The organism is Pantoea sp. X-Soil-ISGK-285, assembly GCF_059730815.1.
Map to the genome: position 1 here is coordinate 1541150 of NZ_AP035938.1, position 55073 is coordinate 1596222.

The 55073-nt window shown below is 56.9% G+C and carries 62 protein-coding genes (1 of these 62 cut by a window edge); 41 read left to right on the forward strand and 21 right to left on the reverse strand.

Features of this window, described 5'->3' with window-relative positions:
* Window positions 1–157 precede the first annotated feature (157 nt).
* A complete protein-coding gene (locus AC6I8B_RS07330) occupies window positions 158–358 on the forward strand; it encodes a DUF6404 family protein (RefSeq protein ID WP_010246478.1) in 201 nt (66 codons plus the stop codon).
* Between the two features lie 34 nt (window positions 359–392).
* On the opposite strand, the gene AC6I8B_RS07335 is transcribed toward AC6I8B_RS07330, so the two are convergent.
* The 4 genes from AC6I8B_RS07335 to AC6I8B_RS07350 form a co-directional block, all read right to left on the reverse strand.
* Window positions 393–1898: a SulP family inorganic anion transporter gene (locus tag AC6I8B_RS07335; RefSeq protein WP_022625901.1), complete on the reverse strand. Its 1506-nt coding sequence runs from the start codon at window positions 1896–1898 to the stop codon at window positions 393–395.
* A 139-nt stretch (window positions 1899–2037) separates the two neighbouring features.
* Window positions 2038–2298: a biofilm/acid-resistance regulator YmgB/AriR gene (locus AC6I8B_RS07340; protein ID WP_010246474.1), complete on the reverse strand. Its 261-nt coding sequence runs from the start codon at window positions 2296–2298 to the stop codon at window positions 2038–2040.
* Window positions 2299–2688: 390 nt separating this feature from the next.
* The gene (locus AC6I8B_RS07345) at window positions 2689–3096 is read right to left on the reverse strand and encodes a DUF2000 domain-containing protein (protein WP_154209757.1); all 408 of its coding nucleotides are present in this window, start codon (window positions 3094–3096) and stop codon (window positions 2689–2691) included.
* A gap of 41 nt (window positions 3097–3137) precedes the next feature.
* Window positions 3138–3986 carry an AraC family transcriptional regulator gene (locus AC6I8B_RS07350; RefSeq protein WP_033779445.1) on the reverse strand — a complete coding sequence of 283 codons (849 nt, stop codon included), beginning with the start codon at window positions 3984–3986 and terminating at the stop codon, window positions 3138–3140.
* Between the two features lie 145 nt (window positions 3987–4131).
* Between AC6I8B_RS07350 and AC6I8B_RS07355 the strand changes: the two genes are divergently transcribed.
* From AC6I8B_RS07355 to AC6I8B_RS07465, 23 genes are all read left to right on the forward strand, one after another.
* The gene (locus tag AC6I8B_RS07355) at window positions 4132–4563 is read left to right on the forward strand and encodes a MarR family winged helix-turn-helix transcriptional regulator (protein WP_010669811.1); all 432 of its coding nucleotides are present in this window, start codon (window positions 4132–4134) and stop codon (window positions 4561–4563) included.
* Between the two features lie 2 nt (window positions 4564–4565).
* Window positions 4566–6251 (forward strand): MFS transporter, encoded by a 1686-nt coding sequence (locus tag AC6I8B_RS07360; RefSeq protein WP_029518976.1) that lies wholly within the window; start codon window positions 4566–4568, stop codon window positions 6249–6251.
* Window positions 6248–7342 carry an HlyD family secretion protein gene (locus AC6I8B_RS07365; protein ID WP_061704096.1) on the forward strand — a complete coding sequence of 365 codons (1095 nt, stop codon included), beginning with the start codon at window positions 6248–6250 and terminating at the stop codon, window positions 7340–7342. The genes AC6I8B_RS07360 and AC6I8B_RS07365 overlap by 4 nt, the downstream gene beginning before the upstream one ends.
* Window positions 7339–8724, forward strand: coding sequence for an efflux transporter outer membrane subunit (locus tag AC6I8B_RS07370; RefSeq protein WP_416046253.1), 1386 nt, complete (start codon window positions 7339–7341; stop codon window positions 8722–8724). Before AC6I8B_RS07365 ends, AC6I8B_RS07370 begins: the two co-directional genes overlap by 4 nt.
* A gap of 266 nt (window positions 8725–8990) precedes the next feature.
* Window positions 8991–9377, forward strand: a complete 387-nt coding sequence (locus tag AC6I8B_RS07375; protein ID WP_010669813.1) for a hypothetical protein — start codon at window positions 8991–8993, stop codon at window positions 9375–9377.
* A 230-nt stretch (window positions 9378–9607) separates the two neighbouring features.
* A complete protein-coding gene (locus AC6I8B_RS07380; protein ID WP_157351831.1) occupies window positions 9608–10339 on the forward strand; it encodes a beta-ketoacyl synthase chain length factor in 732 nt (243 codons plus the stop codon).
* Entirely contained in the window at window positions 10332–11132 is an 801-nt protein-coding gene (locus AC6I8B_RS07385; RefSeq protein WP_022625895.1) for a lysophospholipid acyltransferase family protein, read from the forward strand. The genes AC6I8B_RS07380 and AC6I8B_RS07385 overlap by 8 nt, the downstream gene beginning before the upstream one ends.
* A 13-nt stretch (window positions 11133–11145) precedes the next feature.
* Complete coding sequence (locus AC6I8B_RS07390) at window positions 11146–11403, forward strand: phosphopantetheine-binding protein (RefSeq protein WP_010669816.1); 258 nt, start codon at window positions 11146–11148, stop codon at window positions 11401–11403.
* A 16-nt stretch (window positions 11404–11419) separates the two neighbouring features.
* Entirely contained in the window at window positions 11420–11674 is a 255-nt protein-coding gene (locus AC6I8B_RS07395) for an acyl carrier protein (protein WP_010246453.1), read from the forward strand.
* Window positions 11675–11681: 7 nt separating this feature from the next.
* Window positions 11682–12245, forward strand: coding sequence for a COG4648 family protein (locus AC6I8B_RS07400; protein WP_332837833.1), 564 nt, complete (start codon window positions 11682–11684; stop codon window positions 12243–12245).
* Window positions 12242–13561 carry an AMP-binding protein gene (locus tag AC6I8B_RS07405; protein ID WP_497817740.1) on the forward strand — a complete coding sequence of 440 codons (1320 nt, stop codon included), beginning with the start codon at window positions 12242–12244 and terminating at the stop codon, window positions 13559–13561. Before AC6I8B_RS07400 ends, AC6I8B_RS07405 begins: the two co-directional genes overlap by 4 nt.
* Complete coding sequence (locus tag AC6I8B_RS07410; RefSeq protein ID WP_033757236.1) at window positions 13548–13895, forward strand: 3-hydroxyacyl-ACP dehydratase FabZ family protein; 348 nt, start codon at window positions 13548–13550, stop codon at window positions 13893–13895. Before AC6I8B_RS07405 ends, AC6I8B_RS07410 begins: the two co-directional genes overlap by 14 nt.
* The gene (locus tag AC6I8B_RS07415; protein ID WP_033786573.1) at window positions 13889–15598 is read left to right on the forward strand and encodes a glycosyltransferase family 2 protein; all 1710 of its coding nucleotides are present in this window, start codon (window positions 13889–13891) and stop codon (window positions 15596–15598) included. The genes AC6I8B_RS07410 and AC6I8B_RS07415 overlap by 7 nt, the downstream gene beginning before the upstream one ends.
* Window positions 15591–16004 carry an acyl-CoA thioesterase gene (locus tag AC6I8B_RS07420; protein ID WP_010246444.1) on the forward strand — a complete coding sequence of 138 codons (414 nt, stop codon included), beginning with the start codon at window positions 15591–15593 and terminating at the stop codon, window positions 16002–16004. Before AC6I8B_RS07415 ends, AC6I8B_RS07420 begins: the two co-directional genes overlap by 8 nt.
* The gene (locus AC6I8B_RS07425; RefSeq protein ID WP_010246442.1) at window positions 15998–16606 is read left to right on the forward strand and encodes a LolA family protein; all 609 of its coding nucleotides are present in this window, start codon (window positions 15998–16000) and stop codon (window positions 16604–16606) included. Before AC6I8B_RS07420 ends, AC6I8B_RS07425 begins: the two co-directional genes overlap by 7 nt.
* Window positions 16593–18899 carry an MMPL family transporter gene (locus tag AC6I8B_RS07430; protein ID WP_497817687.1) on the forward strand — a complete coding sequence of 769 codons (2307 nt, stop codon included), beginning with the start codon at window positions 16593–16595 and terminating at the stop codon, window positions 18897–18899. The genes AC6I8B_RS07425 and AC6I8B_RS07430 overlap by 14 nt, the downstream gene beginning before the upstream one ends.
* Window positions 18896–19468, forward strand: a complete 573-nt coding sequence (locus AC6I8B_RS07435; protein ID WP_497817688.1) for a DUF3261 domain-containing protein — start codon at window positions 18896–18898, stop codon at window positions 19466–19468. The genes AC6I8B_RS07430 and AC6I8B_RS07435 overlap by 4 nt, the downstream gene beginning before the upstream one ends.
* A complete protein-coding gene (locus AC6I8B_RS07440; RefSeq protein ID WP_346465126.1) occupies window positions 19465–20625 on the forward strand; it encodes a beta-ketoacyl-[acyl-carrier-protein] synthase family protein in 1161 nt (386 codons plus the stop codon). The genes AC6I8B_RS07435 and AC6I8B_RS07440 overlap by 4 nt, the downstream gene beginning before the upstream one ends.
* The gene (locus tag AC6I8B_RS07445; protein ID WP_010246435.1) at window positions 20615–21091 is read left to right on the forward strand and encodes a hotdog family protein; all 477 of its coding nucleotides are present in this window, start codon (window positions 20615–20617) and stop codon (window positions 21089–21091) included. The genes AC6I8B_RS07440 and AC6I8B_RS07445 overlap by 11 nt, the downstream gene beginning before the upstream one ends.
* Window positions 21088–21819, forward strand: a complete 732-nt coding sequence (locus AC6I8B_RS07450; RefSeq protein WP_052270899.1) for a 3-ketoacyl-ACP reductase FabG2 — start codon at window positions 21088–21090, stop codon at window positions 21817–21819. The genes AC6I8B_RS07445 and AC6I8B_RS07450 overlap by 4 nt, the downstream gene beginning before the upstream one ends.
* Window positions 21816–23051, forward strand: a complete 1236-nt coding sequence (locus tag AC6I8B_RS07455; RefSeq protein WP_171820328.1) for a beta-ketoacyl-ACP synthase — start codon at window positions 21816–21818, stop codon at window positions 23049–23051. The genes AC6I8B_RS07450 and AC6I8B_RS07455 overlap by 4 nt, the downstream gene beginning before the upstream one ends.
* 132 nt (window positions 23052–23183) lie before the next feature.
* Entirely contained in the window at window positions 23184–23327 is a 144-nt protein-coding gene (locus AC6I8B_RS07460) for a hypothetical protein (protein ID WP_010246429.1), read from the forward strand.
* Between the two features lie 39 nt (window positions 23328–23366).
* On the forward strand, window positions 23367–23540 hold the full coding sequence (locus AC6I8B_RS07465; protein ID WP_010246427.1) for a hypothetical protein: 174 nt from the start codon (window positions 23367–23369) through the stop codon (window positions 23538–23540).
* Here the strand turns inward: AC6I8B_RS07465 and AC6I8B_RS07470 are convergent.
* Complete coding sequence (locus AC6I8B_RS07470; RefSeq protein ID WP_010669826.1) at window positions 23528–24691, reverse strand: glycoside hydrolase family 1 protein; 1164 nt, start codon at window positions 24689–24691, stop codon at window positions 23528–23530. The genes AC6I8B_RS07465 and AC6I8B_RS07470 overlap by 13 nt on opposite strands.
* Window positions 24692–24845: 154 nt before the next feature.
* Between AC6I8B_RS07470 and AC6I8B_RS07475 the strand changes: the two genes are divergently transcribed.
* On the forward strand, window positions 24846–26306 hold the full coding sequence (locus tag AC6I8B_RS07475) for a phospholipase D family protein (RefSeq protein ID WP_010669827.1): 1461 nt from the start codon (window positions 24846–24848) through the stop codon (window positions 26304–26306).
* Between the two features lie 296 nt (window positions 26307–26602).
* Here AC6I8B_RS07475 and mdoC read toward each other — a convergent pair whose 3' ends face one another.
* Window positions 26603–27736, reverse strand: coding sequence for a glucans biosynthesis protein MdoC (gene mdoC, locus AC6I8B_RS07480; RefSeq protein WP_010246421.1), 1134 nt, complete (start codon window positions 27734–27736; stop codon window positions 26603–26605).
* A 268-nt stretch (window positions 27737–28004) separates the two neighbouring features.
* Here mdoC and AC6I8B_RS07485 point away from each other — a divergent pair, with 268 nt between their 5' ends.
* The 3 genes from AC6I8B_RS07485 to AC6I8B_RS07495 all read left to right on the forward strand — a co-directional run bounded on the left by AC6I8B_RS07485 (window position 28005) and on the right by AC6I8B_RS07495 (window position 32459).
* The gene (locus AC6I8B_RS07485; RefSeq protein WP_170933489.1) at window positions 28005–29540 is read left to right on the forward strand and encodes a glucan biosynthesis protein G; all 1536 of its coding nucleotides are present in this window, start codon (window positions 28005–28007) and stop codon (window positions 29538–29540) included.
* On the forward strand, window positions 29533–32085 hold the full coding sequence (mdoH, locus tag AC6I8B_RS07490) for a glucans biosynthesis glucosyltransferase MdoH (protein WP_010669828.1): 2553 nt from the start codon (window positions 29533–29535) through the stop codon (window positions 32083–32085). Before AC6I8B_RS07485 ends, mdoH begins: the two co-directional genes overlap by 8 nt.
* A gap of 104 nt (window positions 32086–32189) precedes the next feature.
* Window positions 32190–32459, forward strand: a complete 270-nt coding sequence (locus tag AC6I8B_RS07495) for a YceK/YidQ family lipoprotein (protein WP_045140521.1) — start codon at window positions 32190–32192, stop codon at window positions 32457–32459.
* Here AC6I8B_RS07495 and AC6I8B_RS07500 read toward each other — a convergent pair.
* The 3 genes from AC6I8B_RS07500 to AC6I8B_RS07510 form a co-directional block, all read right to left on the reverse strand.
* Window positions 32450–32851 (reverse strand): MysB family protein, encoded by a 402-nt coding sequence (locus AC6I8B_RS07500; RefSeq protein WP_010246413.1) that lies wholly within the window; start codon window positions 32849–32851, stop codon window positions 32450–32452. The two genes, AC6I8B_RS07495 and AC6I8B_RS07500, sit on opposite strands and share 10 nt — an antisense overlap.
* Window positions 32852–32981: 130 nt before the next feature.
* On the reverse strand, window positions 32982–33248 hold the full coding sequence (locus tag AC6I8B_RS07505; protein WP_010669830.1) for a hypothetical protein: 267 nt from the start codon (window positions 33246–33248) through the stop codon (window positions 32982–32984).
* A gap of 529 nt (window positions 33249–33777) precedes the next feature.
* Complete coding sequence (locus tag AC6I8B_RS07510; RefSeq protein ID WP_010246409.1) at window positions 33778–34701, reverse strand: Kdo(2)-lipid IV(A) acyltransferase; 924 nt, start codon at window positions 34699–34701, stop codon at window positions 33778–33780.
* Window positions 34702–34953: 252 nt separating this feature from the next.
* On the opposite strand from AC6I8B_RS07510, the gene trhO reads away from it, so the two are divergent.
* Window positions 34954–36003 carry an oxygen-dependent tRNA uridine(34) hydroxylase TrhO gene (trhO, locus tag AC6I8B_RS07515; protein ID WP_010246407.1) on the forward strand — a complete coding sequence of 350 codons (1050 nt, stop codon included), beginning with the start codon at window positions 34954–34956 and terminating at the stop codon, window positions 36001–36003.
* A 39-nt stretch (window positions 36004–36042) separates the two neighbouring features.
* Here the strand turns inward: trhO and AC6I8B_RS07520 are convergent, their stop codons facing one another.
* The 9 genes from AC6I8B_RS07520 to grxB form a co-directional block, all read right to left on the reverse strand.
* The gene (locus tag AC6I8B_RS07520; protein WP_157351843.1) at window positions 36043–36618 is read right to left on the reverse strand and encodes a YceI family protein; all 576 of its coding nucleotides are present in this window, start codon (window positions 36616–36618) and stop codon (window positions 36043–36045) included.
* A gap of 1 nt (window position 36619) precedes the next feature.
* A complete protein-coding gene (locus tag AC6I8B_RS07525) occupies window positions 36620–37195 on the reverse strand; it encodes a cytochrome b (protein WP_129062857.1) in 576 nt (191 codons plus the stop codon).
* Window positions 37196–37490: 295 nt separating this feature from the next.
* Window positions 37491–38603, reverse strand: coding sequence for an N-methyl-L-tryptophan oxidase (gene solA, locus AC6I8B_RS07530; RefSeq protein ID WP_033771429.1), 1113 nt, complete (start codon window positions 38601–38603; stop codon window positions 37491–37493).
* Window positions 38604–38697: 94 nt separating this feature from the next.
* Window positions 38698–38952 (reverse strand): biofilm formation regulator BssS, encoded by a 255-nt coding sequence (gene bssS, locus AC6I8B_RS07535; protein WP_010246399.1) that lies wholly within the window; start codon window positions 38950–38952, stop codon window positions 38698–38700.
* A 246-nt stretch (window positions 38953–39198) separates the two neighbouring features.
* A complete protein-coding gene (locus AC6I8B_RS07540; protein ID WP_010246397.1) occupies window positions 39199–39471 on the reverse strand; it encodes a hypothetical protein in 273 nt (90 codons plus the stop codon).
* Between the two features lie 144 nt (window positions 39472–39615).
* Entirely contained in the window at window positions 39616–39861 is a 246-nt protein-coding gene (gene dinI / locus AC6I8B_RS07545) for a DNA damage-inducible protein I (protein ID WP_010246395.1), read from the reverse strand.
* 62 nt (window positions 39862–39923) lie between these two features.
* Window positions 39924–40967, reverse strand: coding sequence for a dihydroorotase (gene pyrC / locus AC6I8B_RS07550; protein ID WP_157351845.1), 1044 nt, complete (start codon window positions 40965–40967; stop codon window positions 39924–39926).
* Between the two features lie 682 nt (window positions 40968–41649).
* Window positions 41650–42213: a lipoprotein gene (locus AC6I8B_RS07555; protein ID WP_010246390.1), complete on the reverse strand. Its 564-nt coding sequence runs from the start codon at window positions 42211–42213 to the stop codon at window positions 41650–41652.
* A 114-nt stretch (window positions 42214–42327) separates the two neighbouring features.
* Window positions 42328–42975 (reverse strand): glutaredoxin 2, encoded by a 648-nt coding sequence (gene grxB / locus AC6I8B_RS07560; protein ID WP_256850183.1) that lies wholly within the window; start codon window positions 42973–42975, stop codon window positions 42328–42330.
* A 299-nt stretch (window positions 42976–43274) separates the two neighbouring features.
* On the opposite strand from grxB, the gene rimJ reads away from it, so the two are divergent.
* The 4 genes from rimJ to murJ all read left to right on the forward strand — a co-directional run bounded on the left by rimJ (window position 43275) and on the right by murJ (window position 47103).
* On the forward strand, window positions 43275–43865 hold the full coding sequence (gene rimJ / locus AC6I8B_RS07565; protein WP_010246386.1) for a ribosomal protein S5-alanine N-acetyltransferase: 591 nt from the start codon (window positions 43275–43277) through the stop codon (window positions 43863–43865).
* A 16-nt stretch (window positions 43866–43881) separates the two neighbouring features.
* Window positions 43882–44520: a YceH family protein gene (locus AC6I8B_RS07570; RefSeq protein ID WP_033771434.1), complete on the forward strand. Its 639-nt coding sequence runs from the start codon at window positions 43882–43884 to the stop codon at window positions 44518–44520.
* A gap of 1 nt (window position 44521) precedes the next feature.
* Window positions 44522–45442 carry a Gfo/Idh/MocA family protein gene (locus AC6I8B_RS07575; RefSeq protein ID WP_191919702.1) on the forward strand — a complete coding sequence of 307 codons (921 nt, stop codon included), beginning with the start codon at window positions 44522–44524 and terminating at the stop codon, window positions 45440–45442.
* A gap of 122 nt (window positions 45443–45564) precedes the next feature.
* Complete coding sequence (gene murJ / locus AC6I8B_RS07580; RefSeq protein ID WP_010246379.1) at window positions 45565–47103, forward strand: murein biosynthesis integral membrane protein MurJ; 1539 nt, start codon at window positions 45565–45567, stop codon at window positions 47101–47103.
* 306 nt (window positions 47104–47409) lie between these two features.
* Here murJ and flgN read toward each other — a convergent pair whose 3' ends face one another.
* From flgN to flgA, 3 genes are all read right to left on the reverse strand, one after another.
* The gene (flgN, locus tag AC6I8B_RS07585; protein WP_010246377.1) at window positions 47410–47841 is read right to left on the reverse strand and encodes a flagellar export chaperone FlgN; all 432 of its coding nucleotides are present in this window, start codon (window positions 47839–47841) and stop codon (window positions 47410–47412) included.
* 5 nt (window positions 47842–47846) lie between these two features.
* On the reverse strand, window positions 47847–48155 hold the full coding sequence (gene flgM / locus AC6I8B_RS07590) for a flagellar biosynthesis anti-sigma factor FlgM (protein WP_010246375.1): 309 nt from the start codon (window positions 48153–48155) through the stop codon (window positions 47847–47849).
* A 104-nt stretch (window positions 48156–48259) separates the two neighbouring features.
* Entirely contained in the window at window positions 48260–48919 is a 660-nt protein-coding gene (gene flgA, locus AC6I8B_RS07595; protein WP_010246373.1) for a flagellar basal body P-ring formation chaperone FlgA, read from the reverse strand.
* Window positions 48920–49073: 154 nt separating this feature from the next.
* Here flgA and flgB point away from each other — a divergent pair, with 154 nt between their 5' ends.
* The 8 genes in view from flgB to AC6I8B_RS07635 are tightly spaced (at most 60 nt apart) and all read left to right on the forward strand, a layout consistent with a single transcriptional unit that may run on beyond the window.
* Window positions 49074–49487, forward strand: coding sequence for a flagellar basal body rod protein FlgB (flgB, locus tag AC6I8B_RS07600; RefSeq protein WP_009090882.1), 414 nt, complete (start codon window positions 49074–49076; stop codon window positions 49485–49487).
* A 2-nt stretch (window positions 49488–49489) separates the two neighbouring features.
* A complete protein-coding gene (flgC, locus tag AC6I8B_RS07605; protein WP_013357440.1) occupies window positions 49490–49894 on the forward strand; it encodes a flagellar basal body rod protein FlgC in 405 nt (134 codons plus the stop codon).
* A gap of 12 nt (window positions 49895–49906) precedes the next feature.
* Window positions 49907–50581 (forward strand): flagellar hook assembly protein FlgD, encoded by a 675-nt coding sequence (gene flgD / locus AC6I8B_RS07610; protein WP_010669841.1) that lies wholly within the window; start codon window positions 49907–49909, stop codon window positions 50579–50581.
* 26 nt (window positions 50582–50607) lie between these two features.
* Window positions 50608–51864, forward strand: a complete 1257-nt coding sequence (gene flgE / locus AC6I8B_RS07615) for a flagellar hook protein FlgE (RefSeq protein ID WP_022625876.1) — start codon at window positions 50608–50610, stop codon at window positions 51862–51864.
* 20 nt (window positions 51865–51884) lie between these two features.
* Window positions 51885–52640: a flagellar basal body rod protein FlgF gene (locus AC6I8B_RS07620; RefSeq protein WP_010669843.1), complete on the forward strand. Its 756-nt coding sequence runs from the start codon at window positions 51885–51887 to the stop codon at window positions 52638–52640.
* Between the two features lie 17 nt (window positions 52641–52657).
* Window positions 52658–53440: a flagellar basal-body rod protein FlgG gene (gene flgG / locus AC6I8B_RS07625; protein ID WP_003849881.1), complete on the forward strand. Its 783-nt coding sequence runs from the start codon at window positions 52658–52660 to the stop codon at window positions 53438–53440.
* A 60-nt stretch (window positions 53441–53500) separates the two neighbouring features.
* Window positions 53501–54211, forward strand: coding sequence for a flagellar basal body L-ring protein FlgH (locus tag AC6I8B_RS07630; RefSeq protein WP_029518984.1), 711 nt, complete (start codon window positions 53501–53503; stop codon window positions 54209–54211).
* A gap of 9 nt (window positions 54212–54220) precedes the next feature.
* Window positions 54221–55073 carry the 5' portion of a flagellar basal body P-ring protein FlgI gene (locus AC6I8B_RS07635; RefSeq protein ID WP_010669845.1) on the forward strand. The gene runs 257 nt beyond the window's last position, so the window shows 853 of its 1110 coding nt (coding positions 1–853); its start codon is at window positions 54221–54223; its stop codon lies beyond the right edge, outside the window.

The window sequence follows — 55073 nt, forward strand, 5'->3', positions numbered from 1 at the left end:
TAGAGAATCGCAACAAAATCGCCCGGAGAGGGCTAAATCATCAACACGCATGGCAAATTGTCGACGATTATTTGAGACGCCTCGCAACTCGCGCATGCTGGCAATGCGTTTCAGGCCGGAGCGCGCTAAGGTAGCGCTTCATTTAAGAGGAGTCGTTATGAATGGCATGATGAAGTTCGTCCGCGGGTGGCTGGTGTTCTCTGTACTGTGGGGCGTATTCATGTGGTTTATGTCATGGCAGCAGCAGGGCAAAGAGCCTGGTCTGGCGATTCTGACAAGTCTCTACGCCGGTTTAATCTACCAGGCGCTGATTACCATGGTTGGCCGCTACCGCGCGCGGCGGCAACAGGCTGAGTGAGTTCTGCTGCCGGAGAGGCAGCAGAACGGCGTTTTTAGCCGAAATTACCGGTCAGGCGCTGATGGAAGTCCGTGCTGCGTGGGTCCAGCCCCTCAATGGTCACCTCTGCACCATAACGCTGATAGCGATACTCAATGCCATCCAGCGCCGCGACGCTGGACGCATCCCAGATTTGCGCGTGCGTTAAATCGATAGTGACCTTTTTAGGGTCGTGGGCATAATCGAAATGCTCAAACAGATCGTTGCTGCTGGCGAAAAACAGCGGGCCGCGCACCACATAGCGCACCGACTCGCCATCTTCGCTCAGCTGACGCTCCGCATGAATAACGTGCGCAATACGGCGGGCAAACAGCAGCATAGCCAGGATTACTCCAGCCAGAACGCCCAGAGCCAGATTACCTGTCCAGACAGTCACCGCTACCGTCAGCACCATAATCAGCGTCTCTGACCACGGCATACGTTTCAGGGTAGCGGGTTGCAGGCTATGCCAGTTAACGGTTTTCACGGCCACCACCATCATGATCCCGGCCAGTACCACCATCGGGATTTGCGCCATAATCCGGCTCAGTCCGGTCACCAGTAACAGCAGCACCAGACCGGCGGCCACGGTGGAGACCCGGCTGCGCGCCCGGCCCAGCTCAACATTGACGATGGTCTGACCTATCATCGCGCACCCGGCAATACCGCCATAAAAGCCCGCCAGAATATTCGCCACGCCCAGGCCCCAGGATTCGCGACGCTTACTGGAGGGGGTATCGGTCAGGTCATCGACCAGTTTGGCGGTCAGCAGTGACTCCATCAGCCCGACAAAGGCGATGCTCAGGGCCGTGGGCCAGATAATCTGCAGGGTCTGCAGGTTAAGTGGCACCAGCAGGCTGTTAAAACCGGGCAGACCGGGACTCATCGGCCCTTCATCGCCCACGTTCGGCATGCGATAGCCCATTAGCAGCGCGACGGCAGTCACTACCACAATGGCAACCAGCGGTGAAGGAACACTTTTTATCAGACGCGGCAACAACAGCACGATAGCCAGTGTGACGGCAAAGAAGATCCACACCAGTGATGATTGTCCCCAGACGTGCGGCACCTGAGCAAAGAAAATCAGCACCCCGAGCGCATTCACAAATCCCAGCATCACCGAGCGGGGGATATAACGCATCATGCGCGCCAGGCCGGCCACACCAAACAGAATCTGAATGACGCCGCCCATCACCACCGCGGGCAGAATATATTCAACGCCATGCAGATGGACCATCGGCCCGATAACCAGCGCCACTGAACCCGCAGCCGCTGTTACCATCGCCGGACGTCCGCCCAGTATCGACAGGGTCAGGCAGAGCACCACCGAGGCGACGAGGCTGACTTTAGGGTCTACACCGGCAATAACGGAAAAGGAGATCACTTCAGGGATCAGCGCCAGCGCGGTAATCACCCCGGCCAGGCATTCGCGGGTCAGCAGCGCAGGCGAACGCAGAACGCGCCCTACACTGATATCGCCCGCCACAACGTCGGTTGCGGCAATATCATTGGTTTGAGTCATAAAAGATTGCAGGCTCTTTAGTTATTTTGCTCCCGCGCGAGGGGCGGGAAGATCAGGATAAACAGTGAGGGGCAGATAGTACCGGGCGACTGGCGAAGATACCAGAAAAAGGCAGATGACTCCTTCCGTGGAGTCGATGCTACAGTGAAAAATCGTCCGGGGTTTTATGGACCACCAGTTCAAGCAGCTGTCGGTAGATATCCAGTAATTCCCTGTCGCTTTCCAGCTCCAGCCGATGAATAAGCTTTGAGATAATCGCTTTATTGTTCACTGGCATGCCTGACTGCAAAATTTCTGCAACCAGGATACCCAGCATCTCCATCTCGCTGGCGGGTTTATTGGCGGCAGGATTAAAATAATCAGCAATTTCCTGATTGGTCCGGGGAAGAATATATTGCATGTGTAAGCCCTTCAGAACAGCCCGATTCCGGTTCGGATGTCAGGACAAAAGCGATCAAAAAAACCACCGCATGGACAGATGCGATGGTACCAGTGTCACAAATTGAACAGAAAAAATAACCTCTGAGGGTGGAAATCCACTGACACCTTCAGAGGCGACGCAAGTGCATCATTCGTTACAGAGTCGCATGACAACTCGTGGCAGTAAACTTATACAATGAAGCCCAATCTGTACAATCGGATTCTTTAACAAAGTGTGCTATTTGACACTTATCAGCAGCTTATAAGGACTATTCCGAAACGAAAGCTGTACAAGTAACCTGTACAAACGGCGGGGCCGAGGGGCGGGAGGGGAAAAACAGGAAGCCATGACCAGCTTCCCGCAAAAAGATTAGCTGAATAGCGCCAGTTTTGCCGTCAGCTTTCGCAGGGCTTTTTTATCGCCGACGATGGCGACGCCCAGCAGGCGCCAATGCTGACGCGGTTGCTGTCGCAGGACGGCGCTCAGCGCCTGATAATCGGTAGTGGTCTGGCCCTCTTCCGGAAACAGCACCAGATCGTATTCAGCCTGTTCGCACTGTTCCCGCAATGCACTGAGCTGTTCATCAGTCGCGGCCAGCACCGGAATCCCGGTAGTGATCAAACCGGGAGAAGGGCGCCTGTCAGCATCCTCCAGGGTGTCGCCAACCAGCGCCGGATGTCGCTGTCCCAGGGTTAATGCCATCACGGCGGCAGCATTGGTGGCTTTGCCAGGCGGCAGAGCGGCATTGAGTATCATTACACAGCGTGGGTCTTGCATTGCGCTTCTCCTGACTAAAAAAACGCATTGTGGCAAGTGGCTTAACCCAGGTCTGGAAGATTTGTGCAGGCGTGCTGATAACGGGAAGGGGTAAGCTGGCAGGCGCGTTTGAACCAGCGGCCCAGGTGACTCTGATCGGCGAAACCCAGCGCGGCTGCCACATCGGCGACGGGCTGGCCTTGCGCCAGCTGACGACGCGCCTGGCTCAGCCGCCACTGCACCAGCCAGGCGTGGGGCGGCAAACCCCAGTGAGCCTGGAACAGACGCGATAACCGGAAGCGATCCACCTGCAGATGCTGCGCCATCTGCTCCAGACCGGGATTATCCGCATGATGGGCAATCAGCCAGTCACGCGACTGCAGTGCCAGCCGGGCATCTTTATCCGGGGGCTGAGCGGGCAGTGACCACTGCCGGTGCGGGATGAGCTGCCCAAACATCCGGTCCAGCGCCGCCTCTTTGATGATGTCGGGATGGTTGTGCCACAAGGCATCAAACGCATGCCAGACGGCATAAGCCAGTGGACGCTCGTCGCGCAGCGTGGCGGCAAAACGTAGCTCACGCAGTGAGGGTTTATCAGCCAGCATCGGAGCCAGGTGCTGCGCAATCTGCTGCGGCGAAAGATAGAGCATCCGGTAGGTAAAACCGCTTTCGTTGATGGCATCACCATCATGCAGCTCCTCCGGCTCCAGCATAAAGACCGTGCCTGGTCGGCTCTGATGCTGTTTGCGCCGCGAATGAAACTGCTGTACACCTTGCTCGGTCACGCCAATCAGATAACTGTCGTGCCAGTGAGGATCATAGGCGTGTCCGGTAAAATGGGCGCGTAGTGCCTCAATACCGCTGACGGCGTCACGGCGCAGATCGACCCAGTTTGCTGATGCCTGTTTCATGTTATCCGGCTCCCGGTTGCGGCCTCTGGACATTCTGCCGCGATCCACTAATTTTTAACAGACCGGACGCTTTTCATTGGCGTTTCGCTTTGCGTATAATAACGTCACCACTCAATTAGAACTCTTACTATTAGGCTGCTAACATTTGTCTCAGCACACGCGTACCTTTACCCACTTATTGCATCTGACCGCACATGCCTGGCGCCTGGCGGTGGATCGTCACCTTAAAGATAGCGGCTTAAGCATGAGCAGCTGGATGGCCATCGGGCTGATTGCCAGTGAGCCGCAACGCATGACCCAGACCGAGCTGGCACAGCTGCTGGGGCTGGAAGATGCCAGCATGGTACCGCTGGTGGATAGGCTGGTGAAACAGTCACTGCTGATGCGGGTACAGCCGCCAGAAGATAGACGTAAGCGTCACCTGGTGCTGACTGATAAGGGTAACGAAGCGTTCGCCAAAGTGAAAACCGAGGCTGACGCACTCCGTACTGAAATGCTGGCCGATATTGACCCTCAGGATCTGGCCGTGACCGAGCGCGTATTGCAACAACTTCTGAGCCGCATGGGAAGTATGTAGCAGTGGCAAAGCGAAATCCCTACGCTGCACGCGAGTGGTTGCCGCACGAAAAACCGATGCTGCCGGGATCGCCCTCGACGCCGCTGCATCCGATGCCAAAACGCCTGGCGTTTGGCCTGATCGGTTTACTTATCTCGCTGACCGGTGCGCTGAGTAACGCGCTGGTCACGGCGAATCTGGTCAACCTGCAGGGGACTTTTGGTGCCTGGTCGAATGAGATTGCCTGGCTGCCTGCGGTCTACGTGATGGGCAACATCTCTATTAACCTGCTGCTGGTGAAATTCCGCCAGCAGTTTGGCCTGCGTGTCTTTACCGAGGCGTTTCTGGTGCTGTATGTACTGGTGGCGTTTTTCCATCTCTTCGCCAACGATCTCAGTTCGGCAATCATTGTGCGCACCGCTCACGGTATGGTGGCGGCGGCGCTCAGCTCTCTGGGCATCTACTATCAGGTACAGGCCTGGCCTGCGAAACATCGCCTGAAAGCGCTGGTGATTGGCCTGACGGTATCGCAACTGGCTATCCCGCTGGCCCGCTTATTCTCTTCGGAATTACTGCAGCTCAACGAGTGGCGCGGTCTCTATCTGTTTGAACTCGGTCTGGCGTTGATTGCGCTGGGCGGGGTACTGCTGGTGAAACTGCCACCGGGCGATCGCATCAAAACCTTTGAAAAGATGGATTTCGTCACCTTTATCCTGCTGGCACCCGGTATGGCGCTGCTGTGCGGCGTACTGACGCTGGGCCGTATTGAGTGGTGGTTTACCACGCCCTGGCTCGGTATCTGTACCGCGATCGCCCTGACGCTGATTGTCGCTGCGATTGTCATTGAGCATAACCGGCGCAACCCGCTGATCAATACCCGCTGGCTCAGCAGCGGCATGATGGTGCGGCTGGGCATTGTGATGATCATGATCCGTATCGTACTGGCGGAACAGAACACCGGTGCAATCGGCTTTCTGCAGCAGATTGGCTTGCAGAACGATCAAATGCGTGGTCTGGCGCTGGCGATCATGGCCGGGGTTATTGCGGGCATTGCCGCCAGTGCGCTGACTATCAAGCCCAATCATCTCAACTGGCCGATTGTCACCTCGCTGGTGGTGATGATTATCGCCTCGCTGATGGATGCGCAATCCAGTCCGCTGACCCGCGCCAGTAATATGTATTTCAGCCAGTTTCTGCTGGGCTTCAGCAGCGCCTTTTTCATGGCGCCCGCGATGCTGATGGGTATTGGCAGCGTGGTGACTCAGCCGAAAAATCTGGTGAGCTTTGTGGTGCTGTTTGGCATGAGTCAGAACCTCGGCGGGCTGATCGGTTCCGCTATTCTTGGCACGTTTCAGGTCTGGCGGGAAAAATATCACTCCAGCCTGCTGGGCGATCAGCTCTCACTGCTCGATCCCAACGTCACCGAACGGCTCAGCCAGTATAATGCGCTGTTTAATTCGCTGGTGGGTGACGACGTTCTGCGCGGCGCGCAGAGCACCAGCCAGTTACAGGTAATCGCCACGCTGCAGGCCAACGTGCTCGCTTATAACGACACCTACCTGTTAACCGCTGCGCTGGCACTGGTCACCCTGATGTGGGTGATCTGGCGTTTGACCCGTCGTCGTTATCTTGACTGGCGTCAGGCGCAATTTAACCTGCGTGAGCAGCAACAGCTGGCCGCATTACAGGAATCAACGGAGAAACAATGAGTCAGCAGGATGAGCTTCAGGCGGCGGAACGCGAACGCGCGAATCGCCGCCGTATTCTTTCTATCGCCGCAGGTAGCGGCATTGTGGTGATTGGTGTACTGGTTATTCTTTACGCCTGGCAACTCTGGCCCTTCACCAGCGCAATACAAAGCACTGAGAATGCCTATGTGCGCGGTCAGGTGACCTTTATCAGCCCGCAGGTTAATGGCTATCTCACCTCAGTCGAGGTGATCGATCTGCAGCCGGTGAAAAAAGGGCAGTTGCTGATGACGATTGACGACCGTATCTATCGCCAGCGGGTGCATCAGGCGCAGGCGCAGCTGGCGATGAAGCAGGCGGCGCTGAACAATAACCTGCAGCAGCGTCGCAGCGCAGAAGCGACCATCCAGAGCAATAAAGCGGCACTGGAGAATGCCAAAGCACAGGCGCTGAAAAGCGGCTTCGATCTGAAGCGTGTCGAAAATCTCACGGCGGATGGATCCCTGTCAGTGCGTGAGCGCGACGCCGCCCGGGCCGCAGACGCCCAGGCGCAGGCACAGGTTCGTCAGGCTGCGGCGCAGATCGCCGTCGCCCAGCAGAATCTGCAAACCGTCATCGTTAACCGTGACGCGCTGAAAGGCGATGTCGACAGCGCCCGCGCCGCGCTGGAGCTGGCGGAGATCGATCTGGCGAATACCCGGATTACCGCGCCCGATGATGGCCAGCTCGGCCAGCTGGCGGTGCGCACCGGCGCCTATGTCACGGCAGGTACGCGCCTGACCTCGGTGGTGCCTAATCACAAATGGATTATCGCGAATCTGAAAGAGACCCAGCTGGCAAATATTCGTCCTGGCCTGCCGGTGACGATTCGGGTCGATGCGCTGGATGGCAAACGCTTTACGGGTCAGGTTGAATTTATCTCTCCGGCCGCAGGCTCAGAGTTCAGCGCAATTTCGCCCGACAACGCCACCGGTAACTTCGTTAAAATTGCGCAGCGCATTCCGGTTCGCATCCGCATCAATGAACAGGATATGCATCAGTTACGCCCGGGTATGTCGGTCGAAGTCAACATCGACACCGCCGCACAACCCGCTGGTGAGGGTGCGCCATGATGCGGCGCAGCTTAATAGTAAGCGCACTGACACTCCTTCTGACCGGCTGTGCCACGCAGGTTGAAAAGGCACCGGCCTCTCTGCCGATCCCTGACGCCTGGCGCAATAGTGTCGGGCCATCTGCTGCACCGGAGGCGGAGTGGTGGCGCGCTTTTCATGATGAAAATCTCAACCGGCTGGTGACGCAGGCGCTGCGCAATAACCCTGATATCCTCACGGCGCGATCCCGGGTTGACCAGTATCGCGCCCAGCTGCGCGCCACGCAGGGCGATAACTTTCCGACCCTGAGCGCCGGTATGGCCGCGACCCGTGAGCGTACGCTCTCGTCAGTGACGGGCCAGCCCTATGAAACCGATATTTTTCAGGGCTTATTACAGGCGAACTACGAGGTCGATCTCTGGGGAGCACGCAGCAGCAGCATCACCGCATCGCAGGCGAGTCTAGCGGCGCAGCAGGCCGCTGCGTCTGCCGCCGAGCTGACCATCGCCAGTTCGGTGGCGTCAGGTTATCTCAACCTGTGCGCGCTGGATGAGCAGTTGCGGGTCACGGAGGCAACGCTGGCGACCCGCAACAATTCGCTGAAGCTGGCACAGCGTCAGTTTGAAACCGGCTACACCTCCAGGCTGGAGTGGATGCAGGCCGCCTCGGAATATCAGTCGGCCAAAGCGCAGATGCCCCAGTTGCAGCACCAGATCACCCAGCAGGAGAATGCGCTGAGCCTTCTGGTGGGTATGAACCCGCGCAGCATCGCCCGTCGTCAGCAGTTTGACCAGATTTCACCGCAGCGGATGCCGTCACTGCTGCCATCAGAGCTACTCAATCGCCGTCCGGATATTGTGCAGGCTCAGCGTCAGTTACTGGCCGCAGATGCCAGCCTGGCATCGTCGCGCGCTAAGCTGCTGCCTGGGCTTAACCTCACTGCGACTGGCACCCTGCAGAGTTCGGTGCTGCACCAGCTTGCGGATGATCCGTTCCGGCTGTGGAGCGTGGGCGGCAGCATCCTGGCACCGCTGCTGAACCGTGAAGCACTGACGGCGCAGGTGGATGTCTCAATGGCGACGCGAAATCAGGCACTTTATGGCTATGAAAAAGTGGTGCGCAACGCCTTCTCGGAAGTTAACGATGCAATAGACGCCATCAGGCAGCGTGAGGCACAACTTCAGGAGCTGCAAAAGCAGGAAGCCTATGTAACGGAGGCGCTGCGCATTGCCCGCAATCGCTATCAGAACGGCTACGCCTCCTATCTGGATGAACTGGATGCGCAGAGAACCCTGTTTTCAACGCAGCTGAATCGGGTGACTGTCAAAAATAACCTGCTGCTGGCGCAGATCGATCTCTACCGCGCGCTGGGCGGTGGCTGGACACCCGCCTCCACACAGTAATCCCCAGACCGATCCAGCCGCAGCCAGAGTTTCTGCGGCAGGGATCGGCCTCTGCGCTGTCGCGACGACTGCGTATATTCCCCGCTTTAATCCCCCAAATAACCCCCTAAAACCCATGCATACTTCTGCTTACCTGTCTTTACATTCGGTGGTATCATGCGCGGGTTTTAAGCCAGCCAGACGGAAAAGCGCACTGAAAGCTTAGCCTGCGCGAGACGGATTATCCGTTTAACTTACTGATATAAAAATAAAAGAAGGGATTCATCATGAATAAAAAAACTATTTGCACGCTGGCCGTGGTCGCTGCGTTATTAACCGGCTGCGCGCGCACTGCACCGATTCATAACGTGAATCAAACGCTCACTCAGCGTTACAGCGACAACCAGATGAAACTGGCGATCATTGAAGCGGGTATTGGCCGGAAATGGGTGATGACTCCCGTTTCGCCTGGCGTGATCAATGGTCGTCTGGCTCAGCGTGATTTCGTGGCGACTATTCGCATCACGTATACCAGCCAGAACTACCGCATCGATTATGTCAGCAGTGAGAACCTGAAAGCGGAGCAGGGCGAGATCCACAATAACTACAACCGCTGGATTGCCAATCTCGATCAGGATATTCAGTTACGACTCTCTGCTCTTGCCGCTCAGTAATGCGTGCGCTGTCGCAATGATGTGTCGACAGCCGATCAAAGCATAAAGATCTCCGGCAGCCGGCCGACAAATCAGATGAGCTGCTATTGCTGAACCACTGAGTAACCCTCTACCGTGAAGGCCTGATGCGGAATCGGCAGAGGGTTTCCCGGACGCACTTTTTTTGCAGAGGGCCGGGGTGATGCCCCGATAAACGCCGACGCCACACATATGACAAAAAGAGTGTTGAGATGAGACTCGCTTACTCACTGGTCGACTGGCAGGCTCTGGCTCCGGGATTACACGGGGGCGAGGGCTGGCAGCACTGGGCACAACAGGGCATCGTCATAGACCCTAAAGAGGCGATGGCAAAGCCGCAATTTTTACCGATGATGACAGCACGTCGTCTGAGCGGCGGCAGTCGTGCGGCGGTAGAGTGTGGGCTGGCGCTGCTTGCACGTCAGCAGGTTGACGCTATCGTGTTCACCAGTCGTCACGGTGAACTGGAACGTAATCTGCGTATCCTCACAACCCTGGCCGATCAGCAGTCTATGTCACCCACGGATTTTGCCATGTCGGTTCACAATTCGGCGGTCGGCAGCCTGACTATTGCAGCCAAAGCACCACTGGTCTCCACCTCAATCGCCGCCGGAGTCGACTCGTTTCAGCAGGGATTGATCGAAGTCAGCGCGCTGCATCAGGCGGGTTATCAGCAGGTACTGCTGGTCGATTTCGACGGCATCGTGCCTGACTACTATCTGCCGTGGCTGCCGGAACAGCGTGTGAACTTTCCCTATGCGGTGGCGCTGCTGCTGCGCCCGGGCGACCAGCTGTACTGCACTGGCCGTGCTGGCAGAGATGAGAGGGCAGAAACAGGGTTACCGCAAAGCCTGCGCTTTCTGCAGCAGTGGCTGGCGGAATCGCCCACCTTCAGCCTGCCGGGCGAACGCCTGACATGGCACTGGGAGATTCATCATGGCTGATTGTTCACAACCGGCGCACTACACCGGCAGCCGCATGAACTATTGCTGGCGGCTGGTGATGACGGCGGTGAGTTTTACGCTGTTTGGCATAGGCGGACTGCTGCTGTCGCTGATTGGCTTCAACCTGCTGCTGCTGGTACAGCGCGATTCGCTGCGCCGCCGCCTGCTGGCCCGACGCGCTATCGCCTTTAGCTTCCGTTGCTTTCTGCGATTCTGCCGGATGACCGGGGTCTATGACTACCGGATTGAAGGCGCAGAGCTGCTGCAACAGGATCGCGGATGCCTGATTGTCGCTAATCATCCATCACTGATCGACTACGTGATGATCGCTTCGGTACTGCCAGAGATGGATTGTCTGGTTAAAGCCGATCTGCAAAAGAACCCCTTTATGCGTGGGGTGATCCGCGCCGCGGACTATCTGATCAACAGTGAAGCGGAGACGCTGTTGCCGGACAGCCAGCAGCGACTGGCGCGCGGCGACAATATCCTGATCTTTCCGGAAGGCACCCGCACCCGCTACGGTCATCCACTGACTCTGCAGCGCGGGGCAGCCAATATTGCGGTGCGCGCCGGATGCGATCTGCGTGTGGTTCACATCACCTGTAGCCAGCGTATGCTCGATAAACAGAGCCGCTGGTATCAGATTCCGCCGGTTAAACCACTGTTTACCGTGCGTGTACAAACGCGAATCGACAGTCAGTCGTTTTGTGAAAGCAATCCCGACGCGCAGCCGCTGGCCGCGCGTCGCCTGACCCGCCATTTACAGCAGGCGCTGGTCCCCCAGAACAGGTAAGACGAAAACCGGTATGGATTCATTAATTAACGATATCAAACAGATGATTATCGACACGCTGAACCTTGAAGATCTCAGTCCCGATGATATAGAGACCGACGCTGCACTGTTTGGCGACGGACTGGGGCTGGACTCTATTGATGCACTGGAACTTGGCCTGGCAGTGAAAAATCGCTACGGCGTGGCGCTGTCCGCTGAGAGTGAAACCCTGCGCGCGCACTTTTTCTCTGTTGCGACGCTGGCTGCGTTCGTCAACCAACAGCGCGGCTGAAAGCGGAGACAACCTTATGATGAACAAAGAACAGATCTATCAGGAAGTGGCTTCGCTGCTGACCAGCCTGTTTGAAATTGCGCCTGAGGATATCCATCCCGAGGCACGTCTGTATGAAGATCTCGAACTCGACAGCATTGATGCCGTCGATATGGTGGTTCATCTGCAAAAACGTACCGGCCGTAAAATTAAACCGGAAACCTTCCGCGCAGTGCGCACCGTGCAGGATGTGGTGGATGCCGTGGAACAACTGATGCGCGAAGACGCCTGATCCCGCCGTGCCTGCTGCTACGCTTCGCCTGCTGAATCTGCTTACGCTGCTAGCCTGGCCACTGCTGGTCTGGCTGGCGCTGACCCAGCCGCACTGGCAGGGACTTTTCTGGCTGCTGGCGCTGCTGTTTGGCCTGCGCTGGCTGCAGCTGCGTCGTCAGCAAAACGCCATGGGTGCGGTCATGGGCTGGCTGGCGCTGCTCGGTGCACTGCTCTGTGTCAGCAGCCAGCTATTACGCACTCAGCATCTGCTGCTGTGGTACCCGGTGGCGGTCAATCTGGCGGTGCTGCTGGTGTTTGGCGCCTCACTCTGGAGTGTGATGCCGGTGGTGGAACGCATCGCCCGGCTGCGTGAGCCCGTGCTTCCCCCTGCGGCAGTGCGCTATACCCGCCGCGTCACCCAAATCTGGTGCCTGTTTTTTATCGGCAACGGCAGCATGGCGCTCTATACCTGTTTGCTGGGCGATCTGCGGCTCTGGACGCTGTGGAATGGCGGCATAAGTTATCTGTTAATCGCAGCGTTGATGAGTGCTGAATGGCTGGTACGTCAGCGCGTGAGGCGAAAAGCATGAGAGTGGCCGACTGGCTGACGGGAGACGATCGCGAGGTTGCCTGGCGCGGCGATCAACGTTTGATGCTCAGCGCGATGCATCGTCAGGTCGTGGCGCTCCGCCAGCGCTTGGCAGCACAACCGGGCAGCCACTGGGCGCTCTGTTTTGATGACAGTTACCGTTTTTGTGTGGCGCTGCTGGCATGCTGGTATGCCGGTAAAACGCCGGTGATGCCGGGTCACTGCCGCGCCGCGCTGCTGGATGAGAGGCAGGATCGGCTGGATGGCGTGCTGTGCGACATGCCGCTGGCGGTCAGCCTGCCGCTGCTGGCGTGGGACGACGCAGAAGCGCAGGGGCAACTGCCGCCGCTGCCGGAGAGTGCAGAACTGGTGCTCTTCACCTCGGGATCCACCGGCGCACCGCGTCAGGTAGTGAAGTCGCTGGCGGTGATGGAGCAGGAGAGTCGCTGGCTCAGCAGCCTGTGGGGCGAACCGTTGCGGGGGTGCCGGGTCATCGCCTCGGTCAGCCATCAGCATCTCTACGGTTTATCGTTTCGACTTTTCCTGCCGATGATGCTCAGGCTGCCGTTTGCCGCCCAGCCGCTGTTTTACGGTGAACAACTGGCCCAGCTTCCGCGTGACGTTCGCTATGCCTTTATCAGCAGCCCGGCCTTTTTATCGCGGCTGGACAGCACGCTGAAAGCGCCCGCCTGTGAACTGATTGTCTCTGCCGGTGGCGCACTACGCGACTCTGATGCGGAGCAGGTCTGGCAGCGATTTGGCTGTCAGGTCAGTGAAATCTACGGCAGCACCGAAACCGGCATTCTGGCCTGGCGTCAGTGCGTTCGGGCGGAGGTGCCGTGGCGCTGCTTCCCCCAGGTCAGGCTGGAACAGATGACCCCGGATCGCTGGCAGGTCTGGTCGCCGCTGATTACTGGTGACAGCGGGCTGCAGCTCGACGATCGACTGACTATGCAACCGGACGGCGGATTTCAGCTGGCAGGACGCCACGATCGCATCGTAAAAATCGGTGATAAGCGCATCTCATTAAGCGAGATAGAGCGCCGTCTGACCGACCTGCCGGAAATCGAGGATGCCGTAGCGCTGGTGGTCACGCGTCATGAGCGTCAGGCGATTGGCGTCGTGCTGGCGCTGAACAGCGCACTGGATGAGGCGGCTCTGCATCAGCGCAGGCAGCAGTGGAAACGCCAGCTGCAGCGCTGGCTGGAACCGCTGGCGATGCCGCACTACTGGCGGATTGTGGCCACTATTCCGGTGACCACCCAAAGCAAACGCGCCTGGCCGCAAATAGAGGAACTTTTTCATGTTGCCGATTGAACGCAGCCGGGAGCTGCGGGCTGACAGCGTCACGCTGACCCTGCAGATAGATGCCGGACTCTTCTGGTTTCAGGGCCACTTTCCGCATCTGCCCATTCTGCCCGGTGTGGCTCAGCTCGACTGGGTAATGCACTACGGGGTATCACTGCTTGCGCCCGGCAAAGAGTTTGCCGCCGTTGATAACATTAAATTTCAGCAGCCGGTATTACCCGACTCGCTATTGCAACTGCATCTGGACTGGGACGCTGAAAAATCCCGCCTGAGTTTCCGTTACAGCCTGCTGAAGAACGACGGCGAGCAGATCGCCAGCAGCGGGAAGATCGCGCTGTGTTAAGCGCCCCGTTTTCACCCTGCGTGGTGATCCCCTGCTACAACCACGGCGCGATGATGGCGTCAGTGCTGGCACGGCTGGCGCCCTTTAATCTGCCGGTAATCGTGGTGGATGATGGCAGCGATGCGGCCACTCAGCTTCAGCTGGCGACGCTGCACGCCCCGCAGCTCAGCCTGCTGCGACTCGACAGCAATCAGGGTAAAGGCGCGGCGGTGATCCACGGTCTGCGGGCTGCGGCGGCACGCGGCTTCACCCATGCGGTGCAGCTCGACGCGGACGGCCAGCATCAGGCGGAAGATCTGCCGCTGATGCTGGCGGAAGCGGAGCGTTATCCCGACGCGCTGATCTCCGGTCAGCCGCTCTATGACGACTCGATCCCCAAATCACGCCTTTACGGTCGCTACATCACCCACTTCTGGGTCTGGATTGAAACGCTGTCGCTGTCGATCCGCGACAGCATGTGCGGCTTCCGCGTCTATCCCCTGGCCGCGACGCTGGCGCTGTGCGATCGCCGGGCCATCGGTCAGCGCATGGATTTTGACACCGAGATCATGGTGCGGCTCTACTGGCAGGGAACCCGCAGTCGCTTTATCCCGACCCGCGTCACCTATCCGGCCAGCGGGCTGTCACACTTCGATGCGCTCTACGACAACCTGCGCATCTCCTGGATGCATACCCGGCTGTTTTTCGGCATGCTGCCGCGCATTCCTCGTCTGCTGGCGATGCGTAAACCGCCGACGCACTGGTCTGCGGAAACGGAGCGGCGCGGACAGTGGGGATTACGTTTTATGCTGGCGGTCTATCGCTACGGCGGGCGGCTCCCCTTTACGCTGCTACTCTGGCCGGTAGTGGCGGTCTACTGGCTGAGCGGTCAGCGCGCGCGACGCGCTTCCCGGCAGTGGCTGGCGCAGGTCACTACCGCCGCTCAGCAGCAGCAGATTGCGTTACCGCCACGGCTTAACAGCTACCGCCATTTCCTGCGGTTCGCCGGGGCAATGCTGGATAAAGTGGCCAGCTGGCGCGGCGATCTGCGCTGGGGACGTGATATCGATTTTGCGCCAGGCGCAGAAGCGGTGATCCGCACACCCACGCCGCAGGGCAAGCTGATTCTCGCTTCCCATCTTGGTGACATTGAAGCCTGTCGCGCGATGGCGCAGCAGGTCAGCGGACTGGTGATTAATGCGCTGGTGTTTACCGACAACGCCCGGCGTTTTCGGGCGGTGCTGGAAACCATCGCCCCGCAGGCGGGGGTGAATCTGATGCCGGTGAGCGATATCGGGCCGGAGACCGCTATCCTGCTGCAACAGAAGCTGGATGCGGGCGAATGGGTGGCGATTGTCGGGGATCGCACCGCGGTCAATCCGCAGCGCGGCGGCGAGCGGCGGGTGATCTGGAGCGACTTTCTGGGCCGCGCCGCGCCCTTTCCACAGGGGCCGTTTGTACTGGCGGCCGCGTTGCGCTGTCCGGTGCTGCTGATGTTCGCCCTGCAGCAACAGGGTAAACTGCGTATTCACTGTGAGCCCTTCGCCGATCCGCTGCTGCTGCCGCGTGCGCAACGTCAGCAGGCACTGCAACAGGCGGTCGATCGTTACGCAGCGCGGCTGGCCCATTACGCACTGCTGGCGCCGCTCGACTGGTTTAACTTTTTCGATTTCTGGACGCTGCCTGATCAACAGGCGCACCACAAGGAGTCTGACCATGACTGAACATCATGCTGAAGTCGTGCTGACCGTCTCATTCCACGACTGCGATCCCATGGGCGTGGTCTGGCACGGCAACTATTTTCGCTTTTTCGAAGTGGCGCGTGAAGCCCTGCTGCGCAGCATTAACTACAGCTATGGCGAGATGGCCGCCAGCGGCTACGTCTGGCCGGTGGTCGATACCCGGGTCAAATACCGCCAGCCACTGCGCTGCGAAGAGACGATTCGCGTCAGCGCCCGGATTACGGAATATGAGAACCGTCTGCGCATCGACTATGAAGTGCGAAATGCTGCCGGCCAGATCACCACCAAAGCGCATACTCTGCAGGTGGCGGTGGAGCAGGAGAGTCAGGCGTTGTGCTTTGTTTCACCCGATATTTTACTGGAACGTTTAGGAGTGAAAGGATGCTGAAAATTGTGCTTACCAGCCTGCTGCTGTGGGCCAGTGCCGCCAGCGCGGTCACGCTGGATCAGCTGCAGCAGCGTTTTGCCAGCCAGCCGGTGATTCGGGCAGACTTTATCCAGACGCGTACCATTTCCGGCATGCGTCAGCCGCTGGTCTCGCACGGGCAGATGCTGATCGCTCGCGAGCAGGGCTTATGGTGGCATCAGCAGACACCCTTTGTGATGACGCTGCTGCTGGATGATAAACGCATGGTGCAGAGCCTTAGCGGCCAGAAGCCTCAGGTGATCACCGCCGACAGTAACCCGCAGATGTTCCAGTTCAACCATCTCTTGCGGGCGCTGTTCCAGGCCGACCAGAAAGTGCTGAACGAGAACTTCAGCGTGGCCTTCAGCGATCGCGGCAACGGAGCCTGGACGCTGGAGCTGACGCCCAAAGCGGCGCCGCTCAACAAAATCTTCAACCGTATCTCGCTGGCGGGCAGCGCCTACCTGGACAGCATCAACCTGGATGATAAACAGGGCGATAAAACGCAAATAGAGCTCAGCAACACCCGAATTGAACCGCCGCAGTTAAGCGACGAGGAGCAGGCGCGTTTTGCCGGGCCGTAACGATCGGCTGCTGGCCCTCCTGTGGCTGGCCCTCTGTCTGCTGCTGGCAGCTGCGCTCTCTTTTTTGCTGCCGCGCAGTCAGCTCAACAGCAGCGTGCTGGCGCTACTGCCGCAGCAGAATCTGGGGGCGGCACCGCCTGCGCTGCAGCAGGGCTTTATGCAGCGGCTGGATCGCCAGCTGGTGTGGCTGGTTTCACCCGGTGAGCAGGACGATCCCCAGGTCGCCGCCTGGTGGCTGGCCCAGCTGCGCGCGCTGCCTGACCTGAAACAGGTGCAGGGTGATCTCGACGGGCAACAGCAGCAGCAGTGGGGCCGCTTTGCCTGGCAACACCGTAACGGCCTGATCGATGAGGTGACGCGCGACCGCTTACAGAACGGCGGCGAGGCGCAGGCTGACTGGCTGCTGGCGCAGCTCTTTTCGGCCTTCTCTGGCGTCAGCAGCAAAGAGTTGCAGGGCGATCCCATGATGCTGGTGCGGGGTTCGCAGCTGGCGCTGGCACAAAACGCCGGGCGCATGACGCTGCATGATGGCTGGCTGACAGTAAAAGATGCACAGGGTCAGCAGTGGTATTTTCTGCATGGCGAACTGGCGAACAACGCCTTCAGTATGCAGCAAAGTCATTCGCTGGTTACCCGACTCAGCGCGCTGGAGCAACAGCTTAAAAGCCGCTGGCCGCAGGCGAAACTGCTGACGCGTGGCACGGTGCTGTTCAGCGACAACGCCAGCCAGCGTGCGCAGCATGACGTTAAAACGCTGGGCAGTGTGACGCTGGGTGGCGTTGTCCTGCTGGTGCTGCTGGTCTTCCGCTCACTGCGCCCGCTGTTGCTGACGGTCACGTCTGTGGCCATCGGCGCGATGGCGGGCACGGTGATGACGCTGCTTTGCTTCGGTGAACTGCATCTGATGACGCTGGTGATGAGCCTGAGTATTGTCGGCATCTCTGCGGATTACACGCTCTATTATCTCACCGAGCGCATGGTTCACGGCGATCAGCAGACGCCGTGGCAGAGCCTGCGAAAAGTCCGCGGCACGCTGCTGCTGGCGCTCGGGACCACCGCCATCGCCTGGCTGCTGATGCTGCTGGCACCGTTCCCGGGGCTGCGGCAGCTGGCGGTGTTTGCCGCCAGCGGATTAACGGCCTCCTGTCTGACGGTGATTCTGATCTACCCGTGGCTGGTACGCGGATTACCGGTGCGTCCGGTGCCGCTGATGGTGCCGCTGGCGCGCTGGCTTGCCGCCTGGCGTCGCCAGCGCGGGCTGCGCGTCGGATTACCGGTGGCGATGGCGATCTTCGCGCTGGCCGGTATCGCCCAGTTAAAGGTGGATGATGACATCGCTCATCTGCAAAGTGCGCCTGCGCATCTGCTGGAGCAGGATCGCCAGCTGGCAACCCTGACCGGACAGCGCGCCGATCAGACCTGGTTTGTGGTCTGGGGCGATGATGCACAGCAGACGCTGCAGCGGCTGGAAAAACTGGCACCGGATCTGCACCAGGCGCAGCAGCAGGGCTGGCTGCAGCACTATCGTCTGCTGCCGCTGACGTCGCTGGCGCAGCAACAGCGGGATCTTCAGCTGTTGAAACAGGCAGCACCGGATATTACGGCCCGCCTGCAGCAGGCGGGTATCACGCTGCCGGCACCGGATCTGACCCCGATGCCGGTAACACCAGAGGCGTGGCTGTCGAGTCCGCTGAGTGAAGGCTGGCGACTGCTGTGGCTGACGCTGCCAGACGGGCGCAGCGGTGTTTTGATCCCCACCAGCGGCGTAAAAAACAGCGCTACACTCGCGGAGCTGACCAAACAGCATCCGGGCGTCAGCTGGATTGACCGCAAATCAGGTTACGATTCGCTGTTCAGCTTCTGGCGCACCCTGCTGAGCGGGTTACTGGCGCTGGCGCTGCTGCTGATCACCCTGAGTTTTGTCCTGCGACTGGGGTTAAAGGCGGGCTTACGCAGCGCGCTGCCATCAGTGCTGTCGCTGGCGATGGCGCTGGCAACGCTGGGCTGGATCGGCGCGTCGCTGAATCTGTTTGCCCTGCTGGCACTGATTCTGGTGCTGGGCATCGGCATTAATTACACGCTCTTTTTCAGCAACCCGCAGGGTACGCCGCTGACCTCGTTGCTGGCGGTGTCGCTGGCGATGATTACCACCTTACTGACGCTGGGTATGCTGGTATTCAGCAGCACCAGCGCGATTGCCAGTTTTGGCACAGTGTTATGCAGCGGCATCTTCAGCGCTTTCCTGCTGTCGCCGCTGGCGATGCGACCCACCCGATCAAGGAGTAAACGATGATCCGCGCCGCTCTTATTCTGCTGACGGCTCTGCTGCTCAGCGCCTGTGCCGGACCTGCACCCGACAGCAGCCGTCCCACCGCCTGGCTGAAACCGGGCGTGAAGGTGACGCTGCCACCGCCGGGCATCCGTCCCGCCTTCCAGCAGCAGCAGTTGCTGACCGGACAGGTGAAAGGCCAGAGTCAGTCACTGCTGGTGCTGCTCAGCGCCGATGAACAGCAAATTGATCTGGCCGGACTCTCCTCGGTGGGTATTCGTCTGTTCAGCCTGCGCTACGATGCCAGCGGTATTCACACCCAGCAGCTGGTGCCGCTGCCGCAGATGCCGCCTGCCAGTCAGGTGCTGGCGGATATTATGCTCAGTTACTGGCCACGGGAGCTGTGGCAAAAACAGCTGCCGCCAGGCTGGACGTTGCAGGATCAGGGGTTAAAGCGACGGCTGATCGATGCCGATAATAAGCTGGTTACCGAAATCGATTATCTGCAACGCGGTAATCAGCGCCAGCCCATCAGCATTCAGCAGCATGCGTTTGGCTATCAGATCCGCATTCAACATCTGGACGGCTCATGATTTACATCTCTGCCATCGGCATGCTGAATGCCCTGGGGAACAACACTCAGCAGATTGCGGCCAGCCTTACCAGGGGTGAGGCACCCGGCATGCAGCTGCGTCATGGCTGGCTGAGCGGCGACCGCGCCTGCTGGCTTGGCAGGGTTGAAGGCGATTTGCCATCGGTTCCTGCTGCCCTGAGCGTGCACAACACCCGTAATAACCAGCTGCTGCTGGCCGCGCTGGCGCAAATCCGTCCGGCGCTCGACGCGGCGATTGCTCACTATGGTGCCAGCAGAGTGGCAGTTGTGCTGGGAACCAGCACCTCGGGCGTGGATGAGGGCGATCAGCAGATTGGCGGCAGTCAGTCCGGTTATCACTATCAGATGCAGGAACTGGGCGATCCCTCCCGTTTCCTGGCTCACTATCTGCGCCTGGATGGCCCGGCCTATACCATTTCAACCGCCTGCTCCTCCAGCGCCCGCGCCATTATCAGTGGTGAGCGGCTGATCGCGGCAGGGCTGGTGGATGTGGCGCTGGTGGGCGGTGCGGACTCGCTGAGCCGGATGCCGATCAACGGATTCGACAGCCTGGAGTCGCTCTCTGAACGTCGCTGCGCTCCCTTCAGCCGCGATCGCGACGGTATCTCGATTGGCGAAGGGGCCGCACTGATGCTGCTGACGCGGGAACCGCAGCCGCTGGCGCTACTGGGAGCTGGCGAATCGTCTGACGCCTGGCACATGTCCGCTCCCCATCCGCAGGGCGAGGGCGCTGAACGGGCGATGCGTATGGCGCTGCAACAGGCGAATCTGTTGCCAGAGCAGGTGGGTTATATCAATCTGCACGGCACTGCAACGCCGCTTAACGACCAGATGGAAGCCGCCGTGATTCAGCGCCTGTTTGGCAATGCAGTGCCGTGCAGCTCGACCAAACATCTGACCGGCCATACGCTCGGCGCGGCGGGAGTGTGTGAAGCCGCTCTCAGTGCGCTGATCCTGCAAAACAATCTGCCGCTGCCCGCGCAGGATTTCAGTGAGATGGCGGCGGATGAGACGCTGCCGGATTGCGGATTGTTATTACAGCCGCAGGCGCTGCAACGGCCGGTCATCGCCTCTAACTCTTTTGCCTTTGGCGGCAATAACACCTGTCTGATTCTGGGACGCCAACATGGTTATTAATTCTCCCGCGGCACGCTGGCTGCCGCACGCTGCGCCGATGCTGCTGCTTGATCAGCTGATCGCCGTGGATGATGAGCAGGTCCACTGTCAGGTGTCGACCTGCGCCGGTGGCGTACTGACACCGTTTCTGACGCCTCAGGGTGAACTGCCCGCCTGGTTTGGCGTCGAGATGATGGCGCAAACCGTGGGCGTCTGGTCGGGCTGGCATGCAAAGCAGGGCGGCGCCACCCTTATCCCGCCCGGCATGCTGCTGGGCGGACGCGGCTGGCGGGCAGAGCGATCCCTCTTTCCCGCCAGTGTTACGCTGGATATCAGAATGACGCTGCTGATGCGCGATGACCGCATGGGCAGCTTTGAGGGCGACATTCATTACGGCACCCAGCGGCTTGCCAGCGGTCGTCTGAATACGTATCAACCCAATGAAGCAGAATTACAGCAATTGATGTCACAAGGAAATCAGCCATGACAGATTCGGTATTAGTGACGGGCGCCAGTAAAGGGATTGGCCGCGCGATTGCGTTGCGTCTCGCCCAGGATGGCTATCAGGTTATCGTCCACTTCAACCGTGACCGCGCAGGCGCTGAGCAGTGCCTGCAGCAGATCGAAACCGCAGGCGGCAGCGGCCGTATGCTGGGATTTGATGTGGCCGATCGGGCGGCAACCCGCGCTGCGCTGGAGGCGGATATTGAGCAATATGGCGCCTATTATGGTGTGGTGAGCAACGCCGGTATCACCCGCGATGCGGCGTTTCCCGCCCTGACGGATCAGGAGTGGGACAGCGTCATCCACACCAATCTCGACAGTTTTTACAATGTGATCCAGCCCTGCGTGATGCCGATGATCGGTCTGCGGCGCGGCGGCCGCATTATCACGCTCTCGTCGGTGTCGGGGATAATGGGTAATCGCGGTCAGGTGAACTACAGCGCGGCGAAAGCGGGCATTATTGGTGCCACTAAGGCGCTGGCGATTGAGCTGGCGAAACGCAAAATCACCGTTAACTGCATTGCGCCAGGCCTGATTGATACCGGTATGGAGGGGCTGGAACCTCAGGTGATTGAGGAAGCGATGAAGATCGTGCCGATGAAGCGCATGGGCGCGGCTGAAGAGGTCGCCGGACTGGCGAGCTATCTGATGTCCGATATCGCAGGCTACGTGACGCGTCAGGTCATTTCTATTAACGGAGGCATGCTGTGATCCAGCGGGTAGTCGTAACCGGCATGGGCGGCGTAACCGCCTTTGGTGAGTCCTGGGCTGAGGTTTCGGCACGGATCCGTGCGGGCCGCAATGCGGTGCGCTTTATGCCGGAGTGGCAGATCTACGACGGGCTGCATACGCTGCTCGGCGCACCGGTGGATGACTTTGTGCTGCCGGCGCACTACACCCGCAAGCGCATCCGCGCCATGGGCCGCGTTTCGCTGCTGGCAACGCGCGCGACCGAGCTGGCGCTGACCCAGGCGGGCCTGATTGACCATCCGGTGCTGACCAGCGGAGAAACGGGTATCGCCTACGGTTCTTCCACCGGCAGCACCGGGCCGGTCAGCGAGTTCGCCACCATGCTGACCGAAAAGCACACCAACAATATCACCGGCACCACCTATGTGCAGATGATGCCGCATACCACGGCCGTCAATGCCGGACTCTTTTTCGGCCTGCGCGGCCGGGTGATCCCGACCTCCAGCGCCTGTACCTCTGGCAGCCAGGCGATTGGCTATGCCTGGGAAGCGATTCGTCACGGGTATCAGACGGTGATGGTGGCTGGTGGCGCTGAAGAGCTCTGTCCGTCGGAAGCCGCGGTGTTTGACACCCTGTTTGCCACCAGCCAGCGTAATGACGCGCCGCACACCACGCCCGCACCCTTTGATCAGCAGCGCGATGGTCTGGTAATTGGCGAAGGGGCGGGCACGCTGATCCTTGAGTCGCTGGAACATGCCCTGGCACGCGGTGCAACGATCTACGCCGAGATCACCGGTTTTCATACCAACTGCGACGCCGCCCATATTACTCAGCCGCAGCGAGAAACCATGCAGATTTGCATCGAGCGGGCGTTGCAAAGCGCCGGTATCACGGCCGCAGACGTTGGTTATGTGAATGCGCACGGCACCGCCACTGAACGGGGTGATATGGCCGAAAGTCTGGCGACGGCGGCGGTGTTTGGCGAAACGACGCCGATCTCTTCGCTGAAGTCCTATTTTGGCCATACGCTGGGTGCCTGTGGGGCGCTGGAAGCCTGGATGAGCATTGAGATGATGCGGGAAGGGTGGTTTGCGCCAACCCTGAACCTGACGCAACCGGCAGCAGATGGCGGCCAGCTGGATTACATCATGGGTGAGCCGCGTGAGATTGAAACCGACTATATCCAGAGCAACAACTTTGCCTTTGGTGGCATTAACACTTCATTGATCTTCAAACGCTGGCGCGGCGTCTGATCTCAGGCCCGTGCCGCGCTGGCACGGGCCAGTTTATTTTTCGGACGAAAGAACCGGACGATAATCAGCCTTTCATCTACACTGTCACTCACCGCATCACTCCCGGCGGCCCATGTTTTTCACAGGATAGTTATGTCTTTACCCTTGCCACCCGACGATCACGATGAGCCAATTCGCCAGTCACTTGACGATGCGCACTTTGCGATAGTGGTGCTTGCGGTGACCTCGGTAACGCTTATAATCTTTGTCCTGATGATTACGCTCTGGATGAGCTGACACGCACAGGGATTCAACGGATTGAATAAGGAGAAGGCGATGGACTCCGGAGATGACAAATTAATCGCAATTATCGGTTTGCTGGCGGCCTGCCTGATCGGGGTGACCTTCCTGTTTACCATGGTCTGGCTGACCGACGTACGTCATCCTGCCGATCCCTCTCTCGACGTTCGCTCCTGTTACCCTAAAAAGCCACCTTCTCAGCACGTCTGATTTCGTGTCGCAAACTTAATCTGCTGACTGCGCAATACCAGCGCCAGCGGCTCATGCAGATTACGGTTGCCATTGGGATCGGCTAATCCCAGCAGCGGGCCAGGGGAACGCCGGTCATCGGCCCAGGCGGGATACTCCACTACCGGATAGAGCGAAATCCCCTCCACCGCAATGCCCTGATCCAGCGCCACCGCCACATTTTCACTGATCTCCTGCAGCCAGGGGGCGCGCGCTTCACCCTCAGCGCCGGTTTCGGCAATCAGCATCGGACGCTGGTAGCGCTGCCAGCACTGCGCCAGCAGAATATGCAGCGGCACACGCTCCGGATCCTCCAGCGACATCGGCTGGTCGGGGAAAAACCAGTGGTTATCGGGATAGTAGTTCAGGCCGAGGATATCCAGGCAATCTTCACTGCCGCCTAGCTCCTTATCGACGCGACCGGCCAGCATGTCCCAGGCTTCGAACTGCGCCTGATGCTGCGCATCGGCATAGGGTTTGCTGTCCGGATTATCAGGATGATGAGCGATCTGCACCAGCGGGTCAGTCAGCACAAAGCGCGCCTCCGGATAGACCTCGCGAATGGCATGTATCGCCGCCAGCGAGGCGCGAACCAGCTGGCGCTTCAGCTCTTTACCACGCTGCGCCGCATGGGGATTAAACCAGGCCACATCCGCCCCGGCCCATGACCAGAATGAGATTTGATTAACCGGTGTAAAGAAGGGGCGTTCGATGCCCTGATCGCGCATCAGTTGTGCCATCGCGCGAGCGAAACGACTAAAATGGTCAACAAACTCGGCTTTCCAGATATTAAGATGATCGGGATAACCGAAATGAGCCAGCTCCCAGATGATCTCCATCTGCTGACGTCGCGCAGCGTCGACCATCGGCAGAAAGCTCTGCCAGTCATACTGGCCAGGGATCTTTTCGATCAGATGCCAGCGCGCACCGTCGCGGGCGGTGAGCAGATGCTGCTCAGCCAGGGCGGCATAATCTTTTTCCAGCAGCATATCGTGTCCGCTGCTGATTACCATATCCAGCCGTTTACCGGGCGTACGGCAGGCAGTGGAACAGGGGAAACTGCCCTGGAAAAAGCTGCGAAACAGGCTGGGATGATAGCGCTGGCGGGCATCTGTAAGGGATTGATGAGACATATTCCTCTCCTGCCGGGATAATGCCGGTCACAGATCGTCCGGTTAAGTCTAGACTAAAAACGCCCGTGACCCCTCACTAACTCAGAACAGAGGAATAGCATCAGAGGTCGGACCGGGGAATAATAAAAATAACTGCCTTTTACAGGGAAATGTCATGACCGAAGCGTTTGAGCTCTCCCAGCCATTGGAACGGTCCAGCTGGCTGGAAACACAGCTGGAGCCAGAGTGTCTGCGCCATCCGGGGCTGAGCGGCGTCCATCAGCTGAGCGACGGGCTGGATGCTTTTGCTGCCCGCTATCTGCTGATGCAAAAAGCGGAGCGTTCACTCGATATCCAGTATTACATCTGGCAAAACGATCTCTCTGGCCGGTTGCTGTTCAGCGCCGTGCTGGAAGCTGCCCGACGCGGGGTGAAAGTGCGGCTGCTGCTGGATGACAACAATACGCCGGGCCTGGACGACACGCTGGCCCAGCTCAACCGCCATCCCAACATTGAGGTGCGGCTGTTTAATCCGTTCTCGTTTCGCACCCTGCGCGCGCTGGGTTATCTCACCGACTTTGCCCGTCTGAACCGCCGCATGCACAACAAAAGCTTTACGGTGGATGGCGTCACGACCGTGGTCGGTGGGCGCAATATCGGCGACGAATATTTCGGCACTGGCAATGAACCGCTGTTTGCCGATCTCGACGTTATGGCAATAGGCCCGGTGGTTAAAGAAGTCGCAGAGGATTTTGAGCGCTACTGGCGCAGCAAGCCGGTCTCGCCGCTGCAACAGGTGCTGGATGAAGAGGAGCCGGAAGAGGACAGTGTGAGTCTGCCAGCAGAGTGGCGTCACAGTGAACCGGTGCAGCGCTATCTTCAGCGGCTGGAAAATTCTTCGCTGCTACAGGAGCTGGAAGAGGGCACGCTGGCTCTGACCTGGGCAAAAGCGCGCCTGCTGAGCGATGATCCGCGTAAAGGGCTGGGCAAAGCGCGTGCCAGAAGCCTGCTGCCGCAGCGAATGCTGGAGGTGATAGGCACGCCGCAAAAGCAGTTCGACATCATCTCGGCCTATTTCGTGCCGACCCGCGCAGGGGTCGCTCAGCTGCTGTCGCTGAAGCGCAAAGGGGTAAAAATTGCCATTCTGACCAATTCGCTGGCGGCTAACGATGTGTCGATTGTCCATGCCGGCTACGCTAAGTGGCGCAAAAAATTGCTGCGTCATGGTATTGCGCTCTATGAGCTGAAACCGCAGGCGGGCGTGCCTGATGCCCCGCACGACCGGGGATTAACCGGTAACTCCGGCTCCAGCCTGCATGCCAAAACCTTCTCAGTGGATCAACAGACGCTGTTTATCGGCTCGTTTAACTTCGATCCCCGTTCAGCGGTGCTGAATACGGAAATGGGACTGGTGATTGAGAGTGCGGCGCTCGCCGGAGAGACGCATCAGCGTTTCAGCCAGTCAATGCGCGATCGGGCATGGACGCTGCGGCTGGATAAGTGGGGCAGGGTAAACTGGCTGGAGTATCCGGGTGAGCCGCAGCAGATTGTGCATAAACACGAGCCGGGCTGCTCCTGGTGGCAGCGCCTGCAGGTACGCCTGGTGTGGCGACTGCCGATTGAGTGGCTGCTTTAAGCTGGACCTTGCCTGGGTACAGGCGCTGGCTCAGGAAGCATACGCCCTCCGCAAAGACGCAAAACCCGCCATCCCTGGCGGGCTCAGCGCGGGCGATTACGCACCTCATCCCTGAGGTGCGCCCGTTGCCGGGCCAACGCGTTGCTTTGTTCAAAAACGCTCCCGGCGTTTTTGTCCCTGGCCCGCTATGCTTTGCTACTGGCGTATGCGCCCATCGCTTTAAACTCTTAAGCTGTCTGTGAGACACATCATTTATAGCCTGACCTCACTTATGGCCCGAGGTCACTGATCGCCTGTCATTGTGCTTGTTTACGCTCAAATTTCCCCGAGAACAGGAACCGCAGCAGCGGAATGCGCAGGTGAATCTCATACAGCAGAAACGCGATGCCAAACACCATCAGCAGGCCAACGAAGAAGCCCAGGGTGTTATTTTCAATCCGTGGCGTCACGTAAATGCCATACAGCAGCGTCAGCGGATGGTGCACCAGATAGATAAACAGTGACGCATTGACCAGATACATAATGCGCGGCGAATGTGAATTCAGCAGCTTATGACCAAAGCAGAAGCAGACGTTCAGCATGCAAATGCCCATCAGCGTCGAGATAATCGCATCCAGCTCATACAACCAGCCCTCACCGCTGCTCAGTCGCTGGTTGGCGCAATAGGCCGCAAACATCAGCAGCGCACCGACCCACATCACCAGATTGAAGCGGACAAACAGCTGCTTCAGCGGGGGATGTTTCCACGCCAGCGCTCCCAGCATAAAGAACGGTAGATAGAAGAGCGTCTGCATCACAATGATGCTAAACAAACCATCCATCAGCCACGCAGGCTGGAAAATAAACACCAGACGCCGGAACACACACCAGAGCAGCGCCCACGCCAGTACGCCCGCCGTCAGCGATCCCCAGCCAACCCGCGAATAATCAATGGTGCGATGCTGATCGCGCAGCCAGCGGAAGGTCACCATCCCCAGCGTGGTCAGCATCACCAGCACCACCAGGAACCACAGGTGTGAAATCAGCTCCCACATCAGGTTATTAAACTTCTGATAGGGCGTGAAACGGGGCCAGTCAGCCAGCTTATCCGTCCACTCTTTCAGCATAAAAAATTGCGGCAGCGTCAGCAGCGGAATGGCGGTCAGCATTGGGATACCTACCCGTTCCAGACGCACCTTCAGGAAGCGACGTGGCTGATAGCGCAGATAAAGCATGTAGGAGAAATAGCCCGAAATGACGAAAAACACCTGCATACGAAACGCATGAATAAAATCATTCAGCAGCGTCAGCCACAACGACGCTTCATGACTGTTTACTGCCCATTTCTGCGCGGAGTAGATGAGGGAAACGTGAAACGGCACCCCCAGTAACATCAGATAGGCGCGGATGGAGTCGAGGAAGTATTCACGTTCAGGTTTTACAGTACTCATAAAGTTCCAGTTCGTTAGTACGTTTAACCGGTTTCACCCTGAAACCGGATTATGCTCTGTGAAAATTCTACCTGGGATAAACCAGGTATACTATCAGTGGAATCCGTAGTGTCTAATTGTCCTAAAAGCAGGGTTAAGCCTGACGAAATGCGGGAACAATGTTGCGCATAAGCTGTCGGAAAACCGAATAATCCTTTAAGATAAACGGGTTTGATTTAAGCACACGAAAGGGGGGGATGTGCTGACTAAAGAAAAAAATAAAGCCGGACTGATGAAGGTACGCTGGATTGGTACTGCAGTTCTGCTGGCGTTGTACGCCAATAACAGTTGGGCGTTTAACATCGACGATGTTGCCAAACAAGCCAAAGCGTTGGCAGGGAAAAGCTTCGAAGCGCCTAAAAGCAATTTACCCTCTCAATTTCGTGAAATGAAATTTGCTGATTATCAGCAGATCCAGTTTAACCACGATAAAGCGTATTGGGGCAAACTGCGCACGCCGTTCAAGCTGGAGTTTTATCATCAGGGAATGTATTTCGATACCCCGGTGCAGATCAACGAAGTGACCGCCAGCGCGGTGCGCGAGATTAAATACAACCCCGATTATTTTAATTTCGGTAATGTAAAACATGACGCAGATGCGGTAAAAAACCTCGGTTTTGCCGGTTTCAAAGTACTTTACCCACTCAACAACAAGGGTAAAAACGATGAGATCGCCAGCTTCCTGGGCGCGAGCTATTTCCGTGTCATCGGTGCCGGTCAGGTTTATGGCCTGTCGGCGCGTGGACTTGCCATCGATACGGCGCTGCCGTCCGGTGAAGAGTTCCCGCGCTTTAAAGAGTTCTGGATTCAGCGTCCTAAACCACAGGACAAACAGCTGGTGATCTACGCACTGCTCGATTCGCCGCGTGCGGCGGGTGCGTATCGCTTTGTGCTGCATCCGGGTGACGCTTCAACGGTTGATGTGCAGTCAAAAGTTTACCTGCGTGATAACGTCGGCAAACTGGGTGTTGCACCGCTGACCAGTATGTTCCTGTTTGGTCAGAACCAGCCATCGACGGTGAACAACTTCCGTCCGGCACTGCACGACTCTGACGGTCTCTCTATCCACAATGGCAACGGGGAGTGGATTTGGCGTCCGCTGAACAACCCGCGTCATCTGGCAGTGAGCACCTTCACCATCGAGAATCCGAAAGGGTTTGGTCTGCTGCAGCGTGGGCGTGACTTTAACAACTATCAGGATCTTGATGACCGCTATGATCTTCGTCCAAGCGGCTGGGTTGAGCCAATAGGCGACTGGGGTAAAGGCCGGGTTGAACTGGTTGAAATCCCGACGGCAGATGAAACCAACGACAACATCGTTGCGTTCTGGACGCCGGAGACGCTGCCAGAGCCTGGCAAAGAGATGAACTTCAAATATCGTCTGCACTTCTCGCGCGACGAAAACCAGCTGCACTCCGATGATACCGCCTGGGTCAAAAATACCCTGCGTTCAGCGGGTGACGTGAAGCAGTCTAATCTGGTGCGTCAGCCGGATGGCACCGTGGCTTTCACCATCGACTTCGTGGGTAAAGACATGAGCAAGATGGCGGAAAACAGTCAGGTGGCACCGCAGGTCAGCGTGGGTAAAAATGCTGATGTGGTTGAGCAGAGCGTACGTTATAACCCGGTCACCAAAGGCTGGCGTCTGGTGTTGCGTCTGCGTGTGAAAGATGCCAAGCAGTCCACCGAAATGCGTGCGGCCTTGGTTAGCGGCGACAAGACATTGACGGAAACCTGGAGCTATCAGTTACCTGCCAATGAATAAATCGACTTTTACACCTCAACGTTATGTGGAATCTCTGCCGCTGGATGCGGCAGGGAAGGCCCGACTGAGCGTCTCATTGCAGAATGCCAGCGAGTTCCACTTCATCCATGATGTGCTGGGCAGGGATGTCGCAGCCAGTGACCGTCCCGACGATGCGCCGTTAAAATCGGTCTCATCGCGGGTTGAAATGGCCTGGCCCGATTCGCTGGCCGAAGGTCAGCAGTTGGGTAAAGATTACCTCGACCGCACCACGCTGAAGGCGATGCCGAAGGTCAAACGCTCACTGATGTTCCCGGAAGCCTGGCGTACCAACCCGGTCGCCCGTGCCTGGGACTCACTGCGTGGACACAAATCGGTGCCGCGTTATAGCAATGCCGAAGAGCGGCGTGCCGAGGAGAAGTGGCGTCATGTCGGTTCAATTCGCCGCTACATTCTGCTGATCCTGACCATTTTCCAGACCGTGGTCGCCACCTGGTACATGAAGAGTATTCTGCCGTATCAGGGCTGGACGCTTCTGGATCCGATGGAGATGATCAATCAGAACTGGCAGCAGTCAGTGATGCAGATCCTGCCTTATTTGTTGCAGACCGGCATCCTGTTCCTGTTCGCCATACTTTTCTGCTGGGTCTCTGCCGGTTTCTGGACGGCGTTGATGGGCTTCCTGCAGCTGCTGATTGGACGTGATAAATACAGTATCTCTTACTCAACGGTCGGAGATGAACCGCTTAACCCGGAACATCGTACCGCGCTGATTATGCCGATCTGTAATGAAGACGTTGAGCGTGTTTACGCCGGTCTGCGTGCGACCTGGGAGTCGGTGGTTCGTACCGGTAACGCTGAACACTTCGACGTCTACATCCTCAGCGATAGTTACGATGCGGATATCGCGATTGCCGAACAGAAAGCCTGGATGGAACTGGTGCGGGATGTTGGCGGGGCAGGCAAGATTTTCTATCGCCGTCGTCGTCGTCGCGTGAAGCGTAAAAGCGGAAACATCGATGACTTCTGCCGTCGCTGGGGCAGCAACTACAGCTACATGGTGGTGCTGGATGCCGATAGCGTCATGAGCGGAGAGTGTCTCACCGGTCTGGTACGCATGATGGATGCCAACCCGAATGCCGGGATCATCCAGTCGTCGCCGAAAGCATCGGGTATGGATACGCTTTATGCGCGCTGTCAGCAGTTTGCGACCCGCGTCTACGGTCCGTTGTTTACCGCCGGTCTGCACTTCTGGCAGCTGGGCGAGTCTCACTACTGGGGTCACAACGCCATTATCCGCGTGAAACCCTTTATTGAGCACTGTGCCCTGGCACCGTTACCGGGAGAAGGCTCCTTTGCGGGTTCAATCATGTCGCATGACTTCGTAGAAGCTGCGCTGATGCGTCGTGCCGGTTGGGGCGTCTGGATTGCCTATGACCTGCCGGGATCCTATGAAGAACTGCCACCGAACCTGCTGGATGAGCTGAAACGTGACCGCCGCTGGTGTCACGGCAACCTGATGAACTTCCGCCTGTTCCTGGTGAAAGGGATGCACCCGGTTCACCGTGCAGTGTTCCTGACGGGTGTGATGTCCTACCTCTCGGCTCCGCTGTGGTTTATGTTCCTGGCGCTCTCCACTGCCCTGCAGGTAGTGCATACGCTGATGGAACCGACCTACTTCCTGCAACCGCGGCAGCTCTTCCCGGTCTGGCCGCAGTGGCGTCCGGAACTGGCAATAGCGCTGTTCTCAACCACTATGGTGCTGCTGTTCCTGCCGAAAATGCTGAGTGTCGTGTTGATCTGGTTTAAAGGATCGAAGGCCTACGGCGGACCTCTGCGGCTGCTGGCTTCACTGGTGCTGGAAACGCTGTTCTCGGTGCTGCTGGCACCAGTGCGTATGCTGTTCCATACGGTGTTTGTGGTCAGCGCCTTCCTCGGCTGGGAAGTGGTGTGGAACTCACCGCAGCGTGATGACGATGCGACACCGTGGAGCGAGGCGTTTAAACGTCACGGTTCGCAGATGGCATTGGGTCTGGTGTGGGCGATTGGTATGGGACTGCTGGATCTTAACTTCCTGTGGTGGCTGGCACCGATCGTCTTCTCACTGATTCTGTCGCCGTTTGTCTCGGTCATGTCGAGCCGCGCAACGCTGGGCATTAAGAGCAAGAAAGCGAAGCTGTTCCTGATCCCGGAAGAGTACTCGCCGCCGCAGGAGCTGGTGGATACCGATCGCTATGTGGTACTGAACCGTGAGCGCGCGCTGGAAAATGGCTTTATGCATGCCTTATTCCATCCTGCCTTCAACGCGCTGGCAACGGCACTGGCCACATCGCGCCACAAGCAGAGTCAGTTACTGGACTATGCGCGTGACCGTCGGGTTGATCAGGCGCTGAGCGATGCGCCGGATAAACTAGGCCGCGAACAGCGTCTGCAGTTGATCAGCGATCCGGTGGTGCTGGCCCGTGTTCATACCCGACTGTGGGAAGATGCGGACAAGTATCATCAGTGGGTTGAGAGTTATCAAAAACTCACGCTCAACCCCAACGCGCTGGCAAACAACGCGTAATCTGAAAAAGCGGCAGCGATGCCGCTTTTTTTATCGGATTAAAACAGCGATTGGCTGATAAATTTATTGCTGGCAGTCACCGCGAGCAGCGCGTGACGATCTCAATGGCTGTTTCTTCATGGCGGATATGTGTGGTGAAAGGGTGCTTAAAGGCGGGTGTTATCGTCGCGGCTGTGCTCTGCTTAAGCGGATGCGGCAGTATTATCAGCCGTACCATTCCCGGGCAGGGGCACGGTAATCAGTACTATCCCGGCGTACAGTGGGATGTTCGCGACAGCGGATGGCGGGTCCTGACGATCCTCGACCTGCCGCTGTCGCTGGTGGTTGATACCCTGTTGTTACCGGTGGATGCCAGCCACGGTCCTTACGAGTAACTGCGATCGGAATCGCTGTTATCATCTTCCCACTCTTGCGCGGCGGCTTCACCCTCTTCGGTGTCCAGCGGCGGCTCCAGCTGGAACTCGCCGTCATCCCACTCGTGCAGGGTATTTTCTGCTAACCACTCCTGACGTAGTTCAACTTCGTCAAAATCGGCATCAAAAATGGCCTGTGCCGCTTCACCGCTACGGTAAGGCAGACATTCGCCTGCTTCACCTTCTTCTGCCATGAATTCAGCCTGCCACATGATATCGCCATCCTGCATCACATACTTTTGCAGACCAAACTGGCTGATTGATGCATCCCCTTCCTCGAGCTCCGGGTGGTTAGCGAGGAACTCTTCACGTGCAGCATCGATGGCTTCCTCTAAGGTACTGTACATGCTCATCGCTCTTCTCCTTCACGGGTCTATGACTATGGATTTATTTGATTTCAGTGAAGGATAGACGAAATCTGAAGGAGGGAAAGGTCAGGCCGGTGCAACTGGCGGGAAATAAGCCATTTCCCGCCAGTCAGGGTCAGATCATCTTTTGCGGGAAATGCAAAACAGGTTGAACGGACTCATGAATCACGGGGGCTGAGTAGCGGATACAACATTTTATACATGGCTTAACTTTCTTAAAATTAATTCTGGCGATGGAGAGGGCCTGACTCAAATTATATAACGTGCCGATAAATATGACCTCTTCTTTATCAGGCATACGCTTGCACCCTTTACGATGAAGAAAGTGATAATTTTCCTGATCGGTACCGATTGTAACGTAATAGTAGAGACCTTTGTTCATATTAACTGTCCCATTAGAGGTTTGCTGTGTTGTCTTTTTTATAATTCTGGCCAGAGCCGTTAAAGGCCTGACTGTTACAAAAGAAACTACCGATAAGCATTAATGAGTTCAAATTCCATAATGATCTATCGGGGTGTTAAAAAAATGTAAAATGGAATATAAGCTAAATCAGCAAGGCAATCGCTTGTAAAATAAGTTAATTTTTATCGATTCATAAGCGGTGAGACACCGTTAAGACCGGCTAAATAGGATTAGGCCTGGCGTGCAGAATAATCAGCGCCATAACAGATTTAATAGCACTCGCTGCAATATTAATTAATAAATAGCGAAACAGGCTGAATGCCGCCTGCCGTCCTGTTAATTGATTAGCTTTTTTAAATTTAAACAGAGACAAATTATATTATGAATATAGGTGTTTATTAATTACTGGACCTGCGGTTTCGCTTACAGGCTGAGTCAGCCATGAGTGATTTATTTAGCAGGGGAGTAAAACGCGCTAAATGCCTGACAGACATTTAGCGCGAACAGATTAATAACGGGAGGGTTCGCCCTCGGGGCGCGTTTTAAAGCGGCGGTGGAGCCACATATACTGTTCAGGTGCCAGCAGCACACCCTCTTCAACAACCTGATTCATTCTGGTTGCGGTTGCGACATCACTTTCCAGCGTAAATTCGCCGCTGATGTCAGGCAGTATCATCAGTTCATAGCCGCGACCCCCAGGCAGACGACGCGGCACAAAAGGGATGACAGCCGGTTTACCGGTGCGGATCAGCAGATGGGTGCCCACCGTTGTGGCTGCTTTTTCCACGCCAAAGAAGGGGACAAAGACGCTGCTGCGCGGGCCATAATCGTGGTCGGGCGCATACCAGATAATGTCACCCTGTTTCAGTGCGCGGATCATTCCTTTGAGATCTTTACGATCGAGCATGCTTTTATTCGACCGCATCCGACCTTTGACCTGAAGCCAGTCGATCAGTTTGTTGTCATTCGGGCGATAGACGCCAATGCCAGGGTTATGGATACCAAACATGCGTGCACCAATCTCCAGCGTCAGAAAGTGCATGCCGATAAGCAGCACGCCGCGCTGGCTATCGCGCGCCTGCTGAATATGCTCCAGCCCTGAAGGCGTATGCCATTTATTGATGCGCCAGTCAGGCCAGAACCACGCCATACCGGTCTCAATTAATCCCATGCCGACCGATTCGAAATTGTGTTTAACCATCGCTTCGCGTTCATTTACCGGCATATCCGGAAAACTTAATTCCAGATTACGCCGGGAAATACTGACGCGGTGTTTCATAAAACGCATCCCAATGCGGCCAATATTACAGCCGAGAACATAAAGCAGGGGATAAGGAAGTAGCACCAAAAGATAAAGAGAAGCGACACCCAGCCAGGTCAGCCAATAGCGCGGGTGAAGCAGTTCTCGTGAAAACTGAGGCAACTGAGTCATGTGAAGGTTAATTTTCCTGCGTCGCGCACCGTGCGGTGCTGATATCTCGTTGATTTACACCATTGTGCCAGTTTTTGACGTGCGCTTAAATATCACTATCGGAACGTGCCATCAATGAACAAAGGTTAATAGTCCAATGTTGCTGCAAAAAACGGCAACAGGCGATCAATCTGGTCACTGGCCTTTGCATCCCGGTGAAATCAGGTATCATGTGCGCGCTAAATTTCTTCTATTGATAACAGGACGAACACCATGCCAGTGTTACATAACCTCGTTTCCAATAAAGAGCTGAAGGCGCGCATGCTGGCTGAAACCGAGCCGCGCACCACTGTCTCTTTTTATAAATATTTCCAGATTGCCGATCCCAAAGCATTCCGTGACGCGCTCTATCTTGGCCTGACAGCTCTTAAGGTCTTTGGTCGCGTCTACGTGGCCCACGAAGGCATCAATGCGCAGATCAGCGTGCCAGCCAGCCAGTATGAAAAGATGAAAGAATGGCTATATGGCTTTGATCCGGCGCTGAACAACCTGCGGATGAATATTGCGCTGGATGATGATGGTAAATCGTTCTGGGTGCTGCGTCTGAAAGTACGCGACCGTATTGTCGCGGACGGTATTGAAGACGACAGTTTTGATGCCAGCGATGTGGGTCAGTATCTTAAAGCGGCGGACGTTAACGCCATGCTGGACGATCCTGACGCCCTGTTCGTGGATATGCGTAACCACTATGAATATGAAGTGGGTCGCTTTGATAATGCGCTGGAAGTGCCTGCTGACACCTTCCGCGATCAGTTGCCGATGGCGGTTGAGATGCTGCAGGATCAGAAAGACAAAAAGATCGTGATGTACTGCACCGGCGGGATCCGCTGTGAAAAGGCCAGTGCCTGGATGCGGCACAACGGCTTTGAGGATGTCTATCACATTGAGGGCGGTATCATCGAGTATGCCCGACGCGCCCGTGAGCAGGGATTACCGGTACGCTTCAAAGGCAAAAACTTTGTTTTTGATGAGCGGATGGGTGAGCGGATCTCTGACGATGTGTTGTCGAACTGTCATCAGTGCGGCGAGCCCTGTGATACCCACGTTAATTGCGTCAATGACGGTTGTCATCTGCTGTTTATTCAGTGCAAAAGCTGCGCGGAGAAGTTTGAGAACTGCTGTAGCCCGATCTGCCAGGAAGAGGCGAAGCTCTCACCGGAAGAGCAGCGCGCGCGTCGGGCAGGACGTGAAAATGGCAACAAGATCTTTAACAAGTCGCGTGGCCTGTTAAACATGACCATTCCCTCGCCGCTGAAGAAATAAGCGTTGCCGCCTGAAGTCAGCTTCAGGCGGCTTGCTGTTTTACTGGCGTACACCCTCAACCGAGATCATCAGCTGAACCTTCTGCGAAGCTGGCCCCAGATCTTTGGTGATGTTGAAATCTTTCAGTGCAATTTCCCCTTCAGCCTCAAAGCCAGCGCGGTAGCCGCCCCACGGATCTTTACCTTCACCCAGCATTTTCGCCTCGAGCGTTACCGGTTTGGTCACGCCATTCAGCGTAAGATCGCCAGTAATCTTCAGCTCATCACCCTCTTTCTTCACATCTGTGGATTTGAACGTGGCCTGCGGATTTTTGCTGGTGTTCAGGAAGTCCGCACTGCGCAGGTGCTTGTCACGTTCAGCATGGTTAGTATCGATGCTGCTGGTGTTAATGGTGACGTCGACTTTATCTGCGGCAGGATTCTTCTCATCAAAGGTGAAGCGGCCATCAAAATCCTTAAAGGTGCCGTAGAGCCAGCTGTAACCCAGATGCTGGATACGGAACTGAATAAAGGCGTGCTGGCCCTCTTTATCGATTTTGTAGTCAGCGGCAGAGGCGGTGAGTGAGCCGAGTAGCAGACTGGCACCGGTCATCGCCAGCAGGGTCTTTTTAAACATATTATTTATCCTTTTCAGAGGGAGAGGTGAAACGCAAACCCGACATCCGTTTTAAAGTGATATCGCGATCGATAAAGTGATGTTTTACCGCAGCCAGCCCATGCAGCAGTGACAGGACCACAACCGTCCAGGCCAGCCAGAGGTGAATGTCGCCTGCAAGATCAGCCTGTTCGCCAGCACCGTTGAACAGCGCGGGCAGGGTAAACCAGCTGAATACTGAGATGGGTTTGCCATCGGCGGTGGAGATCAGATAGCCGCTGATCAGAATCGCCAGCAGCAGGGTATACAGTAACAGGTGGGCCACCACCGAACTGATGCGTACCAGCGGGGAATAACTGCTAAGCGGTTTTGGCGGCGGTGAAATAATGCGCCACAGCAGGCGAACGATCAGCGTTAGCAACAGGATCACGCCGATGCTTTTATGGATCTCAGGCGCGTCGTGATACCAGCTGTCGTAATAGCCGAGGCCGACCATCCATAATCCCAGCGCAAACATGGCGTAAATCGCCAGCGCCATCGACCAGTGCAGCAGCACGGCAACCAGGCCAAACTGATGAGATGAATTACGTAATAACATAATGAGGTTTTCATGAAGTAATAATCTGAAATAAGCATCCACATTATGAAATATAAAAGCAATCATCCTTACGCTTCTATAACTTTAATTTTATATTGTGAAAAGGTTGAATAAATCAGGTGTGAAATGCGCAATATTACTGAATAAGTTATTTGTGAGGCGCTGGTCGTCAACTAAAAAGAGCCGGAATTAACCAAAAGGGCGAAATATATTCTGACTTTATGTCAGTAATAGTCAATTTTCGTCAAAGTCTGTCAGTCGGGCGGCATCAGGCTGATACCACCCTTTATCAGAGTCAGAAACGTGAGAGGCGGAAGGGTGTCAGATCAAAAGAGAACGGTTTTTGCTGGGCAAATTCTGCAGCCAGTTCGCCCAATACGCTGGCGAATTTAAACCCGTGTCCACTGAGCCCGGTGATTAACAAGCGGTCTGGTTCACCCGGCAGGGTATCAATTATAAAGTCTTCATCCGGGCTAAAATCGTAGCTGCAGGCTTCGCCATGCAGACAGACACCGACGCCAGGTAAAAACTGACGGAGGAATCCAAAAGCTTCGCTGCCATCGGCCGCCACCGCGCCAAAAGGTTTACGATCCTCAGGCTGCTGCATCAGCTGACCGCCATCATGACGACCTACTTTCAGGGCGTTGTTATCCGCCGGGAAGCCATAAAACTGGCTGCCATCGCCCATTTCCACCGTAAAACCGGGAAACTTATTGTTCTCACTGTAGCGGCCATCTGCCTGATACCAGGCAAACACCTTACGGGTGGGCGCGACCGGCAGGTCAGGAACTAATTTGCCAACCCAGGTGCCCGCACTGATCAACATTTTGCGGCCCCGATAGACGCCATCCAGGGTAGTGACCTGCTGCAGATCGCCATCGCGACCCAGTTCTGAAACCGGGCAGTTAAACAGCTGCGCGCAGCCCGCCTGCTCCGCCAGCTGGATCCAGCTGCGTACCGCCTGTTCACATTTCAGATAGCCGGACTGCGGCTCAAATACGCCCAGATAGCCCTCAGGCACATTGATTTGTGGCCAGCGCTTGCGCACCTCATCTGGCTGCATCACCTCAATATTGAGCTGCCAGCGGGTCGCGCTGTCGATGACGTTCTGAATAAACGGCGACTGATTCGGGGCGAGGTTAAGTACGCCGCTGCGATGCATGATGCGCTCACCGGCACGCTGTTCCAGCTCATCCCACAGCGTTTGCGCCCGCAGGACCAGGGGAACATAGCGTTCACCTTCACCATAGGCGTGACGAATCAGCCGGCTCTCGCCATGATGTGTGCCCTGATTATGGGGAGGATGGGCGCTGTCGATCATTAACACCGATAAACCCGCCTGGGTGGCATAGTAGCCTGCCGCCGCGCCCACGGAACCGCTGCCAACGACGATAAGATCATAAATCATGGTAACTACGCTCTAAGAGACAGATAATCAAAAGCATACCAGAAACAGAAACGAAAAAGGCACCCCTGAGGGCGCCTCTTTGATGCGGCAGAAATTAATGCTTTTTGAGGAGTCGTTCTATCTGCTCGGCTGATTCTATCTTGGCGATGCCTGCTTCGAGGATCGAGATAAATTGCCTTGCCACATCCGTTGTCAGCCAGTATGTCGGGCCAACATCCGCTTCTTCTTCTTTTTGATCCTGCGACGACAACGAGTGCAGGCGGATCATCATGGCGTCATAGCTGTCAACGGTACTGATATCCCAGCCCACCAGTGGGTGAGTCTGTATAACATCTTTTCTTCTGTCCATTATAACCTCCTTATTACTCGTTAAACGAAGTGCATGATGAGGTTCAATGCGGCTTTTTTATTCCAATAGCGAAACAATTATAACAGTAAACGAGGGTATCACTGTTTAAAAAATGCCGTGAGTCAGCTTCTCACAGAATATTTGCGTTTGAAAGGCGGACGTAAAAAAATAAAATGCCTGACGGGCAGGCATTTTTATCAGCAATCAAAAGACAGGCAAAAAGCGGGCTTAGCCGCGTGAGCGGACTCAGAGAGCCGGCGTTTCTGGCACTACGCCGCCGCCGCGTTTTTGCAGTGTTTCTGCCAGACGGGCAAAGTGCTGCTGAAGCTGCTCATCATGGTTTTGATTTTGGGCTTCCAGCGACAGATTGTGTACCAGTAGCTGACTGGCACGATCGTCAAGACAGAAAATCAGACTGGAAAAGGCATTTTCCAGCACCGTTAAACGACGCTTCTGATCACCAATCAGTGCTAACAACTCACCAAAGGTCATCGCCTCTTCCGGTTTATCAGTAGTCATGGTGTCGCACCTCCTGTTATGCGTGACGAGCGCAAGGATAGGGCATTGATCATTAAGAGTCTAGATGCAGGACGGGGTAAGTGCGAGAGGGGAGAAAAGATAAAAAACCGGGTGGCGACACCCGGAAAAAAAGCACAGTGGCGGTTAATCAGTATTGAACCAGTCGTCAGCGCTTTCCCACGTCTGCTGCAGGATTTCGCTGATCTGGTCGCGCGTCTCTTTTCCACCGCCCAGCACGCTGAGATTATTGGCACTGGCATAACGTACCTTGACGTGATTGGTCGAGTCAGGGAACTGTTCATCAATGCGGCGCGATAATTCATCGCTCAACGCTTCTATCGCGCCAGCAGGAAGAGGTCGGGTATTTGATACGGTAATTTCAACGCGCATAACAGCCTCCGTTTAAGATGCTGTATATATTTACAGTATCGGCAGGCCGGAGGCAAGTAAAATTATGCGATGCACCAGTTCAGTGTTTCACCCGCCAGGAACGGCACCAGTGAATGGCTGCCGAGCGCGATGGACTCTGGCACCTGCCAGGACTCACGCACCAAAGTAATCGTCCCTTCATTCAGCGGCAGGCCGTAAAAACGCGGGCCATTCTCCGAACAGAACGCTTCAAAATGTTCCAGCGCGTTCAGCTCTTCAAAAACGGTGGCGTAAGCGGGTAACGACACTGGCGCATTAAATACCCCCGCGCAGCCGCAACTGGCCTCTTTGAGATGACGCAGATGCGGTGCTGTGTCGGTGCCGAGGAACACGCGCGGATGACCACTCGCCACTAATTTGCGCAATGCTTCCTGATGCACGTTGCGTTTAAGAATCGGCAGGCAATAGAGGTGCGGACGAATACCGCCCACCAGCATGTGATTGCGGTTAAACATCAAATGCTGCGGGGTAATGGTCGCGCCCAGCGTCTCATCGGCGGCGGCAACATATTCTGCGGCGTCCTGAGTGGTAATGTGCTCCATCACCACTTTCAGTGCCGGAAACTGGCTGCGCAGCGGCACCATAACCGTTTCGATAAATCGGGCTTCGCGGTCAAAAATGTCGACATGCGCATCGGTGACTTCGCCGTGGATCAGCAGAGGCATACCGAGCTTCTGCATCCGCTCCAGCACGCGGGCAATGGAGGCGATATCGGTAACGCCATGGCTGGAGTTCGTCGTAGCGTGCGCCGGATAGAGCTTAGCCGCGGTAAACAGACCGGAGGTGAAACCGCGCTCAAGCTCATCAGGATCAAGCGAGTCGGTCAGATAGCAGGTCATCAGCGGCGTAAAGGCGTGATCGGCGGGCAGCGCCGCCAGGATGCGATCGCGGTACGCTTCACCTGCTGCCACGCTGGTCACCGGTGGCACCAGGTTAGGCATCACAATGGCACGACCATTCACCGCGCTGGTATAGGGCAGGACCGTGTTGAGCATCTCATCGTCGCGCAGATGAATATGCCAGTCGTCAGGGCGACGCAGGGTAAGTTGCTGAGGTTGTGCTGTCATCAGTGAAGCTCCGGCAGAAGGGAAACAAAAGGCGTGTTTTGGCCGGGGTCTAAGCATAAGGATTCAGGCAACCGTTTGCACCTGCTTTTTATGCTGTCAAAGAAAATCCGCTGCCCAACAGGGTAATGCTGGTCAGTTAAGATTAGATTTGTAAAGGCTGTCACGGTCAAACGGGGCAGCTTTTTTCCGGGCGAGCGAGCCGCAGTGCGGGCCAGAGCACCTCTGCTGCTGCCGGGCCGTCCTCGCGCCGCTCACGCGGTACCTTCGGCTTTGACGTCGTGCCGACGAACCGTTCGGGGATGGGCCCTCCCTGGCCGGCCCCGAACTGTCCACGCTTCCCGGCGTGGACTTCTGGCCCACCGTCACGCCTCAGCGCTGCGGATAGCCCTTTCAGCAGCAGAGGCGCTCAGGCCTCCACTTTCGTGCCCTTTCTGACAACATTCACTGAAGTTTCAGAGCAGGCCGTGCCGCTCAGGAGCAGGCAATCCGCAGCGCTGAACAGAATGAGTCTGCCAGGAGAGCCCGCAGGACGCGGGCGAAAGGCGGGGCGGCACAGGATGTGCCATCCCCGGCGGTCCGTCAGGCAGGCGAATGAAGTGAAGGAACCGCGCAGAGGCGCGAGGACCGCCAGCCCCTGAGCGGCACCAGACTGCGTTGTCACCTGTCGCCTAACTGACTGGCGTTACTGCGTAAAGGGAATAACCAGTTCGCCAGGTTTCACTTCCAGTCCTTTGGCAAATTTCTTCGCCAGCGACTCGCCTTTGCTGCGGTCGGCGCTGAGCACGTAAGCCGGCTTTTGATCAAAGTAGTTTTTCAGCGACTGATTCAGATAAGGCGTCAGCGTTTTCATAATGGAGGCCATTTTTTCCGGAGCAACCTGCGCATCAACAATTTCCAGATCGCGCAGATAGATTGCACCCTGCTGCTGGTCATAGACCGGCTGAGCACGCATCTTCAGTTGCATATCGGCCTGCTGCGGACCAAACAGTGACGTCACATTGATTTTAGCATTGCCAGAGAGCGTCACTTTACCTGGCTCTTCACGGCCAATCTGACTGGTCAGGTTGTTCAGGACGATGTGCGCATTAACCAGCCCGGAAACGCCAATATCTTTCTCATAGTTGTTGTGCTTCTGCAGCGCCTGGTTTACTTCCTGTTCGCTGATGGTGTATTGCGTCAGTTGATTACAGCCGCTCACCAGCAGCGCGATCAACAGGGCAGTCAGCCCGAAAAAAGCCTTTTTCATCGATCTTTATCCTGAATATCAGAGCCAATAAACAGGCCATAGCCTGCCTGAATGCGTAGCGGGTGTCATCAGGAAAGAGATGAGAAACGCCGCAGCGTCTCTCATCGGGAGGGGTTAGTGAGCTATTGAGGAGAGCAGATTCACCTGGGTCTGTTTGGCCATGTTATCGCGGTAGTCAGCGACCCGGCTCGGCCAGTCGATTCCTGCCACCAGCGTCAGAGAGCGCAGCAGCGGGAAGAGATTAAAATCATCTTCGGACAGCTCGCCATTCACCGCATTGGGCTGGACGATTAATTTGTCCAGCTTGCGCAGATCGTCGCTGACGTTTTTAATCAGGCCGGCAGAATGACTTTTCAGCGTGTCGAAATCACCGATGCTCGCCTGCTTTTTGTTGCGGAAATAGTCACGCGCCTCCGGCGTCGCGAATTCGGCAAACGCCGCCTCTGCAATGCGCGGCAGCAGCAGTTTATTGACATAGCTGTTCATGTGACGCAGCCAGTCGCCGATCGCCGGATTCAGCGCGCCGATGATCAGCGGTTCGCCATCCTCCTGATCGACATAGTGTACGATTTCCATACTTTCAGGCATCGCGCTGCCATCCTGCTTCTGCAGAATGGGCGCCATTTTCTGTCCGATCAGTCGTTTCGGCGTCTCTTCATCGTCGTTGAGCATTACCACCAGCTCAACCGGTTTGTTTTTCAGGCCAAAAATCATTCGCGCTTTAACGCAGAAAGGGCAGTGGTCGTAGATATAGAGCTTCATCCTGATCTCCCGGGTTTTACAGGTTTAGTGTTTAACAGAGTGAATCAATTCATCCTGCTTTCGGGCTCGTAAAAAGTATGGAAGAGATTACTCCACAGGGCAAACCTGCCTGTCAGGCGCGCTGCAGGATCCGCTGGTGATGCCGCCTGCAGCAGGGGTTATCCGCGGTGCGACCCGAGCAAAATCAGCCTCTTTATCGCTAAACCGCTGTAACGTTTTACCGGAGCCCAGGCGGCGGTTATAGTGAAAGCCGGGTAATGACGGCTCATCTCTATCAGCCATTGATTTCAGGAGTCAGGATGTTTGGCTATCGTTCTGCCGCGCCCAGGGTGCGATTAACCACCGATCGGCTGGTGGTCCGTCTGGTTCACGAGCGTGATGCCTGGCGAATGGCAGATTACTACGCGGAAAACCGCCTGTTTTTAAAACCGTGGGAGCCGGTGCGTGATGACAGCCACTGCTACCCTTCGGGCTGGCAGGCGCGGCTTGGGCTGATTTCCGACATGCATAAGCAGGGTTCGGCCTTCTATTTCATTTTAATGGACAGCGATGAAACCGAAGTGAGGGGAGTGGCAAACTTCAGCAACGTGTTACGCGGATCCTTTCATGCCTGTTATCTCGGCTATTCACTGGGTGAAAAGTGGCAGGGGCAGGGGTTCATGTTCGAAGCGTTGCAGGTGGCAATCCGCTATATGCAGCGCCAGCAGCATATTCACCGCATCATGGCTAACTACATGCCGCACAACCAGCGCAGCGGCGATCTGCTGGCGCGACTCGGTTTTGAGAAAGAGGGTTACGCGAAAGATTATCTACTGATCGACGGACGCTGGCAGGATCACGTGCTGACAGCCTTAACCCTGCGGGAATGGACGCCTGACCGGCGTGGATAATAATGAGGATGCGAGCATGAAGATGACTTTATCGGCGCAGGCGATGCGCGTGCTGGGCTGCCTGCTGGAGAAGCAGGTCACCACGCCGGAACAGTATCCGCTGTCGCTGAATGGCGTGGTGGTGGCCTGTAACCAGAAATCGAACCGCGAGCCGGTGATGGAGCTGAGCGAAAGTGAGGTACAGGATCAGCTCGATCAGCTGGAAAAACGGCATCTGATCACCGCCAGCAGCGCCGCCGGGCAGCGGGTCGTGAAATATGAGCAGCGTTTCTGCAACTCCGCGTTTGGCACGCTAAAGCTTAACAGCGCAGAAGTCGCTCTGCTGACGCTGCTGTTACTGCGCGGGCCCCAGACGCCAGGCGAACTGCGTACCCGCAGCGGCCGTCTGCACGAGTTCAGTGATGTCAGCGAAGTTGAGCAAACGCTGGAAGGATTGATGCAGCGCGACGACAGTGCTCAGGTGATCCGTCTGTCGCGTGAACCTGGCAAGCGCGAAAGCCGCTTTATGCATCTGCTGGGCGATGAGCGTGACCAGCCGCAGGCCGCAGACGCGTCGGAAGAGCAGGGCGAACTGGCGGCGCGCGTCGCAACGCTGGAACAGCAGGTTGCAGCGCTTCAGGCACAACTCACCCAACTGCTGCAACCGGAGAGCTGAGATGACCTTACGTATTGGCGTAGTGGGATTAGGCGGTATCGCGCAGAAAGCCTGGCTGCCGGTGCTGTCGGCGGCGACGGACTGGACCCTGGCAGGGGCGTTTTCCCCGAACCAGGCCAAAGCCCGGCCGGTCTGTGACAGCTATCGCATGCCATATTTTGGTTCGCTGAATGAATTAGCCGCTGCCTGCGACGCGGTCTTTGTCCATAGCAGCACCGCCACGCACTATGAAGTGGTCAGGGCGCTGCTGCTGGCAGGAAAGGATGTCTGCGTCGATAAGCCGCTGGCTGAAACCCTGGAACAGGCTGAGGCGCTGGTGGCGCTGGCGGAAAAACGGCAGCGTAAACTGATGGTGGCGTTTAACCGGCGGTTTGCCCCGCGCTATCAGCAGCTGCGGGCGGAGATGGCTAGCGCGACTTCTCTGCGGATTGAAAAGCACCGTAGCGACAGCGTCGGGCCACAGGATCTCCGCTTTACCCTGCTCGATGACTATCTGCATGTGGTGGATACCGCCCTCTGGCTGGGTGGGAAACCTTTTCGCCAGGTTCAGGGACGCATCGACACCAACGAACAGGGGCAGATGCTCTATGCCGAGCATCATTTCGCTGTTGAGGGCTTGTCGATTACCACCAGCATGCACCGGCGCGCAGGCAGTCAGCGCGAGCGGGTCAGCGCAGTATGTGACGGTAAATGCATCGACATTAGTGAGATGCGCGACTGGCAGGAAGAACGGCGTGACGGGCTGCTGATTACGCCACCGCCCGCCTGGCAGAGTCATCTGACCCAGCGCGGTTTCAGCGGTGCGGCTCGCCATTTCATCGACTGCGTACAAAATCAGACGAAGCCTGAAACCAGCGGTGAGCAGGCGCTGATGGCGCAGCGTGTGGTGGAAAAATTGTGGCGTGAGGCGACGCAGGAATAACGCCTTGTAACACTCCGTGCTGGTCATTTCCCTCCGTGGCAGTAGACTGTCGCCGGGCATCTTCTGGGTGCCCGCGCTAATTCTCCTTTTTTGCCGATTCTTTTCAGGATGCGCCGTCAATTATGAATTTGTTGAAATCGCTGGCAGCGGTCAGTTCTATGACCCTGTTTTCCCGCGTACTGGGCTTTGCCCGTGATGCCATCGTGGCGCGGGTGTTTGGCGCCGGAATGGCGACCGATGCGTTCTTTGTTGCGTTTAAACTTCCCAATCTGCTGCGGCGTATTTTTGCTGAAGGCGCCTTTTCTCAGGCCTTCGTGCCCATTCTGGCTGAATATAAAAGCAAGCAGGGCGAAGAGGCGACGAAACTGTTCCTGGCTTACGTCTCGGGCCTGCTGACTCTGGCGCTGGCGCTGGTCACGGTGGCGGGCATGATTGCTGCGCCCTGGGTCATCATGGTGACGGCCCCCGGCTTTGCCGACAGTCCCGATAAGTTTGCGCTCACCAGCTCGCTGCTGCGGGTGACCTTTCCCTACATTATGCTGATTTCGCTGGCGTCACTGGCGGGTGCGGTGCTGAACACCTGGAACCGCTTCTCGGTACCGGCCTTTGCACCGACCCTGCTGAACGTCAGCATGATTGGCTTTGCGCTGTTTGCCGCGCCGCACTTCCACCCACCGGTAATGGCGCTGGCCTGGGCAGTGGTAGCAGGTGGCGTGCTGCAGCTCGGCTATCAGCTGCCACACCTGAAGAAGCTCGGGATGCTGGTGCTGCCACGCCTGAATCTGCGTGATGCGGGCGTCTGGCGGGTCATGCGTCAGATGGGACCTGCCATTCTGGGCGTTTCTGTCAGTCAGATCTCGCTGATCATCAATACCATCTTCGCCTCGTTTCTGGTCTCAGGTTCGGTCTCCTGGATGTACTACGCGGACCGCCTGATGGAGTTCCCCTCGGGGGTGCTGGGCGTGGCGCTGGGCACCATTCTGCTGCCGTCGCTGGCCAAAAGTTTTGCCAGCGGCAACCATGATGAATATTCCCGGCTGATGGACTGGGGTCTGCGCCTCTGTTTCCTGCTGGCGCTTCCCAGCGCGGTGGCGCTGGGCATGCTCTCCGGCCCGCTGACCGTGGCGCTGTTCCAGTACGGCAAATTCACTGCCTTTGATGCTCTGATGACGCAGCGCGCCCTGATCGCCTACTCCGTCGGACTGATGGGGCTGATCGTGGTCAAGGTGCTGGCTCCGGGCTTCTATTCCCGTCAGGACATCAAAACGCCGGTTAAAATCGCGATTATCACGCTGATCATGACGCAGGTAATGAACCTGGCGTTTATTGGTCCGCTGAAACACGCCGGTCTATCACTGTCGATTGGGCTGGCAGCCTGTCTGAATGCGTCGCTGCTCTACTGGCAGTTGCGTAAGAAGAATATCTTTATGCCGCAGCCGGGCTGGAGCAGCTTCCTGATCCGCCTGCTGATAGCCGTAGTGGTGATGGCAGGTGCGCTGTTTGCCATGCTGCAGTGGATGCCAGCCTGGGAGCAGGGATCGATGCTGTGGCGGCTGCTGCGTCTGGCCGCGGTCTGTGGTGTGGGCGGCGGGGCTTACTTCCTGGCGCTGGGACTGCTGGGCTTCCGGTTGCGCGACTATGCGCGTCGCACCGCTGTGTAAAGCTTGCCGCAATAAATAAATTCAACGCGCAGGGAACAGGGGCAGAGGAGGAAAGCGTCCCGCGCCATGGACAAAAACGCCGGGAGCGTTTTTGAACAACGCAACGCGTTGGCCCGGCAACGGGCGCACCTCAGGGATGAGGTGCGTAATCGCGCGGGCCGAGCGGCCAGGGATTGGCTTTAGCGTCTTTCCGATCTGCCCCTGTTCCCTGTGCAGGCTCAATTTTAAAGCTCATCATGGTGAAGGAAAAAACGCACCAATAAAAAATCCCGCACCAGGCGGGATTTTTTTTCGCTACTTTCCGGTTCAGGCTTTGCGACTTAACGTCGCCTGGCCTTTACCCATCCCATCCGGGCCGTAAAAGGCCTGGGTCTGATGCGGCTTCAGCACGTCAAGCGCATCCTGGGTGTAGCGGATCTGGTGTTGCAGCAGCAGGCCGTTATGAACATTGGCATCCTGCAGACGACGGCTATGCTGCTGGATAGTGTCCCAGCGGCGCGCCATGTCGTTCTGACCACGATAAGGTGCCGATGTCGCCTGACTCTGCTCAGCGGTGCGGCGCATCTCATCCAGATAGTTCAGCGTACTGAGCAGCGCGCTTTTATCTTCGGTAATACGCTGCAACAGATTACTGTTAATGTTTCCGGCTGCCAGCTGCTGCTGCTCTTCTTCCAGCACGGCTGAGAGCGACGCCAGCACGTCCTGCATCTTATCTAAGGTGGTCTGCAAATTACTCATGGGAACTAATTACCCTCTAAATACGCCTTGGTGTCGGCAATCAGCGCATCGGCGATTTTGCCGGTATCCATCTTCAGTTCGCCATTACGAATGGCGGTTTTCAGTTGTTCAACGCGCTCGACGTTAATATCTTTGCTGCTCGGCTGCATCAGCTGCGACTGCGCGCTGCTCAGGCTGACCTGGGCTGCTGCAGGGGTCGTGGCTGCTGCCACCGGGCTGGCGCTCTGGCGCACTTTGCTGCTGCCGGACTCACTGCTATCGCGGCTCTGTACGGTGCTGGCGGGTTTCAGAGGTTGCGTTCTGTCAATGCTCATGTTCGGGCTCCTGTACGGTCAGGGGAAGTCTGCCACCTGAATCAGAATAGCGTTATCGCTTCGTTGATTCTTCTATCGGCAGCACTACTGGCTTCTTTAACACTTTACAGCGTTATAAGAATATTCCCATCCTCGCGTACCTTACCGCTGACAATCTGGCCATTTCCCATCCTGACCCGGACCGACTGCGATCGGGCGGCGTTATTCAGCGCCTTGCCCTCACCGCTGGCGTCAAAGCCGTCACCGCTGGCAATCACCATCACATTCTGACCCGCCTTCACACGCCACGGCTGACGCAGCGTGGAGGGATTAATCGGCTGTCCTGGCTGGATATCGCGCAGCACCACGGCGTCTGCGACCGAGTCCGCATTCAGCAGGGCGCGGGCAGGCAGAGTATCAAGGCGGCCGGTCTGCAGAGTGAAATCACTCTCGCTCACGCTACTGCCCTGGCTCAGCAGCCGGTTCGCCACCAGATAGGAACCGGTGACCTGCACCTGTACCTGAATATAACGGCGGTTCTCACCACAGTTTGCCGCCACGCTCATATTGCCCCACAACCGGCTGTTGCCGGGCAGGGTGAACTGTGGCGCCTCACAGGCTGGCCACTGTTCCTGCGGTGTGCGTACCACCACGACCATGCCATCAGCATGCTGGGCGTCACGCGCTTTAAAAAATTGATTCAGTTGTGCATTGAGATCCCCGGCGGAAACCGGCAGGGCGATCGCGACCAGCAGGCTGGTCAGCAGGGTCAGATATCGACGCATTGTGCATTTCCTCACTGATGATGGCGACGAGTGTACCCCTTAAGAAAAATCCTTAATTGTCAAAATAGCGGTCATTTGAGGCCTTATTCAGACGATGACCCCTTGCATTTTCAAATTAAGCTGCGAGCTCGAAATTCTCATACGCGGAGGAAACATGCTCGACAAACTGGATGCGGCGCTGAAATTTGGTACGGAGGCCCTCAACCTGCGTGCTCAACGTCAGGAGATCCTGGCGTCAAATATTGCCAACGCCGATACCCCTGGTTATCAGGCCCGGGATATCGACTTTGCCAGCGAGCTGAGTCGGGTGATGTCCAATGGTCGTGCGGAAGGCAGCAGCATGGCGTTAAAAGTCACGTCAGCTCGCCACATTGAAGCACAGACAAACGGCGTGCCATCGATGGATATGCTTTATCGCATTCCTGACCAGCCTTCTGCCGACGGCAACACCGTAGATATGGACCGTGAGCGTACGCAGTTCGCGGATAACAGCCTGAAATATCAAACCGACCTCACCCTCATCAGTAGCCAGATCAAAGGCATGATGAGCGTGTTACAAGGACAATAATTATGGCCTTGCTGAATATTTTTGACATTGCCGGTTCAGCGATGACCGCGCAATCACAGCGATTAAACGTCAGTGCCAGTAACCTGGCGAACGCCGACAGCGTCACCGGCCCCGATGGCAAGCCTTACGTGGCAAAGCAGGTGGTTTTCCAGACCGATGCGGCGCCAGGCTCAGCCACCGGCGGCGTGAAAGTGGCAAGAGTCGTGGATGACCCTACACCTGCGAAGCTGGTCTATGACCCGGGCAATCCGATGGCAGATGCCAAAGGCTACGTGAAGATGCCGAACGTGGATGTGGTCTCTGAAAGCGTCAACACCATGTCGGCGTCACGCAGCTACCAGGCCAACGTCGAAGTGCTCAACACCGTGAAGTCGATGATGATGAAAACCCTGACGATCGGGCAATAACGGAGAAAAATTATGGCTATCGCGGTAGGCGTTAACGAAAGACTGGACCCCACGGTCCTTAGCTCCTCTAACACCAGTGGCACCGGCAACAATGCGCAGGATCTGCAGAATCAGTTCCTGACCATGCTGGTGACGCAGTTAAAAAACCAGGATCCCACCAATCCAATGGATAACAGCCAGCTCACCACGCAGCTGGCACAGATCAATACCCTGAGCGGCATTGAAAAACTGAATACCACGCTGGGATCGATCTCCGGCCAGATCAGCACCAGCCAGTCGCTGCAGAGCTCCACGCTGATTGGGCATGGCGTAATGGTCAATGGCGGACAGGTTCTGGTAGGCAACGGCACCACAACGCCATTTGGCGTTGAGCTGGCCTCCGCTTCAACCGGCACATCGGCCACCATTAAAGATGCCAGTGGCACGGTGATCGACACCGTCGATCTGGGCGCGCTGAGCGCTGGCGTGCACACCTTCTCGTGGGACGGCAAGCTGACAGATGGCTCTGTCGCCCCGGATGGTAAATACAGCGTTGCGATTGCCGCAAGCAATGGCAACACACAACTGGTGGCACAACCGCTTAACTACGCCTACGTCAATGGGGTGAGTACTGCGAACAACACCACAAAACTGGATCTCGGCACCATGGGCTCCGCCACCCTTGACGACGTACGTCAGATTCTCTGATTAACCTGTAGACAGGAAACAAACACATGTCATTTTCCCAAGCGGTCAGCGGCCTTGGTGCTGCTTCAAGTAACCTTGATGTCATCGGTAATAACATTGCCAACTCCGCCACTGCGGGCTTTAAATCGAGCACCATCGCGTTTGCCGATATGTTTGCCGGTTCTAACGTCGGCCTCGGCACCAAAGTTGCTGCGGTAATCCAGAACTTTAACGATGGCGCCACCACCACGACCAGCCGTGGCCTGGACGTTGCGCTGAGCGGTAACGGTTTCTTCCGTATGACCGACAGCAGCGGCGGCGTCTTCTATTCACGCAATGGCCAGTTAACGCTGGATGCCAACCGTAACCTGGTCAACACCCAGGGTCTGAACGTGACCGGCTATCCGGCCAGCGGTTCACCGGCCACTATCCAGGCAGGTGCTAACCCGGTGGCGCTGCGTATTCCTACCGAGCAGATGTCAGCCCGTGCGACCACTACCGCCGGTCTGGTTGCCAACCTGAACTCAACGGACAAAACGCCATCTGTGGCCACCTTCTCGACGGCGAACGCAGACAGCTACAACAAGAAAACCACGGCAACCGTGTTCGACTCGCAGGGTAATGACCACGCGCTCGACATGTATTTCGTGAAAGACACCACCAGCAACAGCTGGACCGTGCGTACCATTGATGGCAACACCGGCAGTTCAGCGGGTGACTTCAGAATGGCGTTTGACACCAGCGGTAAGCTGACCAGCGTCTCTAAGCTGGATGCCACCGGCGCTGTCGTCAGCACGACGACCGATGGCACCGTCGGCCTGACGCTGAACGTGGGCGGAGCGAATGGCGCAGTCGCCAATCAGCCGATCAACCTGAGCATGCTGGGCAGCCTGCAGCAGAACACCGGCAGCACCACCTTTGGCAGCCCGACCCAGGATGGTTATGCGCCTGGCGATCTGACCAGCTACGCGATCAATGATGACGGCACCATCACCGGCAGCTATTCAAACCAGAAAACCCAGCTGCTGGGTCAGATTGTCCTGGCGAGCTTCTCTAACCCGGAAGGTCTGCAGTCTCAGGGCGACAACGTCTGGTCTGCGTCAAGTGCATCCGGTCAGGCTGCAATCGGTCTGGCGAATACCGGCACCTTTGGTTCACTGACAGCTGGCGCACTGGAATCTTCCAACGTCGACATGAGTAAAGAGCTGGTGAACATGATCGTCGCGCAGCGTAACTATCAGGCGAATGCGCAGACCATCAAAACTCAGGACCAGATTCTCAACACGCTGGTTAACTTACGTTAATTCGCTAACAGGATTGCCATATGGATCACGCGATATATACCGCGATGGGCGCGGCCAGCCAGACGCTGGATCAGCAGGCGGTTACCGCCAGCAACCTCGCCAACGCCTCTACACCGGGTTTTCGTGCGCAGCTGAATGCGCTGCGCGCCGTGCCGGTGAGTGGCTGGTCGCTGCCAACCCGTACGCTGGTCGCCGCCTCGACACCGGGCGCCGACATGAGTCAGGGCGCGATGGATTACACCGAGCGTCCGCTCGATGTGGCGGTGCAGCAGGATGGCTGGCTGGCGGTGCGTACCGCTGACGGCAGCGAAGCCTATACCCGCAACGGCAATATGCAAATCAGTCCGACCGGTACGCTGACGGTTCAGGGCAATCCTGTGATGGGCGATGGCGGTCCGATTGTGATCCCGCAGGGCACTGAAATCACCATTGCAGCCGACGGCTCGATCACCGGGCTGAATGCCGGTGATTCACCGAACGCCACGGTTCAGCTGGGCAAGCTGAAGCTGGTCAGGGCAACCGGGCAGGAGCTGCAGCGCAGTGATGACGGCATGTTCCGGCCTACTGCGTCGACGCAGGCGACCCGCGGTGCCGCGCTGCAGGCTGATGCCACCATGCAGGTGATGCCTGGCGTGCTGGAAGGCAGCAACGTCAAACCGGTAGAAACCATGGTTGATATGATCGCCAACGCCCGACGTTTTGAGATGCAGATGAAAGTCATCACCAACGTCGACGAAAATGAACAAAAAGCCAACCAGCTCCTGAGCATGGGCTAAGGCACGAGGATAACAACATGATTCGTTCTTTATGGATCGCTAAGACCGGTCTTGATGCGCAGCAGATGAACATGGACGTCATTGCCAACAACCTGGCAAACGTCAGCACCAACGGCTTTAAGCGTTCACGTGCCGTGTTCGAAGATCTGATGTACCAGACCATGCGCCAGCCGGGCACCCAGTCATCAGAACAGACAACGCTGCCATCTGGTTTGCAGATCGGTACCGGTGTACGTCCGGTGACCACTGAACGTCTGCATACGCAGGGCAACCTGTCGCAGACCAGCAACTCAAAAGATATCGCCATTAACGGCCAGGGTTATTTTCAGATTCAGATGCCGGATGGCACCTCTGCTTATACCCGTGACGGCGCGTTTCAGGTTGATCAGAACGGCCAGCTGGTGACCAACTCCGGTTTCCCGGTACAGCCAGGCATTACCATTCCGGCTAACGCCACCAGCATCACGGTGTCGCGTGACGGTGTGGTCAGCGTAACGCAGCAGGGACAGGCTCAGGCCGCGCAGGTCGGTCAGTTAACCCTGAGCACCTTTATGAATGACGCCGGTCTCGATAGCGTGGGTGAAAACCTCTACAAGGAAACGCAGGCATCGGGCGCTCCGACGGACAGCACGCCAGGCCAGAACGGCGCGGGCCTGCTCTATCAGGGCTATACCGAAACCTCGAACGTTAACGTGGCGGAAGAGCTGGTCACCATGATCCAGACGCAGCGCGCTTACGAAATAAACAGCAAGGCGATCAGTACCTCTGATCAGATGCTGGCGAAATTAACTCAGCTTTAATCCCGAACAGGGCCAGCCCGTGCTGGCCTGAATGACAGACATTAATAAGGTCGTGACGCCGTGGCGAAGCAACAGATTCTCAAGCCTGGACATTGGTTAGTCGCCTCGTTGCTGCTAACTCTCAACGGATGTGCCCTGGTCCCGCGTACCCCGCTGGTCGAAGGTGCAACTACAGCGCAACCAATGCCGTCCGCGCCACCGGTGGTCAACGGCTCTATATTCCAGGGCGTCGCGCCGCTTAACTACGGCTATCAGCCGCTGTTTGAGGATCGCCGTCCACGCAACATTGGCGATACCCTGACCATTACGCTGCAGGAAAACGTCAGCGCCAGCAAGAGCTCCTCAGCCAATGCCAGCCGCGATGGCAGCAACAGCTTTGGTGTGAGCGCGGTGCCGACCGGTCTGGCAGGCCTGGTGGGTGCAGGTGGTGAAAAAGCCAACCTCAGCGCCGAAGGCAAAAACGATTTCGCAGGTAAAGGCGGCGCATCCGCCAATAACACCTTTACCGGCACCATTACCGTCACCGTGGATCAGGTGTTGTCAAACGGCAACCTGCACGTGGTCGGTGAAAAACAGATCGCTATTAATCAGGGCACGGAGTTCATTCGCTTCTCGGGCGTGGTCAACCCACGCACCATCAGCGCCAGTAACGCCGTGTTATCTACCGCTGTCGCCGATGCACGTATTGAGTACGTCGGAAATGGTTACATCAATGAGGCGCAGACCATGGGTTGGTTCCAGCGTTTCTTCCTGAACATCTCGCCGATGTAAGAGGTTTCAATGAAAAAGTTAACGCTGTTACGCGCCGGGCTGGCGCTGCTGCTGGGCGTCAGCCTGCTGGCAAAAGCCGATTTGATTCGTGATTTAACCACGGTACAGGGCGTTCGTGATAACCAGCTGCTGGGCTACGGCCTTGTCGTGGGGCTGGATGGCACCGGTGACCAGACCACCCAGACGCCATTTACCACTCAGACAGTGAGCAACATGCTGTCGCAGCTTGGTATTACCGTTCCCACCGGAACCAACATGCAGCTGAAGAACGTGGCGGCCGTCATGGTCACCGCTAAACTGCCCTCGTTTGCCCGTCAGGGACAGAACCTGGATGTGGTGGTCTCGTCGCTGGGTAACGCCAAAAGCCTGCGCGGCGGCACGCTGTTAATGACGCCGATGAAAGGGGTCGATAACCAGGTTTATGCGCTGGCGCAGGGTAATATCCTTGTCGGTGGCGCGGGTGCGTCAGCGGGCGGCAGCAGTGTTCAGGTTAACCAGCTGAACGGTGGCCGTATCACCGGCGGTGCAACCGTTGAGCGTGAACTGCAGAGCAACTTTGGTACGCAGAACACCATTAACCTGCAGCTTAACAGCGAAGATTTCTCAATGGCGCAGCGAATTGCTGATGCCATTAACGCCCGTGGCGGCTACGGCGCAGCGCAGCCGCTGGATGCCCGTACCGTGCAGATCCGCGTATCGCCTAATAATGGTGCGCAGGTACGTCTGCTGGCTGAGATCCAGAACATTAATGTGTCTATCCCGGTTGAAGATGCCAAAGTCATCATCAACTCCCGTACCGGTTCGGTGGTAATGAACCGTGAAGTGACGCTGAATCAGTGTGCGGTCGCGCAGGGCAACCTGT

Excerpts from the sequence above, each read along its gene's own strand:
- AC6I8B_RS07370 (WP_416046253.1), top strand. The coding sequence starts at position 7,339 with ATGATGCGGCGCAGCTTAATAGTAAGCGCACTGACACTCCTTCTGACC.
- AC6I8B_RS07350 (WP_033779445.1), bottom strand. The coding sequence starts at position 3,986 with ATGAAACAGGCATCAGCAAACTGGGTCGATCTGCGCCGTGACGCCGTC.
- AC6I8B_RS07365 (WP_061704096.1), top strand. The coding sequence starts at position 6,248 with ATGAGTCAGCAGGATGAGCTTCAGGCGGCGGAACGCGAACGCGCGAAT.
- AC6I8B_RS07340 (WP_010246474.1), bottom strand. The coding sequence starts at position 2,298 with ATGCAATATATTCTTCCCCGGACCAATCAGGAAATTGCTGATTATTTT.
- AC6I8B_RS07575 (WP_191919702.1), top strand. The coding sequence starts at position 44,522 with ATGACCTTACGTATTGGCGTAGTGGGATTAGGCGGTATCGCGCAGAAA.
- AC6I8B_RS07450 (WP_052270899.1), top strand. The coding sequence starts at position 21,088 with ATGACAGATTCGGTATTAGTGACGGGCGCCAGTAAAGGGATTGGCCGC.
- trhO (WP_010246407.1), top strand. The coding sequence starts at position 34,954 with ATGCCAGTGTTACATAACCTCGTTTCCAATAAAGAGCTGAAGGCGCGC.
- AC6I8B_RS07375 (WP_010669813.1), top strand. The coding sequence starts at position 8,991 with ATGAATAAAAAAACTATTTGCACGCTGGCCGTGGTCGCTGCGTTATTA.
- AC6I8B_RS07495 (WP_045140521.1), top strand. The coding sequence starts at position 32,190 with ATGGCTGTTTCTTCATGGCGGATATGTGTGGTGAAAGGGTGCTTAAAG.
- AC6I8B_RS07540 (WP_010246397.1), bottom strand. The coding sequence starts at position 39,471 with ATGACTACTGATAAACCGGAAGAGGCGATGACCTTTGGTGAGTTGTTA.
- AC6I8B_RS07390 (WP_010669816.1), top strand. The coding sequence starts at position 11,146 with ATGGATTCATTAATTAACGATATCAAACAGATGATTATCGACACGCTG.
- AC6I8B_RS07570 (WP_033771434.1), top strand. The coding sequence starts at position 43,882 with ATGAAGATGACTTTATCGGCGCAGGCGATGCGCGTGCTGGGCTGCCTG.
- AC6I8B_RS07420 (WP_010246444.1), top strand. The coding sequence starts at position 15,591 with ATGACTGAACATCATGCTGAAGTCGTGCTGACCGTCTCATTCCACGAC.
- flgD (WP_010669841.1), top strand. The coding sequence starts at position 49,907 with ATGGCTATCGCGGTAGGCGTTAACGAAAGACTGGACCCCACGGTCCTT.
- AC6I8B_RS07500 (WP_010246413.1), bottom strand. The coding sequence starts at position 32,851 with ATGAGCATGTACAGTACCTTAGAGGAAGCCATCGATGCTGCACGTGAA.
- flgA (WP_010246373.1), bottom strand. The coding sequence starts at position 48,919 with ATGCGTCGATATCTGACCCTGCTGACCAGCCTGCTGGTCGCGATCGCC.
- AC6I8B_RS07465 (WP_010246427.1), top strand. The coding sequence starts at position 23,367 with ATGGACTCCGGAGATGACAAATTAATCGCAATTATCGGTTTGCTGGCG.
- flgM (WP_010246375.1), bottom strand. The coding sequence starts at position 48,155 with ATGAGCATTGACAGAACGCAACCTCTGAAACCCGCCAGCACCGTACAG.
- flgE (WP_022625876.1), top strand. The coding sequence starts at position 50,608 with ATGTCATTTTCCCAAGCGGTCAGCGGCCTTGGTGCTGCTTCAAGTAAC.
- AC6I8B_RS07460 (WP_010246429.1), top strand. The coding sequence starts at position 23,184 with ATGTCTTTACCCTTGCCACCCGACGATCACGATGAGCCAATTCGCCAG.
- AC6I8B_RS07440 (WP_346465126.1), top strand. The coding sequence starts at position 19,465 with ATGATTTACATCTCTGCCATCGGCATGCTGAATGCCCTGGGGAACAAC.
- AC6I8B_RS07475 (WP_010669827.1), top strand. The coding sequence starts at position 24,846 with ATGACCGAAGCGTTTGAGCTCTCCCAGCCATTGGAACGGTCCAGCTGG.
- AC6I8B_RS07510 (WP_010246409.1), bottom strand. The coding sequence starts at position 34,701 with ATGACTCAGTTGCCTCAGTTTTCACGAGAACTGCTTCACCCGCGCTAT.
- AC6I8B_RS07425 (WP_010246442.1), top strand. The coding sequence starts at position 15,998 with ATGCTGAAAATTGTGCTTACCAGCCTGCTGCTGTGGGCCAGTGCCGCC.
- murJ (WP_010246379.1), top strand. The coding sequence starts at position 45,565 with ATGAATTTGTTGAAATCGCTGGCAGCGGTCAGTTCTATGACCCTGTTT.
- AC6I8B_RS07380 (WP_157351831.1), top strand. The coding sequence starts at position 9,608 with ATGAGACTCGCTTACTCACTGGTCGACTGGCAGGCTCTGGCTCCGGGA.
- AC6I8B_RS07330 (WP_010246478.1), top strand. The coding sequence starts at position 158 with ATGAATGGCATGATGAAGTTCGTCCGCGGGTGGCTGGTGTTCTCTGTA.
- bssS (WP_010246399.1), bottom strand. The coding sequence starts at position 38,952 with ATGGACAGAAGAAAAGATGTTATACAGACTCACCCACTGGTGGGCTGG.
- dinI (WP_010246395.1), bottom strand. The coding sequence starts at position 39,861 with ATGCGCGTTGAAATTACCGTATCAAATACCCGACCTCTTCCTGCTGGC.
- rimJ (WP_010246386.1), top strand. The coding sequence starts at position 43,275 with ATGTTTGGCTATCGTTCTGCCGCGCCCAGGGTGCGATTAACCACCGAT.
- grxB (WP_256850183.1), bottom strand. The coding sequence starts at position 42,975 with ATGAAGCTCTATATCTACGACCACTGCCCTTTCTGCGTTAAAGCGCGA.
- mdoC (WP_010246421.1), bottom strand. The coding sequence starts at position 27,736 with ATGAGTACTGTAAAACCTGAACGTGAATACTTCCTCGACTCCATCCGC.
- AC6I8B_RS07505 (WP_010669830.1), bottom strand. The coding sequence starts at position 33,248 with ATGAACAAAGGTCTCTACTATTACGTTACAATCGGTACCGATCAGGAA.
- AC6I8B_RS07385 (WP_022625895.1), top strand. The coding sequence starts at position 10,332 with ATGGCTGATTGTTCACAACCGGCGCACTACACCGGCAGCCGCATGAAC.
- AC6I8B_RS07620 (WP_010669843.1), top strand. The coding sequence starts at position 51,885 with ATGGATCACGCGATATATACCGCGATGGGCGCGGCCAGCCAGACGCTG.
- AC6I8B_RS07395 (WP_010246453.1), top strand. The coding sequence starts at position 11,420 with ATGATGAACAAAGAACAGATCTATCAGGAAGTGGCTTCGCTGCTGACC.
- mdoH (WP_010669828.1), top strand. The coding sequence starts at position 29,533 with ATGAATAAATCGACTTTTACACCTCAACGTTATGTGGAATCTCTGCCG.
- AC6I8B_RS07335 (WP_022625901.1), bottom strand. The coding sequence starts at position 1,898 with ATGACTCAAACCAATGATATTGCCGCAACCGACGTTGTGGCGGGCGAT.
- AC6I8B_RS07520 (WP_157351843.1), bottom strand. The coding sequence starts at position 36,618 with ATGTTTAAAAAGACCCTGCTGGCGATGACCGGTGCCAGTCTGCTACTC.
- flgC (WP_013357440.1), top strand. The coding sequence starts at position 49,490 with ATGGCCTTGCTGAATATTTTTGACATTGCCGGTTCAGCGATGACCGCG.
- flgB (WP_009090882.1), top strand. The coding sequence starts at position 49,074 with ATGCTCGACAAACTGGATGCGGCGCTGAAATTTGGTACGGAGGCCCTC.
- AC6I8B_RS07435 (WP_497817688.1), top strand. The coding sequence starts at position 18,896 with ATGATCCGCGCCGCTCTTATTCTGCTGACGGCTCTGCTGCTCAGCGCC.
- pyrC (WP_157351845.1), bottom strand. The coding sequence starts at position 40,967 with ATGACAGCACAACCTCAGCAACTTACCCTGCGTCGCCCTGACGACTGG.
- flgG (WP_003849881.1), top strand. The coding sequence starts at position 52,658 with ATGATTCGTTCTTTATGGATCGCTAAGACCGGTCTTGATGCGCAGCAG.
- AC6I8B_RS07405 (WP_497817740.1), top strand. The coding sequence starts at position 12,242 with ATGAGAGTGGCCGACTGGCTGACGGGAGACGATCGCGAGGTTGCCTGG.
- AC6I8B_RS07445 (WP_010246435.1), top strand. The coding sequence starts at position 20,615 with ATGGTTATTAATTCTCCCGCGGCACGCTGGCTGCCGCACGCTGCGCCG.
- AC6I8B_RS07410 (WP_033757236.1), top strand. The coding sequence starts at position 13,548 with ATGTTGCCGATTGAACGCAGCCGGGAGCTGCGGGCTGACAGCGTCACG.
- AC6I8B_RS07470 (WP_010669826.1), bottom strand. The coding sequence starts at position 24,691 with ATGTCTCATCAATCCCTTACAGATGCCCGCCAGCGCTATCATCCCAGC.
- AC6I8B_RS07345 (WP_154209757.1), bottom strand. The coding sequence starts at position 3,096 with ATGCAAGACCCACGCTGTGTAATGATACTCAATGCCGCTCTGCCGCCT.
- AC6I8B_RS07555 (WP_010246390.1), bottom strand. The coding sequence starts at position 42,213 with ATGAAAAAGGCTTTTTTCGGGCTGACTGCCCTGTTGATCGCGCTGCTG.
- flgN (WP_010246377.1), bottom strand. The coding sequence starts at position 47,841 with ATGAGTAATTTGCAGACCACCTTAGATAAGATGCAGGACGTGCTGGCG.
- solA (WP_033771429.1), bottom strand. The coding sequence starts at position 38,603 with ATGATTTATGATCTTATCGTCGTTGGCAGCGGTTCCGTGGGCGCGGCG.
- AC6I8B_RS07525 (WP_129062857.1), bottom strand. The coding sequence starts at position 37,195 with ATGTTATTACGTAATTCATCTCATCAGTTTGGCCTGGTTGCCGTGCTG.